This window comes from Bradyrhizobium sp. CAR08 (assembly GCF_052871955.1).
Genome location: NZ_JBIXJX010000033.1, coordinates 1 through 43,702, shown reverse-complemented (window position 1 = coordinate 43,702; position 43,702 = coordinate 1). Strand labels below are relative to the sequence as shown.

Below are 43,702 nucleotides of genomic sequence, written 5' to 3'. Positions count from 1 at the left end.
CAAGCTGCCGTAGCCGCTTGGCATCCGAGACGTCCATACCGCCGAATTTGGACTTCCAGTTGTAAAGCGTCGCTTCCGAGACGCCGTGCTTGCGTGCCAAATCGGCCGTCTTCGCACCGGCCTCATGCTCGCGCAGCACGCCTATAATCTGCTCTTCCGTAAACCTGGCTCGCTTCATTTGTCCGTCCTTCAGAAGGCCGGACTCTAACTTCAACTGGAGGAAATCGGCAGGGGCAGGTCAGCTTCTGCAGCTTTGGATGCCAAGCAGTCGTTCAACTGACGACCATGTAGCGCGAGCTCAAACCACAGGGAACTCTCTATTTATGCTCTGCCAGAAATGTCACAGAGATAACTGGTGCGAGATCGCAATGCACGATCCCTGGACCGGCCGACCAGTGATCACCTGCAACACTTGCGGCGAGTATGCCGAGTACAACAGCCTCCAGCGCAAAACGGCTCACGCGATCATGGCAGCTACCTTGGCCTGTAGCGTGAGCATAGAGGACCGGCGCGATCCCCGGGTGGTTGCTGATAGGATCTTGGATGCACTGGAGAATGCCGGCCTAACAGTCGCTCGCGCCTCAAGATGAATGGGGAGGAGCGCCGATCGGCGCCGTCTTCCAACGCATGACGACCCCCACATAGATCGAAGCCGCAATGATCGTTGACCTGACGCGGCCTGCACCTGACGGCGCCTTTCGAGGTCCATCGTCCAAAGTTTGTCTGGAACGGCAAAGTCACTGCTTAGTGCCTTGACGGAAATTGCACTCATTGACCAGAATAACCGCTGCCAATGGATCTCGTTTCCCATTCTGCCCAGCGGCGCCAGCCCCGAGAAATCCCGGGAAACAGCCCCGCCCAGACAGTGTAGCGGGAGAGCTCGGCCGGATAGACGAGGCGCCAATTTGCACAGATCCCACAGCGCATCCTCGCCATGGACGCTTGATTCGGCCGGCGAGCGCACTCCTATTCCATGCACCTTACAAGAATTTCATTGACACGCGTGGTCGCTCGTTGCCACGAGCAGCAGCCTCACCGCCGCGGCGTAGCTATGCCGGCACACTTGGGCTGACCCTGGCTGCGCAATTCCGCGGAGGACGAATAGCGAAAGCCAGCCGCTTTGGCGCAGCGCCTCCCGCCCTCCTCCCGTCGAGGCTGGCTCCTGGCGTGAGATATTCCCGCAATAACCCCCGCAGGGGATTGAATCGTACGTAGCGTCGGATTGTAGAGTGCCCCTGCTAGGTGGCTCCAATCTTCAGTCGCCCTAGAATTCCTGTGGACAAAAGCGGAGCAAGCCGATCGCGTGTGATGAGGGGTGTTCTGCCAAAGCGGCTGAGGAATCGCGCTGAGTACGAAGGGACGCTGGTCCTGTTCTGTCTACGCAAATCGCCAAGTCGCATGAGGTCACGATTGCACAGATGTAAGAAGGACCAATCCAGCATTGGAGACTTCGAAATACGATTGCGAGCGCCAAGTGCCAACGAGCCGCTGCGAGATTGATGCGCTATCCTGGAGCGGTGATGTGAGAAGACCCGATGGATCCAACACGGTGTTGCTCGTCGACCATTGTGAGGCCAATGTCGGGCAATTGTTGGCTTCAAGAATGGCGATCCTGGAAGAGCGTATATGTGCGGGGAGCCAATTGTGACGGGACTGCGCCAAAAGCCGTCATCATGGTGCGCTTATCACCATGTCCGAATGCACGTCATGCCATGGTCGGACGGACGCGCCCGTCCTTGAACGAAAGCAGACTAGAAGACAACGAGTAGTCCGGGACGAGGGCGCGGCATGGATAGCGGCTGATTGCGGCAGCAAGAGAGCTGCCGCTAGCTCCGCGAGCTGGGCATGCTCGAGATGCAGGCCTGACGATTGCCCCAGGGCCGACGCCGATGCAGGCAACAAGCCCTTTAACACACGACGAACGAGCATTGGAAACCTCATGTGATCGCCTTGGAACGGAAATGATGTGGAAGTTTAGACACGCGGCGATCGAAGATTGATCTCGGCACCTTGATTGAGCGCTACGCGGCGTTCAAACCCGATAAGCCAGCGATCCATTTCGATGGCGCGCCTCTAAGCTCACGCCCCCTTTTGGCGCATTCGAGCAGGCGGCGCGTGCTTGAACAGCCCGAGTCGGCTCGCTCCACGATCAGCTCATCCCGCGTGTTTCTGCCGTGGGGCTGCAATATGCGCGCCTTCGGACTGCGCGACAGAGAACACCTTTCACCCGGCTTGCTCGCAGTCGCACTGGATGAACAGCAAGACTAGAAAACTTCTAGGCAAGGACAAGGAATGAGGGACACTCCCTGGCTCGACGCCCAAGCTGAGCACGGAGAGACCGTAGAACGCTTCTCGGCCAAATGGTCTGCTACCTCTTAGCTGCCCCGCAATTCATTGGGCGCACCCAAGCAATAGAGAAGCGCCTGACGAAGGCCGAACAAACTCTGCCGGACTACAAACTTTCGTATAGTCCTCCAAAACCTTTTCGACGCGGAGGGTTTACCTCCATACAGTTGAGCAATCGACGCAATGCCTGTAGAGGGTCCACACTTCGGCAGTTCGAGAGCGTGACGCTCCCACATCTGAAGAGCCAGACGCGATCGACCTCGTCGATTGGAGAATGACATTAGCCTGCGCAGAGGAATCATTTGTTAAACCAAGAGAGCAAACGGCGGGTCGCTCTAATCACCGGCGTGACCGGCCAGGACGGCGCCTATCTTGCTGAATACCTGTTGTCGCTCGGCTACATCGTGCACGGCGTAAAACGGCGCTCGTCCTCGTTCAACACCGCACGGATCGATCATCTCTACCAGGACCCGCATCTCGGCAATGTGCCGTTCCTGATGCATTACGGCGACATGACGGATTCGACCAACCTGATCCGTCTCGTGCAGCAGATCCGGCCGACCGAGATCTACAATCTCGCCGCCCAGAGCCACGTCGCCGTCAGCTTCGAGAGCCCGGAATACACCGCCAATGCCGACGCGATCGGCGTGTTGCGCCTGTTGGAAGCGATCCGCATCCTCGGGATGGAGAACGAGACGCGGTTCTACCAGGCCTCGACGTCGGAGCTCTATGGCCTCGTGCAGGAGGTCCCACAGAAGGAGACCACGCCGTTCTATCCGCGCTCGCCTTACGGCGTGGCCAAGCTCTACGGCTACTGGATCACGGTGAACTACCGCGAAGCCTACGGCATGTTCGCCAGCAACGGCATCCTGTTTAATCATGAGAGCCCAATCCGCGGCGAGACTTTCGTCACCCGCAAGATCACCCGCGGCGTCGCCCGCATCGAGCTCGGGCTGGAGCAGACGCTCTATCTTGGTAACCTCGAGGCCAAGCGGGACTGGGGTCATGCCAAGGATTATGTCGAAGGCATGCACAAGATCCTCCATGCCGACAAGCCGGACGATTTCGTGCTCGCCACCGGCGAGATGCGCTCGGTGCGACAGATGGTCGAGCTTGCCTTTGCCGAAGTCGGCCGCCGTATCGAATGGCGCGGCAAAGGCATCGACGAGACCGGCGTCGATACCAAGAGCGGCAACACCGTACTCCGGATCGATCGCACCTATTTCCGCCCCACCGAGGTCGATCTCCTGGTCGGCGATGCCAGCAAGGCGCGCAAGGTACTCGGCTGGACGCCCAAGCGGACGTTTGCCCAACTCGTCGCGGAAATGATGGCGAGCGACCTGGCGGATGCCAAACGGGATGTGGCCAGTGGCAAACGCACCATTTGAGCTGAAGGGCAGAAGCGTCTACGTCGCCGGCCACCGCGGCATGGTTGGCAGTGCGCTGGTGCGCCGGCTGGGGCGGGAGGACGTGAATCTCGTCACGGTGGATCGGCGCGACGTCGATCTCTGCAACCAGGCCGCCGTGTTCGACTGGTTCGCCAAGACGCGGCCAGAGGTGATCTTCGTTGCTGCCGCCAAGGTCGGCGGCATTGTCGCCAACGACACGCTGCGTGCCGAATTCATCTATGACAACATCGCGATCGCGGCGAACGTGATCCATGCCGCGTATCTCAATGGCGCCGAGAAGCTGATGTTTTTGGGCTCGTCCTGCATCTATCCGAAGCTGGCGCCGCAGGCCTTGCGCGAGGACACGGTGCTATCAGGTCCGCTGGAGCCGACCAACGAGCCCTATGCGATCGCCAAGATCGCCGGCATCAAGATGGTGGAGGCCTATCGCCGCCAGTTCGGCAGCGACTTCATCAGCGTGATGCCGACCAATCTCTACGGCCCCGGCGACAATTATCATCCCGAACAGAGCCATGTCGTCGCGGCGCTGATCCGGCGCTTTCACGAGGCGAAGGTCGCGGGTGCCAAGAGTGTTGCCGTGTGGGGCACCGGCACGCCACGGCGCGAATTCCTCTATGTCGACGACATGGCAGACGCCTGCGTGTGCCTGATGAAGACCTATTCGAGCGCAGAGCTGATCAACATCGGCACCGGCGAGGACATCACCATCGCCGAGTTCGCGCGCGTCGTCGCAGAGATCGTCGGCTACAGCGGCGAGATCGCCTTCGACAGCTCGCGTCCCGACGGCACGCCGCGCAAGCTGCTCGACGTCAGCCGCCTCGCAAAGCTCGGCTGGCGCGCGAGGACACGGCTTACAGATGGAATGCGGCAGACCTACCAGGACTTCTTAGCGGTATCGGCCAAATCGGACAAAAGGAGAGAATCATGCAGCTGTTAATTGCTGACGGCGCTCATTGTCCGATTGCCAGAAAGTTGCTTCAGATCGCCTGGCGACTTCGATTGGGCTTCCGGTGTTGCTTTGAGTTCGCGCACGCCGAGTGACGCGTGCGCGATGGTAGGCCGGCACGACTACACCGGTCGATAAATAGCGAGCGAATTGGTCAGGCGCGTCTTGCGAGACGGTCTGTTTTGAAGTTGAGGTAAACTGGTTACCATGTGCGGAATTGTAGGCATCTTGGGGCGCGGTCCGGTCGCGGATCGCCTCATCGATTCACTTAAACGACTGGAATATCGCGGCTACGACTCAGCTGGCATCGGAACGCTCAAAGGAAATCATATCGAGCTTCGACGCGCCGAGGGAAAGCTGAAAAACCTTGAAACACGTGTTCGCTGCCATCCGCTTTCAGGCCATGTCGGGATTGGGCACACGCGCTGGGCTACTCATGGCAAGCCAACCGAACACAACGCTCATCCGCATGCAACGGACAATGTTGCAGTCGTCCATAACGGCATAATCGAGAACTTCCGGGAGCTGCGCACGGAGCTGAAACAGCATGGCGCCTGTTTCGCCTCTGAAACAGACACGGAGGTGGTGGCGCATCTCATCGACTCTTATCTGAAGAATGGCAGCTCGCCGCAGGAGGCAGTAAAAGCGTCGCTGCCGCGGCTAGTGGGCGCGTTTGCGCTTGCAATTCTGTTCAAGGGCCGACACGACCTCATGATCGGTGCGCGCAAGGGCTCACCACTCGCGATCGGGCATGGCGAAGGCGAAATGTATCTCGGATCGGATGCTATCGCGCTCGCGCCCCTTACCGACTTGATCACCTACCTTGAGGATGGCGATTGGGCTGTGCTCAACCGCAACTTCAGCGTGGTCTACGACGCACAAGGCACAGTCGTCCGCCGGGATGTGGTGAACTCTGGCGCGTCGTCGGCACTCGTCGACAAAGCGAACTACCGCCACTTCATGGCGAAGGAAATCCACGAACAGCCAGAGGTGATCGGGCAGACGCTGGCGCATTACGTCGATATTGCCCGCGAGAGCGTGGCAGTGCCGCAGGAGCTTCCGTTCGACTTCAATGACATCGGACATATCTCGGTCACGGCTTGCGGTACGGCAGGCTACGCCGGCCACATCGCCAAATACTGGTTCGAGCGGCTGGCTCGTATTCCGGTCGAGCTCGATGTCGCCTCCGAATTTCGGTATCGTGAGGCACCGATGCGCCAAGGAGATCTTGCTATCTTCATCTCGCAGTCCGGCGAGACCGCCGATACGCTGGCCGCGCTCCGCTACGCCAAATCGCAAGGTCTGCATACCCTCTCGATCGTGAACGTACTGAGTTCGACCATTGCGCGCGAAAGCGGGACAGTGTTGCCGACATTCGCGGGGCCCGAAATCGGTGTTGCCTCGACCAAGGCGTTCACATGCCAGCTGGTCGTCCTGGCGGCGCTGGCGGTCGCTGCCGGCAAGGCCCGCGGTGAATTGTCGGAGGGCGACAGCACCGATCTGGTACGCGAGCTGATCGAAGTTCCTCGGCTCGTTTCAGCGGCGCTGGCCAACGAGCCGCAGATCGAGAAGCTCGCACGCGACATCACCAAATCGCGTGACGTGCTATATCTTGGTCGCGGCACGTCGTTTCCACTGGCCATGGAAGGGGCACTGAAGCTGAAGGAGATATCCTATATTCACGCCGAGGGCTATGCGGCCGGAGAGCTCAAGCACGGCCCGATCGCCTTGGTCGACGAGAGTGTTCCCGTAATCGTCATCGCTCCTTCCGACCGGGTGTTCGAAAAGACGCTCTCGAACATGCAGGAGGTCGCTGCACGCGGTGGCAAGATTATCTTGATAACCGACGCTAGGGGAGCCGCAGACGTGTCCATGGATTCACTCGCGACCATTGTGCTGCCGGAGATGGGTGCGACATTCACTTCGATTGTCTATGCGATTCCGGTGCAGCTCCTGGCCTACCACACGGCCATCCTCATAGGCACGGACGTCGACCAACCCCGAAATCTCGCGAAATCGGTAACCGTCGAATAAGGCAAAGCGATGCGACCTCGGTTGTCGTGGTCAGATTCCGAATGCGCGAGCCGCGGTCAGATCGTATCACGATGTGCCGCCCAGCTCCAGGCCCCGATGCCACCGCGAGGCTTGTGCCTGTTCTTGGCCCTGTTTACGGAGACGCCGGGTTTGGACCACATACGAACCGGAGCGCCCCTCGAAGTACGAGGCGCGCCTCGCTCGAAGGACAACGTGGCTGTTTCCAAGCACGGCCATCGGCGCCGCGCTTGATCGCCAGCGCGCTCACAAAATCCTATCCGGCGAACCTCCAGTTAGCTTTGAGCATATCGACATCGCTGGAGATCGGGCGAGATAATAGCGCAGTTTCGGCCCCAATCGCAGGCTCGCGAGCTGTTCTAGCACGACATCTCACGGAGCTCCTCGCTGCGGCTCCTATGCCAGCGATCTCGTCCTTCCCCTTTCACTGCATATCGGTACGTTTGATGAGAACTTCGGCCACGCCACAGACAACAACCTTGTCGACGACCTTGACGCCGAGAATTGCCCGAGGGTTCAGTAGCTTGAGAGCCACTCCTGCTGCACGAGCGGCATAACGAGCGAAAATTGTGAGGGTTTGCGGCAATTGCCGAAAATATGCCGGAAACGTCAGGCGCTTACGGGTTGTCGATAGTGCCCTGATGGCCGATTCGCGGCCATGAAACTGCACGCGGCTGCGGTGAGATTTTCTCGGAAGCGGCCATTTCAAAATCGAGAGGAAACTCGCCATGTCACCAGCGCCCATTGCGCACGCCTCAAATGCCAAATCGCGCATTGGCGCCATCTTACGTGCCACGAGCGGCAACTTCCTCGAGCAGTTCGACTTCTTCTTGTTCGGGTTCTACGCCAGTGCGATCGGAAACGCGTTCTTTCCATCAGGAAGCGAAACCGCTTCACTGCTTAACACCTTCGGTGTGTTCTGGCTGGGTGCCTTGATGCGACCTGTTGGTGCGATCGTGCTTGGAGCCTATATTGACCAGATTGGCCGTCGGCAAGGCCTGATCATCACGCTTTCGATCATGGCCATTGGCACGATCATCATCGCCTTTTGTCCGGGCTATGCGACGATCGGCATTGCCGCACCTGCGATCGTGCTGTTCGGACGGCTGTTGCAGGGCTTTTCTGCCGGCGTTGAGGTTGGTGGTGTTTCCGTTTACCTCTCCGAGATTGCCACTCCGGGCAACCGCGGCTTTTACACATCTTTCCAGTCCTCGAGCCAGCAGGTTGCGATCTTTGTCGCGGCTCTTATCGGATATTTTTTGAGCGAAGCACTTCCGGCCGAAATGGTTGCCGCTTGGGGCTGGCGGATCCCGTTCTTCCTTGGCTGCTTGATCGTGCCGCTTATCTTCTTCCTGCGCCGGACGCTGGAGGAAACTCCGGAGTTTCTGGTCATGAAGAACCACCCAACGGCCCGCGAGGTCTTTGCCTCCACACTTGCGAACTGGCGCATCGTCATTCTCGGCATGATGATCGCGATGCTGACGACCACGACATTCTATTTCGTGACGGTGTACACGCCTACGTTCGGCAGGCACGTATTGCAGTTGTCCACGCAGAACACGCTCTTAGTGACGCTTTTGGTCGCGGTGACGAACTTCATGTGGAACCCAATTGGCGGCGCGATTTCCGACAGAATCGGCCGGAAACCGGTCCTGCTGACCATTGCCGGCCTTGCCTTGGTGACTGCATATCCAGCGTTGTCTTGGCTTGTAACGGACCCAAGCTTTGGCAAGATGCTGATCGTGGAGATGATGTTCTCGTTTTACTTTGGCACCTATAGCGGCGCCATGTTGGGCGCTCTGGTCGAAATCGTGCCGAAGCACATTCGCACAACTTGCTTTTCTTTGGCGTTCGCACTCGCCGCGGCTCTGTTTGGCACGTTTACGCCGCTTGCATCGACTTGGCTGATCGACCGGACAGATGACAAGGCGTCGCCCGGTTTCTGGTTGATGTTTGCGGCTTTGCTCGGCATTATCGCCGCGCTCACGATTTATCCAGGAAACACCAAGAGAGTTGCGAAAGCCGTTGCGACCCGAGCGGCCTAACCCGGCGCTAAGCGCGCAATTTACCACGCGTTAGCACGCGCGCCCGCGGGACGTTGGGGGCCCAGGGCTGAACTGAAGTTGGTGCGCGACTATCCCTGCGGTGATTTTCACGATGGTGCGCGGCCGTTCTGCCGATCACGGTTCTTCCTATGTGATCTGGGGCAGTATAGGGACGAGCTGGCGGTGATGTTGACCGGGAAAGGCTGAGCTCATCAGCCAACCTCGATTCCGTCCGGTGGTCGGACGGTGCGCTGCCCGCACTTGCAGTCGCGTGAAACACGGCGGATTTCGCGCGAGGACTGGGATCCCTCGCGCGAGCTCCACGCTCTGATATTCTGTGCGGCCGCCACAAAACTCGAACGCGCACATCGTCGGGCTGCGTGAATTCCCCAGCGGACTGGTCGTCTCGAAGGTAGCGACAAGCGTTAGCGTAGCGGGCCGTCTTGTATCCTGGTCCGATACCGAGCTCTCGGCGCTCGGATACGCAGGTTGAAGGCTCACCTTCTTGGCGCATCTGCCGGGGAGTGGTCGAGAAGTTTGGTCGCGCCTGTACAACGAGCGACGGGCCAATGCGTAACCAGACCCAGGCTGTTGCTCGCTGCGCTCGATCAGCTGTGACTTCACGCACCGCGAGCTTGCGCAGATGAGGCGAGCTGTGCGAGCTCCGTTTCGAGCATAGGGTTGCGCTTGAACATAGCGTCGATCAATGCTTGGGCCGGCTGCTCGGCCGCCTCAACCCACGTCGCCTTCTCCGCTCGCGCGGAGGGCGCGAACACACGCTTGACCACGGTCGGCGATCCCCTCAGACCGCAATTGGCCATGTCATCCACGCCAGCACTTTGGGCGCTCCATTTTACGATTGTGGTGCGGGCGGCACGCAACGCATCTATCATTGCGCCGCGGCGAATTTGATTTGTTGCCTCTAACATGCTGACGAGACACGGCAGCTTGGAACCCAACACCTGGACGCCCCCTTCGCAGCGCCGTTCGGCCTCGATGGTCCGTAGCTTGAGGTCCAACGCTTTGATCGTGGAAACATAAGTGAGCTGCTGGACCCCGAGCCGCCTTGCAATGCCAGGTCCCACCTGCGCCGTATCGCCGTCGATCGTCTGCTTGCCGGTGAATATGACGTCCGGTGGGCCATATTCCTTGCCGATGTTGCGAATCGCGCTCGCCAACGCGTAACTCGTCGCCAGCGTATCGGAGCCCGCGAAGCTACGGTCGGTGAGCAGGACAGCGCGATCGGCACCAAATGTCAGTGCCTTTCGGAGAGATTCTTCGGCCGACGGCGGTCCCATTGTCAGGACGGTGACTTCGCCGCCGAATTGATCTCTTAGCTCGAGCGCAGCTTCCAATGCGAAGAGATCATAGGGGTTGATGATTGTCGGCACGCCCTGACGCATGATCGTATTCGTAACAGGGTGCACGCGGATTTGCGCGGAGTCGGGGACTTGTTTGATGCAGACGATGCTGTGCATGTACTTCTCCTAAGATGCCGAGCCGATTCCCGACGCAGCAAATGTCATACCACCCAAGGCATTTCGCCAACGAGGAATGAATGCAGGCTGACGACGAGCCGGTTGTCGCAACTGCGATGGTTTACGCACCGGCGTGATCTCAAGCTGATGGAGTCAGGGGCGGCAACGGAGCCGCAGCGATCACGCGCCGCTTCGACCCAAAGCCATTTTCAGGGCGAGTACGTTGCAAACAGACGATGACAAGACCGGCCGAAGCGAAGACGCCCTACGCGTCGCCGGCGAGTAAATCCCAACCCAAGGCACAACGCTAGCATCCCCATCATGCATCCGAGCTGGCGACCGCCTCTTTTCCACGCTCTCCTATGCCAGTCGGCCGAGCGCGCGCGCGCGAGAGAGAGAGAGAGAGAGAGAGAGAGAGAGAGAGAGAGAGAGAGAGAGAGAGAGAGAGAGAGAGAGAGAGAGAGAGAGGAGCGAGCTCGGCGCTTGGCTCAGAAGCGTTTGATCTCGATGCCGTGTCTTCGCAAGGCGTAGCCAATCTGGCGCGGGGTCAGTCCAAGCAGGCGCGCCGCCTTCGCCTGTACCCACCCGGATCTTTCCATGGCTGCGATGACGCGCTCGCGATCGGTGACTTTCGCGGCACCCACCACGGGGCGCCCGGGCGGCCCCAGCGGTGTCAGCTCGCTGCTCACCGGCTGAACGGGTGTGACGGCCTGTGTTGGCGGCATGCCCAGCCTCGCGGGCAGTGAGATTGTCGGGCTCGGCTGTCGGGCCATTTCCGCCGGTCCACACTTCCATAGCAAAGCCGACAGGCATTGCCCGTGGCAGCACGCAAAATCATCTCTTACGATCGACGATCCTCGCGCTAGCGTCGCGGTCCGCTGCACGCAGTTTTCGAGCTCACGGACGTTGCCGGGAAATCCGCAATTCATGAGGACCTCAATCGCACTTGAATCGAATACCAGAGTACGGCCGTTCTCATTGTTAAAGTTCTTCAAAAAACGAGCGGCGAGAAGCGGAATATCAGTGCGTCTTTCCCGCAGCGGCGGCAATAGCAGAGGAACAACGCTGATGCGGTAATAGAGATCGGCACGGAACTCGTTCCTTGCCACCGCCTCTTCAAGATTTTTGTTCGTGGCCGCAATCACGCGGACGTCGACTTTGATCGTCTGATTGCCGCCGACCCGCTCGAATTCCTGCTCCTGAAGCACGCGCAGAAGCTTCGCCTGGAACGAGCCCGAGATCTCTCCAATCTCATCCAGAAACAGCGTTCCCTTGTCGGCGATCTCGAAGCGCCCCTTGCGCGCGTTGAATGCGCCCGTAAACGCCCCCTTCTCGTGTCCGAACAATTCGGATTCCAGCACGGTCTCGGTGAGGGCTGCGCAATTCAGCTTGATAAAGGGGCGTTTGGCGCGCGCTGAGCGCTCGTGAATAGCCTTCGCGACCAGCTCTTTGCCGGTACCCGATTCGCCACGCAACAAAACCGTGCTATTTGATTTTGAGATCACCTCGATCTTGTCAAGTAGCGCGCGCAGCGCCGGGCTGTCGCCGATCATTCCCTCGACTTGGACCTTCTTACGGTCCCGCCCATGAGGCTTGAGCTCGGAGAGTTGCTTCTGCAGCCGGAACTCCTCGTCCATAAGGCGCCCGCGATCGCGCACAAACGAGCAATGCAGCTTCGTCGTCTGGCCCAGCAGGCTGGCGACCATCGTCAGAAGGCGGCGTTCGTCCTCGAGCTGCGCACGCGTCCCGTTGTCCGCGATGCGGTCGATGCTCAGCGTACCCACAACTTTGCCGTCAACGTCTATAGGAACGCCGATGAACGCAACACGCGTATGACCGCCGGCATCTAGCATATCGACCTCCGAAGAACTGAAGGCCGAATGCAGCGCTACATTCTCCACAATGAGCGGCTGCCCCGACGCGACGATTTGATCGATTGCTCCTTGCGGCAAGCGCACCCGGCAGCGCGCATCGCGGTCTTCGCTCCTGCCGTCCTCCACGATGATCTCCGGCCCGCCGTCATGCTCGAACAGACATACGATGCCGCGCCGCATCTGCACGAGCGATCCCAGGCGCTCGATGACGCTCGCCAGCTTAGCCTCGAGCCGACATAGGCCAGTGAGCGTGTGCGCTATTTCAACAATCGTGCTTAGCGATTTCTCTTGGGACCGCACAATACAAGCGGAAGCGTCCGCGTCGGAGGTTGAGTTTGGCTTTTCGCGCAGGGAAATGCTGTCTAGCATGACGACTTCTCCGTTCCTTTCTCGATCCTCCCCATCGGACTTGTTGGATTCGTGTTGCATGCCCGATCTGACATCCAGTTCTCAGGGCGGGACGAGAGATTACCCCTCTTCATGGCACGTCGGCAGCACTTAGAGTAACTAGCTTTGCCGCTTTGTTTTCCAACTCGCTGCGCGGATTCACCCCGGCCAACATGACTTCCATCGATGAAGCTCAGAACAGCCGGGGCTCTTTAGGGGCTGATTGAATTATAAGTGTTGCCCGCCATTGATCGGCACTTCGGCGCCGGTGACATAACTTGCCGCATCTGAACATAGGAAGAAAATGACCTTGGCGACCTCTTCGGGTGTACCCGCTCGGCGGAGTGGGATCTTTGGCACAAGATGCGCTTCCGTGTCAGGCGACAAAATGTCCGTCTTGATTTCGCCGGGCGCGATCGCATTGACGCGAATGCCATGCGCGGCGTAATCGTGCGCCATTTCGCGCGTGAGACAAGCGAGCGCAGCTTTCGAAGTCGCATATGCCGAGCCCGCAAATGGATGCACCCGCGAGCCGGCGATCGAGGTCACGTTGACGATCGAGCCTGACGCCCTTTTTAATTCGTCGAACAGGCCTTGAGAGAGAAGGATCGGTGCCACCAGATTGAGGTGGAACACGCTCATCCAGGTCTCGACTGAGGTCGCCAGCGATGTCAGCCTGGTACCGTTTGCCGTTTTTGGTGAGTTTCCGGCATTGTTTACCAGTCCGTGCAACGGTGCGCCAGCAAGGCGCTCCTTGATCTCGGCAATCACGCGCGGCAGCATCCGATGATCGCCCAGGTCGACTTCGATATAGCTATCGCCCTCTGAGTCTGATGGGCGACGCGCCGCGTCCAATGGTTGGCGCGCGCAAGAAATGATGCGCCAACCGGCTTTCGAAAACAATTTTCCGGTGGCGCGACCGATACCGCGCGATGCCCCGGTCAATACGAGCGTCTTTCGCTCTCGTAGCGGACGGCCCGCTCGATCGGCGTGAATTGGACCGCTAGGGTCCGTTTCCGACGATTGAGGTACGACCGCTTTGTCATCTGGTAGATCTAGCTTCACACGCGGCTCCCTTCCGCTCCCATCGGCTGTGCAACTGGTGCAGGATCCGGGCCAAAGCGACGCAGGGCATAAGGGGCGCACTTTTGCGACAAATGGCAGGTTCTGAACATCTGGCCTGTTTGCTTTTCGACAACAGCAACGCCGCGTCAAGCCCCCGGGCGCGTTGACCGCGTCGCACTCCAGGGGTGGTCTGTGGCTCATTCGAATTGGCGGAGGTAGTTTAGCTGCCTTTTGCGGAGATCAGGATCGATGGCCAGTTCGTTCAATTTCCTCGGTTGGACGCGCCGCCGCAGATGCGGCTCTGGTTCGACATCGGTGGGCTGGGGCTCGTGCCGTTGATCAGATGCGGTCGAAAGAATTTCGCAACCAGCGCATGAACAAGGCCGTCGTCCAGAAGACGAGCTGACCGCGAAGGGATTAACGCAGAAACGGCGATACGTCTACCTGACGCGCGTCCTTGCTGCTGGGACATTCTGACGTGACCGTCTGCTACGTCAGATTCCTCGGCGGCCCGGGCCACCACTGCCGTGCTCTTCACCGCGTGGCCACCGATGGCGGTTTCGGCCCGGCGATGCCGGGACCCTAACCTTTTCTCCGGCCCGTCGACCTACACGTCGCGGTCCGACGTATCCCGGGACAAGGCCGCCGACGCTCGCCGGCATTGGCCTACGCTTCGGTGAGCATTCGCTGTACCACTGCATCCCGGCAGTGCGTCGGTCAGCCCTCAGCTGCGGACGTTGCGAAACCCGATGCTGTGGAAGCCAGCAGTATCAGGCCGACGATCTAGGCGACGATTGCTCAGGTTCAGATTCGCGCCACCTCATGAAGCCGCGAAATGCTCGTATGGATTATCGACCAGGGTCAACTGCTCCGGATTGCTCAGATCGAATTCAATAATGCGTGGCACGAGCAGACGGGCATAGCGCGTAAAGGCGCTGGTGGGGGGAAAGCGGATCACGGTGGCGCATCGCGCAAGAAGATACATGTCGATGAGCGCGGAAGCTCCACCTTCAATTCCCATTTCCGCACTATGCAACGGCCCTGCCAGATCGGCCTGGAACCGTTTTGGTACGGCGAAGATATCGGGAAACAGACCCGATATGTGATCGAGCACCTGTGCGCTATCCGTGCACAGGAAGATCTTAACAGGCTTTGGATAGGGCAATGCCATGGCTTTACGGATTGCCATGCAGACCTGACGAAGAGCGAGCTCCGAATCGGCCCAGTACGGAGCATGCCCCATGATATCTTCGCCATTGCCGTGCCGAACATGAACGCCGATGATACTATGGCCGCTAAAGTGTTGCTCATACAAGTCCTCGATCCGCGCTCGAATCTCAGACCTGAGTTTGATGTTTCGGAAGATCAGTCGTTCGGCTTCCTCACCACAACGCCACATCAGGCAAGCGTCACAGACAATGGTGTTGGCCTCGTTATCGTCTCCTGCTTGGAACAGCTCAGTCAGTTCGTCACGTTCTCGGAAGATCTGCTCGTCCGGACGATTGATACAGTCGATCGATGGCCTATTCCACCACGGCGGGAAGAACGGACCGGGAAACGAGAGCTGGTTGACCCTGTCATCGCAAATCACCGGCACGCCAGCGATCTCCTCAACCGGCTCGAAGAACACCGGAAAGGCATTGCTGAACGGTTGGTCGACATAACAGGAACCGCGCCAGTCAATAACGAGCGTTCGCCCGGTCCGCTGCGCGTACGACCAGGCTGATGCCAACGACCAGAGGCAATCACCAAAGCCGGTGCGCCTCCGCGAAACAACAAAGCGTTCCTTCGTCACGTTATCAAACCCTTCTCGTTGCGCGAGTGTGGCGCACCAACTCATCTGCGATGCCGATCCACGCCGGGCGCTGGTCACCTGGACGCAAGTCACCCAACCCGCAAACTCATCCTGCACGGCACTGCGATTGGCAGGTCATGCTAGAGGTGTCACATTACGCACCTTTTACGACGGCCCAGTCTGTGACGGATGCAGCCGAATACGACGCTGATCCCACAGCCCGCGCAGTTCGTTCAGGAGAGCTTCGCGCCTGGTCCTGTCAGAGGTGACCCTGGCGAGAAGATCGGCCAGAACAGCTTCCTTCTCGATTTGCATCAGCATGTCGAATAGGTCATGCGAGACGCGTACGCTGTCATGGCTGGAGTGACCCATGCGGATCTCGCAGATTGTCTCCTGGCGGTCTCGGCCCGCATGAGCGCGAACCCGGTAAAGAGATACATGGGGCGGCAGTGATACAGCGAGCGCGGTCCAATTTTCGAGCGTTGTTGCCCGCTTTTTGATGAGGAATGACCCGACCACAAGGCCATCCAGCTCGGTCGACAAGAACGCCGTAATCGCATCGGCGACGGAATCTACGATCGGTTCGGAATTGTTGTTGAACGACGTATTAAGCAGAATCGGTACGCCCGTCCGAGCCTTGAACGCATTGATAAGTTCCCAATAGGCGGCATTGCTCGTGCGGGACACCGTTTGCAGCCGAGCCGTACCATCGATATGCGTGATCGCGCCCAGCAATGCACGCATGGATTCGCGCACGCGCACGACGAAGTTCATGAAGGGATATTCTGCCCGACCATCCGGCAACTCAAAGAACGCGCCCGCATCCTCCTCGAGAACCGATGGTGCGAACGGTCGATAACTCTCGCGCTTCTTGACCATCGCATTGATCCGGTCCTTGTTTGCCGCGGGCCTCGGGTCCGCAAGAATGCTGCGGTTGCCGAGCGCACGAGGGCCGAACTCGGACCGGCCCTGTACCCACCCGATCACAGCGCCATCAGCGATCCACTCGGCTGCTCTGGCTGCGACGTCAGCGGTCCGTTCAATCTCGAGGTGTCCGGCCCATCCCTTCAGTTCCTGTTCAATGCTGTCGTCGCTGCCGACATCGGGCCCCCAATAAACCGCCTGTAGTCGCTCGCGGGGCGGAGCCTGCCCGGCCTCGTTCGACACCATCAGCGCCGCACCCAATGCGCATCCGGCATCATGCGAGGCCGGCTGCACAAAAATCTCTTCGAACAGGCCTGAGTACAGCAGTTTTCCGTTTAGCGTGCAGTTGTGGGCCACCCCGCCAGCCAGGCACAACCGTTTCATTCCGGTCTGCTCACGATAATGCCGAAGAATGTGAAAGACGATCCGCTCCAGCGCCTCCTGCAATGAAGCGCTCACATCTCGGTGCTGTTGCGTGAACGGCATTCCCTTTCGCCGGACCTCGATATTGCGCAGCAATGCCGGGCCGATACGGTCGAGGTGAACCCGGTAGGCACCGTTGGGGGAGAGCTCATAAAATTGGGAGAAAAGCTCGCGATAGCGAGCGGGATCTCCATAAGGAGCCAATCCCATGACCTTATATTCGTCGAACAGGCCGTAGCCGAGGTATCGGATCGTTTCGAGATAGAACAGTCCGAGAGAGTTGGTCTCTGGAAACGTCATGAGCTCGGTCATTTCGGTGCCCGACCCCACCGCCAACAGACCCGAGAGGAAGTCGCCACAGCCGTCGATCGCGAGAACCAGGCTTTCTTCAAAACCGGACATTGCCAAAGCGCTTACGGCATGGGCCTGATGATGGCCTACGAATGACACCCGCGAAGGGTCAACTTGGCCACCGAACTCTGCCGCGAGAAGGTGCCGCAACAGGAGATTCGCATCTAGCGGAATTGAGATCTCAGGTTGTGAGATGAACAACCGTTCGAGCATCGAATTGCAGTAGGCTTCAGTCGCGTAGAACGCAATACGATCGACGTCGCGAAGCTCCACGCCCGCGGCTGCTAGACAGTATCCGATCGCACTACTCGGAAGCTTGTTTGAATGTTTGATGCGGTTGAGACGCTCCTCTTCGACGGCAGCGATCACGCGACCGTCCTTGACGAGCACCGCGGCGCCGTCGTGCAGAAACGTGTTCGGTAGTTGCAGCGGGTTTTCATAGACCCTGTCAAGCCCGCCACTCAATCCTAGACACAGCATCTTGTTCTCCGTTCATCTGAGAGGTCTGTTGACCTATTTCGTATCGCTCGCTTGGCGAGTCGGCCGCACGTCGCCGCGGGGCCGCAGGCATCGCCAACGAAACGAGGCTCATATAAGCGTCGGCCGCGAATCGAACGTTCGTTACGTCCGGTGTCTGATCTCGCACGCGCGACGCTTCGCTTTAGGTTTTATTCCTCTCACCGCATCAAGCGTTGCCGAAGCAGCGCGGCCGAGACGAAGAAGGGCAACGCTGCGCAGATGCAAAGTGCGCCCACATGCAAACCGACGCTGTCGACCGGCCGACCGAGCATTACTGGACGAATGAGATCGACCGAATGTGTCAGGGGCAACAAGGCCGCTATGCGTTGAAATGAACCCGGTAACTGGCTGATTGGGAAGATCGCGCCACTCAGATACATCATGGGGGTGAGGATAAGTGATTGGTAGAAGATGAAATAGTCGTGGCTCGGTGCAAGAGCTGAAACGACCATTGCGAGGCTCGCGAAAGCAATGCCAGTGAGGGCGATGGCTGGTAACGCATAGGGAATGGACGACCACTCTGCATACCCCAGCGCGACGGCAACAATCGTGATCGCCGTCCCGGCGAGCAAGGCCTTGCTCGCTGCCCATGCCATTTCACCGAGAACAATGTCGCCGAGCGTCAGGGGCGTACAGAGCACAGCCTCCCACGTGCAACCTGTCTGCATGCGAGCGTAAGCCCCATAGATCGTTTCGAAGGTTGAGGAGACCATTGCGCTTGTGGCGACCATGCCAGCCGCCAGAAACGCAATGTATGAAGTTCCCTCAACGCCACCTACGATCATTCCGAGGCCAAAGCCAAGACCGAACAGAGAGCTAATCGGCTCGGCCAGATTCCCAAGAATCGACGCCAGAGCGACTTTCCGCCAGACCAGAAAGTTGCGGCGCCATACCGCGATCCAATTCCATGGATTAGCAGGGAGCGCGGACGCAAAACGTTGCCACATCGTTCAGTCCTTCATCTCTCGCCCGGTTAGCCGTAAGAAGACATCCTCCAGATTTGGCGGACGCTGCAGAAGGCGGAGATCCGGACGGTTGCCAAGCCGGCGACGCACCTGCTCGGGATCCTTGACATAGCAGAACAGTGTCTCCCCGCTCACCTCGGCGTGCTGCACTGTGGTTCTAACCAGCGGCAGCAGGTCATGGGCATTACCACCGTAGATCTCGATCACCTGGCAGCCGATCTGCTGCTCGATCAGAACATGAGGCTGCCCTTCCGCGATTTTGCGGCCGTGCTCAAGCACGCACAGGCGATCGCACAATCGCTCCGCCTCTTCCATGAAATGGGTGGTGAGAAGAATCGTTTTGCCGCGCGCTAATAGCCAGCGCAAGCGTTCCCAGATGAGATGACGGCCGTGCGGATCGAGGCCAGTCGTCGGCTCGTCAAGTACCAATACCTGCGGGTCGTTAATGAGGGCACGTGCCAGCGTCAGCCGCCGCTTCATGCCGCCGGACAGTTCGGCGACGCGGGCGTCCGCCTTGTTCTCCAAGCGGGCGAATTCGAGCAGTGACGGCGTCACCGCGTTGACCTCGGTCGCGCTCATGCCGAAGTAGCGACCGAAAACGAGCAAGTTTTCGCGCACGGTGAGCTGAAGATCGAGGTTATCGAACTGTGGGACAACCCCGATGCCCCGACGCGCCAACGGCGCATGTGCCGGCACCGGCTCGCCAAGCACGTGGATCTTACCTGCGTCGGGCGATGCAACACCCAGGATCAATCGCGCAAGCGTACTTTTACCCGCTCCGTTTGGTCCCAGCAGACCGAAGCACTCTCCGGGCGAGACCGTAAACGAAAGAGCGTCCACGACGGTCCGGTCCTTGTAGGATTTACTCACCTCGAAAAGGTCGATTGCCGGGGTTGACATTTGCTTACGCGATCGCGACGGACGTTGTCCGCACCGCGTCCTTTGTCGCGTGCTTTTTCGTCCAAAGCAGGCCGTCACACCACACGTGATCGACGCGTCCCCACTGGCACGCGGCGGCAGCATCCGGGAAAAAGCCGCGTCCATGCAGGTTGGCGCTGGTATTGCAAAGCAGCGGAATGGCTGTGAGCTTCTCGTACGCGATGAGAAGCTCGACCACTTTATGCTGAGATGTTCTGGAAACCGTCTGTAGGCGAGCAGATCCATCGAGATGCACGACGGCGGGAATTTTGTCCCGCCATTCCGGTCGCGTCTGGTGATCGAACAGCATGTACGGATCGGGTACTCCAGGGCTAAAAATCTCCGCAGCACGATCCTCCAGGCATATCGGCGCTACCGGCCTGAAATGCTCTCGAAGCTTGACGTCGTTGAGATGGTCTTTCATTCCCTCCCAGCTCGCAGCCGCGAGAATGCTTCTGCCACCCAACGCACGTGGTCCGAGCTCGGCACGCCCGGCAAGGAAGATGACGGGCTTGTCACTCGCGAGGATTGCTGCAAGTTCGCCCATAGTGCAGGGCGCGCCGTCCCATCCGGACGGGACTTCGCTGGGACGAACGGCCGGTCCACTGTAGACCGTCCATTCCAGAGCTCTAAAGCCTTGCTGTGCCGCCAGTGCAGAGCAAGCAGCACCGATCGCTGAGCCGCTGTCGTTCGGAAAGGGCGGCACCCACACGTCGTCGAACAGGCCGGTCGCACGAAATGCACTATTCCACTTGATATTCAGGCCACAGCCGCCGGCTATGCAGAGGTTACGCCCCCCCGCAAGATCCGAATGTCGCTGCACAACATCAGCAATTGTGCGAACCAGCAGGCGCTCTAGAAAGACGTGAAATGACGCAAGGATGTCTTCGGCCTGCTTGGCCTTCAATCGCAGTGCGCACGCATCGAAGAAGTCGTGCAGAGCTTCAAGTGGTGATAGTGAGCTGTTGATCTGTGCAAGCTTATGACAAGCGCCCTCAGCATCCGTGGCAAAGTGCGCCTGATAAAGCTCCTGAAACGTCGCAATAATCTCCTCGTCGGGAGCTCCGAGAGCGATATAGGCCATCAGCTTGCCGGCTATGCCGAGATCCCAGCTGGTCCGGTCCGCCCGCCTGTAAGGTCCAAAGTGATGTCCTGCCGTCGCATAGGCGTGGCCTATCATCGGAAACAGGCACTCGATGAACCGAATCCCGTGCGGCTCGACATAGTAGAGGCGCGGAAACATGCAGCCGTCCCACACCAAGCAGAAAGCAGATTGTGCGGATTTGGCAAACGAGCTGGTGCAGTATGCGGATGCTACGTGCCCGGTGACATGGGGATAGCTTTGATAGGGATATAGTTTCCCATCAAGCATAAGGCCGATGCGATCGCGGGACGCGAGGGGGCTATCGCCTTGGCGTTCGACATACGGCGCGCCCTTGAGCTTGACGGTCGTCGTCCCACTAAGGACTTCAAACTGGGATTCGAACTCTCCATCCCAGCCATCAATGACGAACTGATCGACATCGCTCGGATCGAGCCCGTGCTCCGCCAAGGCGCTAACAACGGAATCCAGGTTGTCGATGGTTTGATAACGCGGATTATTGTTCAGCTTCTCCTGCTCGACGCAGAACACCACTCGCCCGTCCTCAATCAGAGCGACTGCCCCGTCATGCGTCAACTTGATACCGCAGATACGCATAGTGGCTCCTCTCAGCCTCGGCCGTTGGGTGGGATCGAAGATGGCTCCGGATTCCGAAAGCGGACCAAAAGGCAGTCTTCGTCAGCCGACTGCCCCTGGCACTGCACGCGTTCGACCTCAATGAGCGCTTCAGTCAGAATCGTGATGACCGTCTCGGCGCCAGCGACATGCCCCCATCGCTTGCAGGTCGCATCACGTGCAGATCCGAAGACCAGATGCCCACCCGGAGCAAGCATCTTGACCATGTTGTCGACTGCAATACGCATTTGTGTCATGTCTTCGAGATAATAGAGAACTTCGGCGACCACGATCAGATCGAACAGCTCTGCGGCCGAGAACTGCAGAATGTCAGTCGCCGCCCAGCTGATATGCGACCACCTCTTGGTCCGCTGGACCGCTCGACCGATCGCTCGCGGCATAACATCGATGACCGTGAGTCGTTTGCAGTGAGGAGCAAGCTTCTCTGTAAACGCACCGGCCGCGCACCCGATTTCGAGGCCATGTGAGACGGCGCTGTTCGACAGCGACAGCCGCAGCAATTGGGTGTGACGCTCACGTTCGAACGGATTGTCGTCGAGCCGCCACGGATCCTCATTAGACAGCTCCCGTTCCAACGATTGATATGTCTGGTGCACGTTCACGACCTAATCTCCTACAAAGCTGCTTACTCAGTCTCGGCCGCAATGCCATCCGGCGCGATCAGCTGCGATGGAGCGCGCGAAAGACCTGCCCTGCGAATTTCGCCAGGCATTTCCGATCCGGGGTTAAGGCTTGGTCCAGTTGTCGCGTCTTCGGTCGAGCCCTTCGATTCATCAACGTCTGGTGATTTCGCTATTTTGCGCGAGAGCCAATCGCTGTTGCTCAAGGTACAGAGCGCATAGGCTTTCATCGGGAGCAGGAGGAAGATGTTGATCGGGGTGTGCAGCGAGAAGCCGATAAATCGAAGCTCGCCGGCGCGCAGGGCGGCCACGCTGCATCGAATCAGGGTCATCGCGACGATGGTCAGACCGGTCCACCAGGGCACGGTGCCCGTGAGCGCGAGCTGAGCGAGCGCGGCAATCGATGAGATGGCGAGCAGCAGCGGGCCGAGGTTCTGTCCAATCACGTCCAGCGTGAGGTACCGGTCGAGGCCGGGCAGCAGGTGCAAACCGAGCAGGGTGTCGCGGTAGGTGCTGCGCGCCCAGCGGAGCTGTTGGCGCAGATACGGCAAGAGCGTGTCCGGTACCACCGTGGCGGCGATGGCGTCCGGAACGTACTCCGTTCGGAACCCTGCCTTGAGCATGAGGATGGTCAGATGACGGTCCTCACCGAAGTCGCTGGGTTTTCCCCGGAAGAACTGCGTCTCGTATTGCTCGAGCAGCAACAGCAGCGCGGAGCGCCGGTACATGGCGCACGGCCCACAGCAGCACATGACGGCACCAAATCGCGTCTGCGCCGCGCGCTCCTCGTTGCAAGCCAACCAGTACTCCATGTCGATCAATCGGGTCAGCCAGCTGTCGTTTCGGTTGCTGGCCGTCAATTGGCCCATGGCCGCGCCGACGGCTGGATCCTGCATCTTGCGCACGAGCTTGCTGACCACGTCGCTGTCGATTTCCGTGTCGGAGTCGACGTTGAGCACGAGATCGCCGAATGAGCGGCGAATCGCTGCGATCTGCGCCTTGCGTTTTCCAACATTGCTTGGCAGCAGAATGATGGTGAATCTCGGGTCATACGCGTAGCTCGCGTGGACCGCGGCCACTGCGCCGACATTTGCCGAGCCGTCGTCGACCACGTAGACCTGCAATCGCCCTGGGTAATCCTGACTTGCGATAGACTTCAGGCAGGCCGCCAGCGTGCGCGGGTCCTCGTTGAAGCAGGGCACGATGACATCGACGCTGGGCAGAGCATCGGCGTCGACCCCGTCGTACGGCGGCAGTGGAGCGTCGCTTCGCAGCGCATAAAGCGCCTGCGCGCTCTTGTGGACGCTGGAGAGCAACGCGTAGAAGGCAACAGCAGCGGTGCTGATGGTGGCAAGCAGGCTCATGGGAATCGATCTATTCAGTGAGGTTGAGGAAGCGACCGGATTGCAAATCCACGGTCATGCAGTGCTGGAATTAGTTGCGCGAGCGCCGTCACGGTCTGGTCGCGCCGTCCAGCATGAGGGCAGCGTCCCAACTCGTCGGGAGGGCATCCGTCGTGCAGGAGCACGATTGCGCCCGGCTGGACCGAGGCCAGCACCGCGGCAACAATCGCCTCGACGCCGGGACGCGACCAGTCTTGCGGGTCGACTGACCAGTGCAGGGCTGCCAGTTCGGCCTTCGCCGACACGGCGAAGGCCTCCTTGCTCCAGATCCCGTACGGCGCACGCATGTGCCGCACAGAGGCCCCGGGGCAGGCCATTCCAATGACCTTATTCGTCGTGAGGATCTCGTATTCCACCTCATCCGCTATGCATTTGGCCAAGTCCGGGTGCGTCATTGTGTGGTTTGCGACCTCGTGCCCTTCTGCAATGATGCGCTGGATCAGCTGTGGCTGGGCCGCCGCGTATGCACCGATCACGCAGAAGGTGGCGGGCGTCCGATGCTGCGCCAGAACATCCAGGATAGCCGGCGTGCAAAGCGGGTTGGGACCATCATCAAAGCTCAGATAGACGCAAGGCTCTCCGCCGGCATCGGCGTAGTCGCTCCGCGCTTCAGTCGCGTCGTTCGTGGACCTCACAGTTCTGGCCCGTTCCGTTCGATCGTGTCACCCGCCGGCCAATCGCTCATGGGTCTCGCAATCGGCAGAACGAGGCCGACCACGTCCTCCACACGCGTCGGAGGCACAGTGAGGTAGATGTCCGGACGAGCGGACCGGACGCGGAGCCCTGGCAGAATAGTCGCCAATCCCTGTCGCCCGAGCAGCCTGGTAATATGTTTCTGCAGGGCAGCTCGGACCGTGCCAAAGCCGAACGGCACGCCAAGATCTCGCAATACGGGATACATCACTCGGATCGAGTGGGTTATTCCAAGCCCCTCCAGATCCGGGCGAACCCCGTACAATCCGAGTTCAGCCACGAGCAGATCGGTCTGACCAATTTTTATGAAGCGGCGTAGTGCCGCGATGTGAATCGCAACGCCATGATCATCGTAGCCGATTGCCCGAATTTCAGGCCTTGCGCCGGCCCAGCTTCGATGACCTTCAAAGGGCTTTGCATTGAATTCCCCGGTCGGACCATAGGTCTTCCGGAAGAAGTCGGATAATTCAATGTGGTCAGCAAGTTCAAGGTCATTCTCCCAGCACAACCTCCAACGGACTGGAGGGCGCGCCGAAACACCTCGTGTGGATTCGGGCACGATCATGTTCATAGGGCGTCATTCCTGTTCGCTATCTGGCTCCTGACGCAGGCCAGCAGCTCGCTACCTTCGAAAGGCTTGCTCATGAACTGGAGTCCAGGGCCTCGCCTCACATCGTGTTCGGAATGGCCTGTGAGCAGAACGGTGGGAATCGCGCATCCGGATGCAACCAGATGATCGAAGAGCTCGAGGCCACTCATCGCGCTCGAGTGCATGTCCGCGATCAAGCACGACGTGATCGAACGGCGGTCTGATTTCGAGACCCCCTCTGCGCTCTCGAATGGTTCAGGCACGTAACCTGCGGAAAACACCATATCCGTCAGATCTTCACGCACTGACTGATCTGCATTCACAATCGCGACCACATCGCGCGTGTGCGCAACTTTCATCAGATTCGCCAAGGACGCCTTCGCTTGCATGTTCCGCACGATGTCACCGTCGCAAGGACGCAATCCAATCGGATGCGACCAAGGCACATTTGGCACCCGCAACCGGAGGGGTGCGACCGGACGGCAATCTACGGCCTGGTTGAGGGTTCGCTCAATTCTACGGCGGTACACGGTGGATATAGAATGGGTTGGCGAAGCCATACGATGGTTTGCTCGTCGTATACGCCCACGCAATTTTGCGGATTCCGATCGTTCTAGCTCACGGCGATATGGCTTGCGCAACAGGCGCGAAACTGCGACCGCTCGATCGAGACGTCTTGATTGATACCTAGCGCTGGGCTGAGACGCGCAACGGTTTGTAACCATTCTGATGGATCTGACATCTCGCTAAACTATCGTTTGCTATCCTCATTCGGTACAAATGGTAAAATCGATTATATCGATAGAACACATTCACAGCGTGGATCGCTCCGGATTATGCGTTTCAAGGGCCTTGATCTGAATCTCCTCGTCGCGTTCGACGCCCTGGTGACGCAAGGCAATCTCACTACGGCGGCAAGAAGCATCAACCTCAGTCAACCTGCCATGAGTGCTGCCGTCGCGCGGCTTCGCACTTACTTTCGCGATGAGCTATTCACCATGAAAGGACGGAAGCTTGTCCCAACGCCGCGGGCTGAAGCGCTCGCAGCCCCGATTCGCGAGGCTCTCGCTCACATTCAGCACTCCATTATTTCTCCAGACGGCTTCGATCCGTCTCAATCGAATCGGCGATTTAGGATCATCCTGTCCGACTTCATGACTGTCGTGTTTCTTCGAGGGGTCGTGGACCGCGTCGCGCGGGAAGCACCAACAATCAGCTTCGAGTTGCTGCCGCCCGCAGAGGAACCTGATGAGCTTCTCCGGCGCGGTGAAGTCGATTTTCTCATGTATCCGCAGATGTTCATGTCGAGCGCGCATCCAAAGGCGGCTCTGTTCGATGACACTTTCGTCTGCGTGGGCTGCCCCATGAACAAGCAGCTCGCTTCGCGTCTCACGTTCGAGAAATACATCTCGATCGGGCACGTGGAAGCCCAGTTCGGGCGCTCCCTGAGGCCCTCCTTCCACGAATGGCTCTTGCTCGAGCATGGTTTCAAGATACGCACCGAGGTCGCGGTGCAGGGGTTTGGCATGATTCCGCCTATGTTATTGGGCACCAACCGTATAGCGAGCATGCCCTCAAGATTGGTCAGCCATTTCGCACAGACGATGCCGCTGCGGGTTGTCGAACCTCCCCTGCGACTTCTCACATTCACAGAGGCCGTCCAATGGCCCGCCATTCATAATACTGATCCTGCAAGCATGTGGTTGCGCAACATATTCTTGCAGCAGGCATCCACGATGGTCTCTCCGTCCGAGATCAGCCAATGTCACGGCCCGTCCTAGGACTGTTCGGGCCGGTTGCGGCCTGCTCCCGCTAACCGGACTTACGCCAGGCCCGAAGCCCCCGGTCCTCTGATTGACGTTTGGCACAGTGAAAAAAAGCGCGCTTAAGCGTAGTTTGGTCGGGTCGCAGCCGATTGACTCGCGGTGCCGTGACGATCCTGCGCATCACACAGCTTGCTTGGCGGCTAAGGACTTTCCGCTGATTCGGACGGGACCGCATCACAGGTGCATGCGCCAGCTTCAGAGTACGCAAAAATTATGTGGCCTGTCCGGCGAACAATGTTCGGCCTCAGCACCAAACTCGCTTGAATCGCACGCCGCGTCAGGTTCAAGGCCAGCACCTGCGATCGAAGTTGCAGGCTTCACCTGGTAGCGAACCCGCATCGCTGTTTGCCTGAACTGGTGGATCTCATTGCCTTCAACAGCGATGGAGTTAGTCCCGAAGCGCGCCACTAGATAGAAATGGCTGATGACCAGCAGAGGCGCTTCCTGCTCGTTCAGGTCGAATCAACATGAAAGCTGAACGCAAACGCCGCCCACGATCGCGCACCCCAAAGCCAACCGCCAGCTCGCGCAAACCCGGATGGGCGGGGAAGACTGCGTGTCTTTGCACAATGTCACAATGGAAATTCGGAACACTTCCTCTCTCGATGGCGCTTATCTTCCTCTCGATGCGCGCGATGCCGCGTGATCGAGTGCAACTGCAAGCTTGCAGACCGCAGGATCAACCCGGATCAAGCGACATCAGCTGGCGGCACTTTTCCGGCTGCGCGCGTGTTGCGGTGAGGAGTGTTCATGATGAGAGGACCGCAACTGTGCCAAGGTGCGCCCGCGTAAGCGCTCGCCGCTCCCATTCGCCAAGCCTGCTCCTCCTCCAGCTTTCGATCATTTCGGCCGACATGTTCACCCGAGCCAAATCGGTTCATCGGCGCGGGGTCCTTCTTTCCGATGTCGCAACAATCGTGTTTTTCGAAAGATCGCGGCGTGACTCACATCGCGCCACCGCCGTCCATCTCGAGCTGCTGCCTCGCACCGCTAACCCCGAAGGGCTCCTTTGCTGCGGCAAGATGATTTGCCTATCTTACCCGAAGCATCTATGTCCAGCGCGCTTGCCAAAGCGATACTGTTAGAGGCTGGAATTGAGTGAGTGAGCGGCCGGACGAGCAAGCCAATACCGCGACAGCTCGCCGTCGAGCCTTATGTTCGATGGGATCCTTACGGCGAATCCGCCAGACACTGCCCCCCGATCTGGGAAGTCGCTTTGACTTGAGCACGGTCTTAAGACGCGCATTAAACTCCTCCACCAAGCTACAGCATCTCTGCTTTGCTATTGCGGACCCGTATAGCGAGGCTACCAAAGGCTTGCCAAGTGATTCTGCAAAGGCAGTGTCGCTAGGAATCCTTGCACTTCGGGTGGATTACATCTGCCGAGGGCCGTCCGATGTACTGCGCTCCGCGACACCGAGCCGGCGCAAGCCTAAACACGCAAGTTATTGCTGTATTAGTTATGCCAAGGCTTTCCCCGGGCGTGAGCGCGCGGCACCTGGGGCGGCCGTAGACGCGTTTTGAGTGCCGCCACATGCGACGGATATGGCACGATTGTTCGAGACCCGGTCCTTAAATTGGGAGCAACGTTTTGCCAGGCGCTTCAGATGCGCCTGCGTTGAGATAATGTCTTCAGGACTGGTCTTGAGCTCCGTCTCCCCTCATTCTCCCGACGTTTACGGCGGCGGACCTGCGTCGTTGAAGAGCAGCCATCATCTTCCGGCACTCAAAACCTGGGAGCAATCGCGCGCGCGACGCCTTCGAGCCCACATTGCCAACACAAGAGGGCTAGCCGACGGTCGAAAAAGCTGTTAGGCGCCGAGCCGGCCGCCGCGCCGCGCACGTGATCGCGCGACTGACCGACGATAATCAACCCAATCAACCGCACCGCGCGCGTAGGTAATAGACGTCACAGCAAGGATTGCGACTGAAAAAGAGCCATCTGGTCAGATCAGTGCTGTGTCTGGGCTTCCCGTTTCGGGAGGCCGTGTCTCAGCGGGTTGCCACGCACATGCTTTCGCTTCTCCTGATGATCAGGCCGCAAATAGCCACCGCTGCTGCAGGATCGAGGAGACATTGTACAGTTTCGGTTAATGCGCTCTTGGCAAAAGGGAAGCAAACGCCGTGTTGCACAACGGCACCACGTGGACGCACCCGTCACAATCTTTCGCACACGTCGCCGCTCCGTCTCCTTTTTGCCCCACCACAGCCAAACGGCTTCGTCACGTGCGGCGCGAGTGCAATCATCAAGGGAGCTTTCTGTTGGATAAGCCGAGCGGAGTCTACGATCCGGATGATCTCGCGAGCTTGGGAAGGCTGTTCGATCAAGCGATCGCGTCTTTACCGTCATGCATGCGAACCAGCGAGAATCGCGTGGCGATCGCCAGACTGGTCATGCAACGCGCAGCGAGGGACGAATTGGCGTCGCTAGCGTACTTGATGCTTGCACTTGTCTCGGCCGCTTGAGCACCGGCATGCACTCTAACCTCCTGGGGCCTGCAGCAAGAGACGCATCATCTAGATCATTGAAATAACTTGATTCTCACGTGACGTCAGGTTGTAGGCTTGCAAATTGAGGATCATGACAAACGCGATACCACGACGGCGCCGATGGCGCATTGGAGAACTTGCAGAGGCGACCGGTGTAACCGTACGCACTCTGCATCATTACGAACATACCGGGTTATTGACGGTGTCGGAACGTACGTGTGGCGGTCACCGCATGTACGATCGGGAAAGCCTACAACGCGTCTCCCAGATTCGCGCTCTACGTGAGCTCGGCTTCTCGCTTCCTGAGATCCGCAAGGCGATCGAGGGGCGGACATCTCTCACGGACCTGTTGCGAAACCATCTGGAGCGGATTGAGCTTCAAGTCGCGCGCGCGACATTATTACGGGATCGATTGCGCACTATGACGACGCAAGGTGAGACAGAAGTCAGTGTCGACGAGCTGCCGGCGACGCTAGATGCCATGTCGCGGATTGAGGAGCGTACCCGCTCTGCCATCTGCACGTGCGCCTCTAACGCTAGCCGCGAAGATCGGTGGCGAAAGATTCGGGACGAGCTGCGAAGCTGCATGGACCAGGGTGAGCCTCCGTGCTGCAAGCGGGCAAATGCAATCGCGCGTCAGGCCCGTTCGCTGCTGACTGAGATCGCAGGAGTTGATTCGACTGTCTCGATGATACTTAAGGTGCTGACGCGATTGACCGAACCACACAATCTCGCCGGCTGGGATGCGAGCCTCATGCGATACCTCGATCTCGCCCTCGCCGCGCTGGAGGACCAGCTGGGAAAGAATTGAGCGCACCCGTTGCGACGCCCTCCCACTGGAATGTCGCCAAACCCAATGAGCTCATGGTGATCCTTGTCTGAGCCAGGGTCGTTTGGTCCCTAGCAGTTCGCCTCCAAAGCTGCGTTGTCCCACTATTTGGAGTTTCGCTCTGCGGATCTTTGGCAATCAACCTCGACGAGCACGCTTCAAAGTACTTGATTCGTACGTAGCGTCACATTGTACCTTCTAAAAGCATCGACGCAGCAGCGGGGCGACGGACAGAGCGTCGGCTAAATTAAGGGAGACTCCGATGACCGGCACCACTTACGGACGTTCTCGGTGAGAGTTCTCCACGAGAACCCGTCGCTCGATGATCGTCCCGCGCCGTCCAAGCGTCTCCTCGGCACACGTCTGTCGAGCACGGAAGATTGGCGCGAGTACCGGGTATCGGCGGGATGTTCGATATTGGTGCTGTCAGCCTTAGACCGCTTCTCCTGACTAGTTTCGGAACGTCCATTCGTCCGTGTCCGCCCGATGCTTATGCCCAACCTGGCAACAACCTGAGCCCATCCGTACCCAACCTGAGTTCGACTGAAACATCATTGCGCCGGATTGTTGGTCGCCGTCATACCAGGATGGCGAGCAGACCAAGTCGTAGCGCGAGACATCGGGAGCCCTACATGTCGGTCCTTCGCGTTCACAGGCTTGCAGCTGCTGCGCTCCTTTCTTTGGCCCTGAGCTCGAGCGGCAAAGCAGAAGATGTTTACATTGCCATAGCCGGTCCAATGACGGGAAGCACTGCGGCGCTCGGCGCGCAGATACGCGATGGAGCGGCCGCAGCTGTAGATTCGATAAATGCTTCGGGTCTGCTGCCTAACACAAGGCTCATATTGAAGATCGCGGACGATGCATGCGATCCCAAGCAGGCCGTCGCTGTTGCCAATCGCCTGACAAGTGACGGGATCAAGCTCGTCGTTGGTCACTTCTGTTCATCTTCGTCGATTCCGGCTTCAGACATATACGCCGAAGCCGAGGTAATTCAGATTTCACCCGGCTCGACGAATCCGCGTCTGACAGAGCGCGGCCTAGCCACGCTGTTTCGGATTTGCGGCCGCGATGACCAACAAGGCAGGGTTGCGGCCGATTACATCGTCCGGCACCACCAAGGCGCAAAGCTCGCAGTCCTCGACGACAAGAGCACAGCAGGCAGGGGTATCGCCGATATCGTTGAATCGCGCCTTCGTGCAGCCGGCGAGCATCCCGTTCGACAAAGCTATGTTGCAGGCGAGAAGGATTACACCGCTCTCGTTTCGCGACTGAAGAGAGAGGGAATCCAGCTCGTCTATATCGGCGGCTATTACAACGAGATCGGCCTGATCGTGCGTCAAGCCGCGGAGGCGGGCGCACGTCTGACCGTGATCGCCAACGATCCTCTGACGACAACCGACTTTTTGGCCATTGCCGGCGAGGCTGCGAACGGCACGCTCTTTACCTTTATGCCGGATCCGACGAAGAATGCTGCAGGCGCAGCTGCTCTCGCCAAGCTCAAGGGTTCGAGCCTAACCGCCGCAGGTTACACGCTCTACGCTTATGCCGCGGTTCAAGCATGGGCCGACTCCGTCAAACGGGCCGGCACCTTAGATGCCACGCGGGTCGCTGCGGCCCTCCGCTCCGAGTCAATCGACACGGCTATCGGCGCTGTTGCATTCGACTCCAACGGAGACAATGCCGCTCCTGGCTTCATCGTGTACCGCTGGCGCGACAATACCGTCGAAGCGGTCGAGCAGAACTGACCGCCCGTGCCAACACCGTACGGAGCGTTCGAATGATGAACCATCCTCGATATATCGATTACGCGCTGCTCACGTGCCTCGCAATCGCCGCAGTCTCAGCATTTCTCACCCTCGCAGCAATGCTATCACAGCTATCGTGCGCGCTCGCAGGGCCGCCCGAAGAGTACGTTCCCATTCGTCTGGTGCCACTGCAGTGAGCATCACATCCACATTCGTAAGGCCGACGAAGACCGGTGTCTTCTTCCGGCCAGTGAAATTGATGCCCGCCTCGCTCTCGGGAGTGAGCTGTCAGGACCTCTTTAGAACGAACGTACGTCGTGAAACGATGTCAGTCACGCGCAGTCCGTCTGCCGATTGCGCGGGTTCGAGCCAATCGTTAGCTGCGGTGTTCCGTCGAGGGACGTGGCCTTCCATCTCTTTCCTGGAAACAGGTGTTGGTTCGGAAAACGCCGTGCGACGCCTGATCCGTACTGATCGCTATCCGGCCTTGAGACGGAGTCTGATCCGGTACGGCCCTTAGAGCCAGGTCTGCCTCCCAACACTCACATTCATGCAGGCCTCGCCCTTCTTGGGTCCGAACAAAGCGCACGCAGCCACGTAGGCTCGCCGAACGCCCTCAAATACTCTCGTCGACAAAAAGGGAGAATACCACTTTGGATGCAAAGTTGCAGACTATGCTCTCCGCGCTCTCGCCGGTGGCTCGCGAACTGGATGCTCTACCGTCGGGGCGTCCCACCACCGACAACAATTGCGTGAAACTAAACACGAATGAGAACCCCTTTCCGTTGCCAGGCGTCGTGATGCGAAGCGCAATTGCAGCTCTCGAGCTGCAATACCGCTATCCAGAAGACGACAATGTCAGCTTGAGGCAAGCGGCCGCAGCTGCCTATGGCATTGCAACTGATCGCGTGATGGCTGGCAATGGATCGTCTGAACTGCTCAGCCTCATTTACAGAGCCTTTCTTGCCCCGGGCGACGACGTTGCGATGATGTCGCCGGGTTTTTCCTTCAATCGCAAGCTTGCCATGTTGCAAGGGGCCCGTTTCATTGAAATTCCCTGGTCTGAACCGGACTGCTTGCCGATGGACGAGCTGCTTTTCGGTTCGGCTAAACATGCCAAGTTCATTCTGCTGGCCAATCCGAACAATCCGACCGGATCGTTTGTTCCGCTCGCTGAGATCGAACGCCTCGTTTCACGATCTGACCGGTTGATCGTACTGGACGAAGCTTACGTCGATTTCGCACCTGAGCACGGCCTACGCCTCGTTCAGCAACATTCGAATCTTGTGGTCCTGCGCACATTCTCCAAGAGTTATTCCGCCGCTGGCATCCGCGTCGGATTCGGCTTCGGCCATCCCGAGCTGATCGGGAGACTTCGCAACATCCAGAATGTCTTCAATATGAATGTGGTCGCTCACGCCGTGGGCATGAGCGTCCTTGCGCATCGCGACGCTTATGAGGAGAACCATCGCCACGTCAGGCTTGAGCGCCAGCGCGTAACGGCCGCCCTCTCTGAATTTGGATTCTGCGTAACGCCTTCCCACGCGAACTTCCTCCTCGCCCGTGTGCCGGTAGGCCAGGGTGGCAGATGGTGGCAGGCGGCGTTGCAAGACCAGAGAGTCCTTGTTGCCTTCTTTCCGGATGCCGGCCTGGAAGAGTGCATTCGGGTTAGCATCGGTACAAAGCGCCAGATGGATGCGTTTCTTGCCGCCGTCGGCAGCATTCTTAGGAAAGTGGGATGTCGTGGGTAATGGTCCCTTTCACTCTTGTCACAGATGTCTGTCGTAATCGATCCGGACCCACACATGATGCAGCTTCGCGACGCAGCAGGACTCAGTCCTTGTCCAATTGCCGGAATACGAGCTGTAGAGAACCGCTTCACAGCACATGCATCGCGTTCCCAGGGAGCGCCTCTTGCCCCCAAAACCCGGCGGACTCCGGTCCTCTCTATATAGGAGATGAGTGAGTGAGAAACGTGGTTCCCTCAAATCTGACCTGCGGCATCTTTGATCATCTTGACGAGGACGGCCGGGATATCGCACGGCAATACGCGGACCGCCTTACCCTGGCGGAGGCCTACGACCGGCTCGGTTTCTATGCCTATCATCTAGCGGAGCATCATTGCACTCCGCACGGACTGGGTCCGTCGCCGAACTTGTTTCTGTCAAGCGTCATACAACGCACACGGCGACTTCGCGTCGGTCCTTTGGTCATGCTGCTCAACCTCTATCACCCGCTGCGTGCATTCGAGGAGATCTGCATGTTGGATCACCTGAGCGGCGGCAGGCTTGAGGTCGGCCTTGGTCGCGGCTCTCTGCCGATCGAATTGAGCTATTTTGGCGTTGGAGCCGATGTGGCCTCTAGCCGTTACGAGGAAGCTTCCCAAATCTTCGTCGGCGCGATGAATGGGGGCCCGCTCTCATACGAAGGGCAGCATTTTGCGCTACGCGACGTCCCTTTGACGCTTTCGCCTTACCAGCGTCCTTGTCCCCCGACATGGATTGCGACAAATCGGCCAGACTCCGCCCGCTGGGCGGCGGCAAATAGCGCCAATCTCGCGTGCATGGGCCCTTCTTCTGCCGTTCGCAAGATAACCGATGTCTATCGCGTTCATCAAAACGCCGAGGGTGACGCCAACAGTTCAGCACCATTTCTTGCATTGCTCCGCATGGTTGTGATTGCCAGCACTGAAGCAGGGGCCCATTCCCTCGCCGCGCCAGCCTACGAAGCATGGCTTAGAAGCTTTAAGTTCCTGTACGAACTCAATGACATCCCGCCTCCATCTAACCTGCCCCTGTCCTTGGATGCCGCAATTGAGAGTGAACTGTGCGTTGTCGGAACGAGCGCTTCGGTGCGCCAAACTCTTCTGGATCACGTCGAAGAGGCAGGCGTCAACTATCTCCTTTGCCAGCTCGCCTTCGGATCTCTACCACTGGAGGCCTGCCTCAACACCGCCACTGCGATTCACTCCGAGCTCATAGCGGCAGAGCGCGGGCTATGACCCACAGCGGTTCCGATAAGTTCGCGGTTGACCTGATAATAGAAGGCAATAGCGACGCCGATGAGCACCGCTGCCGAATGGCTCGATCAGCCGCTGCTATCGTTCAAATGGCTTTTACACCCAAGCGAGCCTTTCGGCTGCATCAGCAAACAGAAGGCTTAACGGCAATAAATCGCCTATCTCTCATTTTGCACGCGTTGAGAATGCCCGAGCATTGGTTTGCCTGGACACGTGAGTTGGTTCAGGCTGATCCCGCTTTGGCGCGCCGGCTCGTCGATCGCATTCCAGACGAATCCAAGGTGTGGGTTATCGCCAGAGCGGGCCTGTCGTGACACGGTCCCGGCAGCGCTCCGACCGTACGGAGGAGATCGCGCGCAAGCTCGAGATCGTGCTGGCGGAGTTGGCTGCACTGCGCATTCTGCTGGCTGCGCACGGCATTAGCACCCCTCCACCTGTCCATGAGGACTACCTCACAGTTCAGCGGTTCGCAGCGACGAAACACATAAGCCCGGAAGCCGTGCTCTCTCGGATCCGCCGCGGCAAGCTGCGTGCGGAGAAACGCGGGGGCCGCTGGTGGGTGAAATGCACGGTTTGCACAGCATAGCCGTGCAGTGAGCAGGACAGTAAGACAGTCGAAGTGAGTCAATCCGAGATACGGACTCCGGCAGATGAAAATGATCTGCGCATATAACCTACTATCACGGCTGGGCTCGACCGGGCGGTCGATGGAGAACCAATAGATTGATCGAGGTCAACGTGGCGCACGACCAACACACGCGATCGCCAACTCGGGAGGGTCGATCTCGACGCACCCACGCAATCAAGGAACGCGTCCGCGGTCCGAGCAACGGGATATCGGATGACCAGCTTTGCGTGAGCGGGATCACTCAGCCGATTCGGCGTCGTCGACAGAGCGATCGCAGCGCACACGCGGAAGAGCACGGATGCTTTGGCAGTAGATGTCCACCTCCAATACCCATTGCAGCGTATGGCAAAACGAAGACGGCGCACGTCCTCCATGTCGGCTTTTGACGCCGTCTCACGCACACTATGTTACGGCCTCGGAGCACAGCGAATGAGTGCCCTTTGAAGGTCCGTCTCACGCCGCCCGGGGGCATAGCAGCGGAAACGTAATTCCGGTCATTCGCCTGTTCAGGATCACCTCGCACGCCGGTGTCAATCGGGGAGGCGTCGGATTTGGCGGATGGCCACCAGAGTCTGGCTGGAGAAGGAGATCGCCTATGATGTCACCAAGACTGATGTCAGTTCTGGGGTCGATGGTAGCAGTCGAGCGTATGTTTTGGAAACTTCGAGAATTGATCGATAGCGATAGCTCACTCTTACCTGACGTTCGAGAGACGCTCCATGTGATTTTAGACGCGAAGCTTCTTTCCGCCAAAGATAAGATTATGAGCGACGCGCGCGCTGCGATCGACGCAACTCCTGATTTGCCGCAGGCAGTCCGCGAGCGAGCATACAGCTCGCTCGATTCTGCAATGAAAATGTTCATGGCCAGCGAACCCCAACGCACCCAGGATCTCCTTAGCGAGATCGGCATGTTGAGCGCTCATCGCAAGATGCATTGATGCATGCCCCGCTCCGTCGATCCCTTGCCGCGACGTTTGGCTGTGCACGGTTGATGTTAGGCGAGGCGATTCGATTTACTTGCTGAGCAGCCATCAGCCCGGTGGCATGCAACGACAGCACCACGCTAGTTAATCAATCTAGTGCCTCCCTGGCGGCCGGCAGGGCTTGGGTGGAGACCTGCCGAAATGCTGCAGGCTCGGATTAATCTCGTGCATCACGAACGACGCTTCTCTGGCCAGCCTCAACCGCCCGCTGCATCGAACAGTGCGAGGCCCCTTCAGCTCTGCAACTTAATCACCGAAAGGGCGGTCGCATGCTGAGCCACTCTATCGCGTTAGCCTGATCAAGTCGATCAAGAGCATCGGCTTGCCCGCCGAACGTTGATCCCTCTTGGTCCATCCGCAGCATGGAAACCTCACGTCAAAACAATAGATTTTTCACCGCTTGCGCCCAGATCGAGGCCTCTCCTGGTCCGGCTATCCTGACTGGGGCGCAGCGTGACGTAGGCGCGCGGGAGCTGCTTGGGTGCATCAATCTGGATCGAACATCGATAATGAAGCAGTATGGGCCGCTTGCGCTCAGAGCTCTGGCCAAGCAAGAGCAGCGCGCAATCGCCAGTAACGAGAAGGGCGATATGCGCCGTTGGGTGCAGCTCTCTGTCAGCTGGGATTCCGGATGGCTGCGCTTGATTCGCATCGGTCAGGCTTCGCGCCGCTCGACGGCGCTTGGCGAGAACAGGGAACTGATTTAGGCGCTGGGTTTCAAAGGATGAGTGCGGTCGCCCTTGCATTTCATTGTGGCCGGCCGACCGCTTGCCGACGCGCGAACACAAGAGTCGCGCCGATTGCGCACCCAGATGGCTTGTCTCCTCCACGTTTCAGATGCCACCTGAAACGTTTTGTCCGTTGCCCACCAGCAGGGAAGATGGGCAATGCCGTCGGACTAAGCGCACCAGTCTGACCAACCACATCGATTGGCATAACGCATTTAGCTTCCTGCAACGATCGCGGCGTGGACTGCTCTGGGACGCATCCGCAAAGCTGTGCCACGCTACGCACACGCTGCTGTCGGCCACATCGAGCTGGAATGCATTTCGGCCGGGAGTCGCCGGAGGGACTCGGCTCATACGTAGCGTCTCGCCCTCGGAATCACGCATCTGCCGAATCGCGCCGACCAATTGTCGACCAGCGATGCAGAAGGGTGACGTAGCACATCAAGGCACTCCTCGGGATTAGACGTTGAGGATGACGACAGCACTTCTTTTCTTACGATGTTCTTCGCCGGCTTTGGCCACGACGAGCCGAGCTGGCGTAGCCGGAAAGGACGTGAGCGCGCCCGGCTCTCTGCTGCTCTCTTTCCTTCCGATGCCTCCGCTACGCTCCCGCCCCAAGTTCCCGCAGGCCCGGTTTCTAACGTTGCATTCGGCCTCGCTCGAGCAAGGAAATTGCCGATCCGTCACGCGAGGGCGAACACCTCCCGCCGCCACTTCGACGAGCACAGATGCGCAACCCAGATTGGCGGCCACGCGCGTGGGCGCGTAGAGTCAAGCCCGCGCAGCATCTATATGGTCTTAGCATGTGCGGAAGCTATTGCCGGGCGGAACTTCCACCAGAGATCGTAGACAATTCGCGGGCGAGCTAGCGCTTGAACTGAATTGGACGCGAGCGCGATTGCTGCAGGGTCGGCGATGACCATTTTCAATTTCCTACGGCATCTAGGCGCTTGGATGCCCCTCGCGATCTGCACTGCGTGAAAAGAGAGATGCAGGGCGCTCGGACGCCTCGGATCTGATCTCGCGTTAGGATCACGCTCGCGTTGGCCGTGATCAATGGTTCCTGGCCGAGCTAGATTCCCTGAAGCAGCCTACCCAAACTGGCAGTTTCGAAGGTGGGGCTTCCTTTCTAGAATTCGATCTGCGACGGGCAGTACAGCGGATGCATCATGAAGCCTGACGAGCGCCTCGCCGAAGTCGTTGAGAATAGCTCATGTTTTGATGATGAGGCACGGGAGGTGTGGGCACAGTGCCTCTCACCCACTGACCGGCTTGCGTATATTCGCAAGCATCGTTCTCACTTCCGGTTTTCAGATTACGATGACGTGATAGCTGTTGTACGCGGTCGGCGCTTCACCGGTTGCTCATCGCAGCTCCTCCGGTGGCGTCACAGGATACGAGCGAGGACGTTGCAAAGCGCCTTGCTCTTCTCCGTCGCGGTGTGGCTGATCATCATTTGGCTTGCGGTGTGGTTTATCCGCTGAGATCGGCAGCCAACTTTCGTCCATACGTAGGGATAGCTGTGCCCGCATGCATCCGAGCATTGGGGCGCAGTTGGAGATAATCTGAAAAGCCGCAACCTGACGCAGCGTTCGGTCCGGACATTGTTTTAGGCGCAATGTTGCGAAGCAGTTACCGCAAAATCGCGCGAATGTTGTTAAGAAGCGCGTGGCTGGGGGCGCCCAGGGGATGAGAGTAGAAATGAAGAACTTATTGGCTGAGACTGTAAGCATTATGGCGACGGCGCGGTGACGTCCGCATTCGGCGCGGATCTGCCTGCGTAGGCCGTCCAATCTCTCTACACCAAAGCTCTGCAGCCCTGCCGCGGCTGCGATCTACGACTGGAGCAGCTACTATATCCGCATGGACGGTGGCTTCGGCTCAAACTCGAATTGCTGGGATTTCAATGGCGGCACGCCCGAGGGCTGTCATGATGGCACCGGCGTAACTGTGGGTCGCCAGATCGGCTATCGATGGCAGAAGGCCAGTCGAGCAAGGGCTGGGCGAGATGCGGAGGTTGCGCGCTTCAGGCGGATTACCCTGCACGGCCCGATTGCTTGGGCACGATTGAACTTCTTGTCCGACAACAGATGCGCCATGTGCGCAATTCGCCACGCCGACAAATTCGGAACCATACTCATCCGTATCGACAAGCGCCTTTCTTAGGAAGATGGGGCGTGGCTTTGCCGTTGCATTACCGCTCTCAGTCGCGTGCACTCACATGGTGTTCAGATCGAAAGCTGGCGTGGATTTGCGCATATAAGGGGGAGAACCGCGGCGGCGACGACGTCAGCCTCTCTGGCGTAAGGGACATATGCTAGGGTACTACGCCGAGAGCGCACAACTTACAACAGCCGAACACCTGGGCGAATCGCGAATTCTCTTACACAATGTCCTGAGTGATCCAGCAACCATGCCACCCAAGACCTCTTAAAGACTTGAATCGGACCCAGCGTCAAGTTGTACCAACTAGCGGTTCGATTCGCTCAACTGAGACATAACCCGCCTCATGACGACGGCACAGCACATTTACGATCTGCGAGGCGGTGCTGGAAATGGATATATCTTGACGATGGCATTTGTTCTTCTCGCTCTGATCTTTATCGCAGGCTCTGGCGCCGGCTATGCCGTCCGCAGCTGGCATGCTCGCAGGCGGCGAGAGCGCGCGCGGCTGTATATGGCTTGTACCCACTCCGCTGCTCCTGCGAAACCATCACTCAGATGTCCGGGACGCGCGAGCAATGATGTACCAAAGTGACAGCTTCAGTTGTGATGCCGACTAGCGAAGCTCCCGCAAACGACTCGCTTGCGAGCAACCAGCATCGGGGTGCTGCAGACTAGATACCATCGAGAATACAGCGTGACGGCTGAACGACCCACGACCCGCGAGACCCTCATAACTGCAGGCGTAGTGGCCCCATGCCCTCAGAGCTGACGCCCGATTTGTAAGCTTGCATGTGTCGTTCTAGCCGCAGCGTGTCGCATCTCCCGACTTGTCTGATTGCCCCACACAAGCTTTTCTTCGGCGATTTCAATGAAAAACATGGAAACAAGAAGGCCGAGCGGCATGCCGACAGCGGCACGCGTTTCGCCGCGCGAACTCCAGATAATTGAAAGAAGCAAGTGAATCAGATGAGGCCGCGAAGCCGGACCGCCGCGATCCAAGAGCGTATAATGGGATCAGCTAGGCGTCTCTGTTCAATCACCCCTATGGTTACGGAGCTGATGGGGGGTGCGCTGCGTGTTGGCCGACCGCTACGCTGGGTGATTGTCGACCCGCTTTCGGAGGCTTTAACATTCGGGATCATCAGCCTGATACTGTCATTGATCGTGACAATCCCAGTTTTTTCATGAGACCGCAGGTCAGAATTGGGGCGAGCACTCTGACCCTACAGTGTGTCTGCCGGATTGCCGCGCGGGTCAGACCAGCGGTTGCGCTACGTATATCTCGATTGGCTGAAAGAGCTTCCGGACGCCTTAATCAAGGCGAGGCTTTGACCGAGGATCACCGCTTCTACAGCCGTTTCGGCATTGACCTTGCTGCTATCGCCCGCTCGTTCCATGCTAATTGGAACCTAGACGGCACACATTCGACCGTTAGCCAGCAGGTTGCAAGGATTCTATTCCCGTCAAATGGAGCCGCTGTCGAGGACAGAATTCACGAGGCACTTGTCGCGATTTGGCTCGAGCGGCGGCTCACCAAGGATGAACTCCTAACGATCTATTTGAACCGGGTGCAGATCGGAGCCACTATCTTCGGCGTGAGTGATGCGGCACGGCTCTATCTCAACAAACGCGTTCAGGACATGACCTGAGCGAAGCGGCCACCCTTGCCGGCTTGCTAAATGAACCGCTCGATGTAGCTTCGCACATTGGTCTTCGGAATGTGCATCAGCGTGCAAGCCTGGTTCTCGATAAGCTTGTCCAGACCGGATTCATGACTGATGACCAGGTGTTTGGTGCAAGGCACTCTCCGGCACAGCTAATGTTCAGGCCCGACGAGGGGTCGTTAAACTAGGGCAATCGACAACGAGGTTCTCACAGACAGTAACTACGCGAAATTCGAGGGCAAACTTGCTGGATCAAAGCCGACGTCCGTCATTGTAGCTTTAAGAAACGCCTCTATAACTATCCGCTGCATCACTGGTCGTGTGAGGGTGTGAGGGCAGGGATCGCGTTTAAGCTGCCAAAGAACCCGAGCTCCGGCATAACTGTTGCGCTCTGTGTCAGATTTGTCTGCGGCCTCTTTTCATCATGCATCGGATTCAGCCCGAGCGTATCCCGCCTCATGAGGCTCTTGTGAGCGCCGCATTTATAAAGGCTTAGCGCCTTTTGGAGACAGATCCGATCCTGGCACATAGCCCTCCGACCCTGCGCTATGATCGGTTACGAACTCGTTCGGAGTGCTCGGTCGAAACCGGCGAGCGGGATGTGCTGCGTCTTGCAAACGGCGCGATAAGAACTTTACGGCTTAAATTGGCAAAGTGCCACACTTCATAAACTTGCTTCGTGGCGACAACATAGTAGAGGACCGGAGACCCTGGTTAACTGTGCCCCCTCGCTGTGAATAGAATGACATTCCGATTCTGTCCGATCTCGATGACCGTTCACCCATTCCTGACGAGCTCGATAACTGCGGCGTCGGTCTGCTTGCGCTCGAGATACCGATCTTGATGCGCGTTTTTCGCGCCACCTGGTAGCTTTGAATCGGCGGCGCACCCAACACAATTCGAACCGGCCGCAAGAAAGGACGCGTGCCATGAGCGAAAGCTGAGCGCGGGTTGCTCCATCGAGCACGAACGCTCAGCTGCGTGGACGATAGGGGCGGCGCCCCAGTCGGTAGTCGCCATCATGACGGCGGCACCGTCGGATGCTCCAGAAAGTCAATCCCGCAGCATCACAGTGCGGCGATTCGCAAGCACGGCATACCGCGGCTCTCCAGGCCGTACACGATGGTCCCCTGGCGCTGCTTCTTGCCGAAGCTCCAGTCGACGATTCCGGTGAATCATGGCTCCGTTCGCGGGCGGCTTCCTCGGCCGCGGCTGGGCCTAGTTGCGGGGATCCAACGCCAGAAGACCGGCGATGACTTGGAGCAATCCCGCCCCGGAACGGCCAGATCATGGGTCGCGCAACCCGCTGCTCTCGGGAGACGAGATCGGATTGTAACGGATTGATTCCGGTACGTGACGATAGGGGTCGCCGCGCACGCGCTGAATGGCAGCAGGCGCTGTAACTCAGATAAGCCTGAGGCGGCGCGCCTTCACAACGCACTGGGTGCGGCTGGTTGTTTCCAGCTTTCGCATCGCGTTCTTAAGGTGAAAGTTGACAGTATTCTCGCTAACCTCGAGTATGACTCCGATTGCCCAGGATGATTTGCCCTCCTCTACCCACCGCAAGCACTGTTTTTCCCGTGCGGACAGCACAACGTCTTGCACATCGACCATGTTTTTCTCCCGGAGCCGAGACGATCTAGGGACGAGAACAGCAAATCCCGTACCACGCGATGCCGATCCCAAAATCTCGCACCGCAAAACTCCGAGAAACATCGATACAAGCGTGGAAGATCGCGGCTCAAAGGGCTGCATCAAGGATTACCGAGCGCATCGTGACATGCGTCGTCAATGCGACAGAACACTTGCAACAATCGCGACACCTGACGTTTACGTCCGCGCTTCCGGTGCCTGCGGGCCCGCTCCTCAAGAGCGGTTCCTAAGCCCGATAGGATCGCTCGGGTGGGGCCGACGCTTCCGTCCCGCGAACAAAACTCGTTCGGTTTGCGTCAGCGCCTTTCGCAGGTCGGCTTGCCCCTCTTTCGCACTTCCCGTGCCTTCTGGAGGAAACAATACCTGAATTCAACTCACCATCGTTCCGTGTGCGCTCTCATTTATTTCGTTGCCGCCACTGTTATCTTGTAGTTTGCTTCTCGGAGCTCCTTCGAATCATTTGATTGCGAGGGCTCCACGATAACGGAGGTTGTCTGCCACGAGTGCCGACCGCAACTACGTCATCGTTTGCAAATTGACGCTGATCGGCGTCCAATTTTGGGGCTGACTCATTTCCGATGAAGTTTGCCGGGCGACTGTGGTTCTCAAACGGAGAATCAGCGCCATGCGGACGGGCTTTCAAATCTCATCGCTAGTACCGAGTGGTTTGGTGTTTGATGGTGTAAGTGACTCAATGGATTCGCTTGTTCTGTCTGTTAGGTCGGAAGCTGCGGAGGCTCGGTGCCCTTTGTGCGCGACAGCGTCGAGCCGCATCCATAGCCGTTACATCCGGCACGTGGCCGATTTGCCATCAGCGGGGAGAAAGGTGCGCCTCCGATTGCTCACGCGGCGCTTCACATGTGAGGTGCCGCATTGCCGCCGGCGGATCTTCGCAGAGCGGTTCGGAGAAGACATCGTCCCGCTTCGACGGCGCCGGACGGCACGGCTGGAATACATCGTCCATCACTTGGGGTTGGCGCTCGGCGGCCGGCCGGCGGCAAGCTTCGCCAAGCGGCTCATGTTGCCCGTCAGCAACGATACCTTGCTACGGGTGGTCCGCCGGCGAACGGCGATGCCGACAGATCCATTGTTTGTTGTGGGCATCGATGACTGGGCGTTCCGGAGAAACCATCGATACGGGACGATCGTGTGCGATTTGGAGCGTCGGCGGATCGTTACCCTGCTGCCCGACAGGGAAACTGCGGCCGTTCGGGCGTGGCTATCGAAGCACCCAGCGATCAACATTGTGTCGCGAGATCGCGGTGGTGGATACGGCGAGGCAGCAGCCAAGGCGCTGCCGAACGCCATCCAAGTCGCCGACCGCTGGCATCTGATGGAAAATGCGAGCGCGGCCTTCCTTGATGCGGTGCGCCGCTCCATGAACAGAATCCGAACCGCAATTGGAGCGACGACGATCAACCCGGAATTG

General features: G+C 58.6%; 29 protein-coding genes and 1 pseudogene. 14 read left to right on the top strand and 16 right to left on the bottom strand.

All coding sequences use genetic code 11. The annotated features are described in order from the left end of the window. Positions 1-178 (bottom strand): transposase (locus ACIPUD_RS37835; RefSeq protein WP_446482749.1); only part of this gene is annotated, 178 nt, incomplete at its 3' end. A 2,470-nt stretch (positions 179-2,648) separates the two neighbouring features. Between ACIPUD_RS37835 and gmd the strand changes: the two genes are divergently transcribed. The 3 genes from gmd to glmS all read left to right on the top strand — a co-directional run bounded on the left by gmd (position 2,649) and on the right by glmS (position 6,735). After that, complete coding sequence (gene gmd / locus ACIPUD_RS37830; RefSeq protein WP_007600132.1) at positions 2,649-3,734, top strand: GDP-mannose 4,6-dehydratase; 1,086 nt, start codon at positions 2,649-2,651, stop codon at positions 3,732-3,734. Further along, complete coding sequence (fcl, locus tag ACIPUD_RS37825) at positions 3,715-4,692, top strand: GDP-L-fucose synthase (protein WP_446482746.1); 978 nt, start codon at positions 3,715-3,717, stop codon at positions 4,690-4,692. Before gmd ends, fcl begins: the two co-directional genes overlap by 20 nt. A 216-nt stretch (positions 4,693-4,908) precedes the next feature. After that, a complete protein-coding gene (gene glmS / locus ACIPUD_RS37820) occupies positions 4,909-6,735 on the top strand; it encodes a glutamine--fructose-6-phosphate transaminase (isomerizing) (RefSeq protein WP_446482745.1) in 1,827 nt (608 codons plus the stop codon). 442 nt (positions 6,736-7,177) lie between these two features. Here the strand turns inward: glmS and ACIPUD_RS37815 are convergent, their stop codons facing one another. Further along, entirely contained in the window at positions 7,178-7,483 is a 306-nt protein-coding gene (locus tag ACIPUD_RS37815) for a hypothetical protein (protein WP_446482744.1), read from the bottom strand. Between ACIPUD_RS37815 and tcuC the strand changes: the two genes are divergently transcribed. Continuing rightward, a complete protein-coding gene (tcuC, locus tag ACIPUD_RS37810) occupies positions 7,482-8,798 on the top strand; it encodes an MFS transporter (protein ID WP_085348758.1) in 1,317 nt (438 codons plus the stop codon). The genes ACIPUD_RS37815 and tcuC overlap by 2 nt on opposite strands. 620 nt (positions 8,799-9,418) lie before the next feature. Here tcuC and ACIPUD_RS37805 read toward each other — a convergent pair. From ACIPUD_RS37805 to ACIPUD_RS37745, 13 genes are all read right to left on the bottom strand, one after another. After that, entirely contained in the window at positions 9,419-10,276 is an 858-nt protein-coding gene (locus ACIPUD_RS37805; RefSeq protein ID WP_007605808.1) for an electron transfer flavoprotein subunit beta/FixA family protein, read from the bottom strand. A gap of 488 nt (positions 10,277-10,764) precedes the next feature. Beyond that, on the bottom strand, positions 10,765-12,519 hold the full coding sequence (nifA, locus tag ACIPUD_RS37800; RefSeq protein WP_446482743.1) for a nif-specific transcriptional activator NifA: 1,755 nt from the start codon (positions 12,517-12,519) through the stop codon (positions 10,765-10,767). Between the two features lie 246 nt (positions 12,520-12,765). Further along, positions 12,766-13,602, bottom strand: coding sequence for an SDR family NAD(P)-dependent oxidoreductase (locus ACIPUD_RS37795; RefSeq protein WP_085383602.1), 837 nt, complete (start codon positions 13,600-13,602; stop codon positions 12,766-12,768). Between the two features lie 820 nt (positions 13,603-14,422). After that, complete coding sequence (locus ACIPUD_RS37790; RefSeq protein ID WP_446482748.1) at positions 14,423-15,442, bottom strand: nodulation protein NodZ; 1,020 nt, start codon at positions 15,440-15,442, stop codon at positions 14,423-14,425. Positions 15,443-15,562: 120 nt separating this feature from the next. Beyond that, on the bottom strand, positions 15,563-17,575 hold the full coding sequence (locus ACIPUD_RS37785; protein WP_446482742.1) for a carbamoyltransferase family protein: 2,013 nt from the start codon (positions 17,573-17,575) through the stop codon (positions 15,563-15,565). A gap of 197 nt (positions 17,576-17,772) precedes the next feature. Further along, on the bottom strand, positions 17,773-18,561 hold the full coding sequence (locus ACIPUD_RS37780) for an ABC transporter permease (RefSeq protein ID WP_446482741.1): 789 nt from the start codon (positions 18,559-18,561) through the stop codon (positions 17,773-17,775). 3 nt (positions 18,562-18,564) lie between these two features. Beyond that, a complete protein-coding gene (nodI, locus tag ACIPUD_RS37775; protein ID WP_007600116.1) occupies positions 18,565-19,479 on the bottom strand; it encodes a nodulation factor ABC transporter ATP-binding protein NodI in 915 nt (304 codons plus the stop codon). Between the two features lie 4 nt (positions 19,480-19,483). Further along, a complete protein-coding gene (nodU, locus tag ACIPUD_RS37770) occupies positions 19,484-21,196 on the bottom strand; it encodes a nodulation protein NodU (RefSeq protein WP_446482740.1) in 1,713 nt (570 codons plus the stop codon). An 11-nt stretch (positions 21,197-21,207) separates the two neighbouring features. Then, the gene (gene nodS / locus ACIPUD_RS37765) at positions 21,208-21,837 is read right to left on the bottom strand and encodes a nodulation methyltransferase NodS (RefSeq protein ID WP_446482739.1); all 630 of its coding nucleotides are present in this window, start codon (positions 21,835-21,837) and stop codon (positions 21,208-21,210) included. Positions 21,838-21,860: 23 nt separating this feature from the next. After that, positions 21,861-23,219 (bottom strand): chitooligosaccharide synthase NodC, encoded by a 1,359-nt coding sequence (nodC, locus tag ACIPUD_RS37760; protein WP_446482738.1) that lies wholly within the window; start codon positions 23,217-23,219, stop codon positions 21,861-21,863. Positions 23,220-23,233: 14 nt separating this feature from the next. Beyond that, entirely contained in the window at positions 23,234-23,893 is a 660-nt protein-coding gene (gene nodB, locus ACIPUD_RS37755; protein WP_446482737.1) for a chitooligosaccharide deacetylase NodB, read from the bottom strand. Then, positions 23,890-24,522, bottom strand: a complete 633-nt coding sequence (locus tag ACIPUD_RS37750) for a NodA family N-acyltransferase (protein WP_446482736.1) — start codon at positions 24,520-24,522, stop codon at positions 23,890-23,892. Before ACIPUD_RS37750 ends, nodB begins: the two co-directional genes overlap by 4 nt. Then, positions 24,519-24,911 carry a response regulator transcription factor gene (locus ACIPUD_RS37745; RefSeq protein ID WP_446482735.1) on the bottom strand — a complete coding sequence of 131 codons (393 nt, stop codon included), beginning with the start codon at positions 24,909-24,911 and terminating at the stop codon, positions 24,519-24,521. Before ACIPUD_RS37745 ends, ACIPUD_RS37750 begins: the two co-directional genes overlap by 4 nt. 465 nt (positions 24,912-25,376) lie before the next feature. Here ACIPUD_RS37745 and ACIPUD_RS37740 point away from each other — a divergent pair, with 465 nt between their 5' ends. The 9 genes from ACIPUD_RS37740 to ACIPUD_RS37700 all read left to right on the top strand — a co-directional run bounded on the left by ACIPUD_RS37740 (position 25,377) and on the right by ACIPUD_RS37700 (position 40,605). Further along, the gene (locus ACIPUD_RS37740) at positions 25,377-26,321 is read left to right on the top strand and encodes a LysR family transcriptional regulator (protein WP_446482734.1); all 945 of its coding nucleotides are present in this window, start codon (positions 25,377-25,379) and stop codon (positions 26,319-26,321) included. 2,626 nt (positions 26,322-28,947) lie between these two features. Beyond that, on the top strand, positions 28,948-29,667 hold the full coding sequence (locus ACIPUD_RS37735) for a MerR family transcriptional regulator (RefSeq protein ID WP_446482733.1): 720 nt from the start codon (positions 28,948-28,950) through the stop codon (positions 29,665-29,667). Between the two features lie 650 nt (positions 29,668-30,317). Then, positions 30,318-31,430, top strand: a complete 1,113-nt coding sequence (locus ACIPUD_RS37730; protein ID WP_446482732.1) for a branched-chain amino acid ABC transporter substrate-binding protein — start codon at positions 30,318-30,320, stop codon at positions 31,428-31,430. Between the two features lie 674 nt (positions 31,431-32,104). After that, positions 32,105-33,181 carry a histidinol-phosphate transaminase gene (hisC, locus tag ACIPUD_RS37725; RefSeq protein ID WP_446482747.1) on the top strand — a complete coding sequence of 359 codons (1,077 nt, stop codon included), beginning with the start codon at positions 32,105-32,107 and terminating at the stop codon, positions 33,179-33,181. 215 nt (positions 33,182-33,396) lie between these two features. Continuing rightward, complete coding sequence (locus ACIPUD_RS37720; RefSeq protein ID WP_446482731.1) at positions 33,397-34,431, top strand: LLM class flavin-dependent oxidoreductase; 1,035 nt, start codon at positions 33,397-33,399, stop codon at positions 34,429-34,431. Continuing rightward, positions 34,428-34,763 carry a hypothetical protein gene (locus ACIPUD_RS37715; protein ID WP_446482730.1) on the top strand — a complete coding sequence of 112 codons (336 nt, stop codon included), beginning with the start codon at positions 34,428-34,430 and terminating at the stop codon, positions 34,761-34,763. The genes ACIPUD_RS37720 and ACIPUD_RS37715 overlap by 4 nt, the downstream gene beginning before the upstream one ends. A 909-nt stretch (positions 34,764-35,672) precedes the next feature. Next, positions 35,673-36,017: a hypothetical protein gene (locus tag ACIPUD_RS37710; protein ID WP_446482729.1), complete on the top strand. Its 345-nt coding sequence runs from the start codon at positions 35,673-35,675 to the stop codon at positions 36,015-36,017. 554 nt (positions 36,018-36,571) lie between these two features. Continuing rightward, positions 36,572-36,769, top strand: a complete 198-nt coding sequence (locus tag ACIPUD_RS37705; protein ID WP_446482728.1) for a hypothetical protein — start codon at positions 36,572-36,574, stop codon at positions 36,767-36,769. Positions 36,770-40,140: 3,371 nt separating this feature from the next. After that, positions 40,141-40,605 carry a transglycosylase domain-containing protein gene (locus ACIPUD_RS37700; protein WP_446482727.1) on the top strand — a complete coding sequence of 155 codons (465 nt, stop codon included), beginning with the start codon at positions 40,141-40,143 and terminating at the stop codon, positions 40,603-40,605. 1,419 nt (positions 40,606-42,024) lie between these two features. Here ACIPUD_RS37700 and ACIPUD_RS37695 read toward each other — a convergent pair. Further along, positions 42,025-42,216: pseudogene (locus tag ACIPUD_RS37695) on the bottom strand (response regulator transcription factor); the annotation flags it as partial. Positions 42,217-42,898: 682 nt separating this feature from the next. Between ACIPUD_RS37695 and ACIPUD_RS37690 the strand changes: the two are divergent. Next, positions 42,899-43,702 (top strand): ISL3 family transposase (locus tag ACIPUD_RS37690; protein WP_446482726.1); only part of this gene is annotated, 804 nt, incomplete at its 3' end.

Bases quoted from the DNA above. Each gene is read 5' to 3' on its own strand.
- ACIPUD_RS37705 (WP_446482728.1), top strand. From the start codon at position 36,572: ATGAAGCAGTATGGGCCGCTTGCGCTCAGAGCTCTGGCCAAGCAAGAG.
- nodC (WP_446482738.1), bottom strand. From the start codon at position 23,219: ATGAGCCTGCTTGCCACCATCAGCACCGCTGCTGTTGCCTTCTACGCG.
- ACIPUD_RS37780 (WP_446482741.1), bottom strand. From the start codon at position 18,561: ATGTGGCAACGTTTTGCGTCCGCGCTCCCTGCTAATCCATGGAATTGG.
- glmS (WP_446482745.1), top strand. From the start codon at position 4,909: ATGTGCGGAATTGTAGGCATCTTGGGGCGCGGTCCGGTCGCGGATCGC.
- ACIPUD_RS37740 (WP_446482734.1), top strand. From the start codon at position 25,377: ATGCGTTTCAAGGGCCTTGATCTGAATCTCCTCGTCGCGTTCGACGCC.
- nodU (WP_446482740.1), bottom strand. From the start codon at position 21,196: ATGCGTATCTGCGGTATCAAGTTGACGCATGACGGGGCAGTCGCTCTG.
- ACIPUD_RS37815 (WP_446482744.1), bottom strand. From the start codon at position 7,483: ATGGCGAGTTTCCTCTCGATTTTGAAATGGCCGCTTCCGAGAAAATCT.
- ACIPUD_RS37750 (WP_446482736.1), bottom strand. From the start codon at position 24,522: ATGAACATGATCGTGCCCGAATCCACACGAGGTGTTTCGGCGCGCCCT.
- nifA (WP_446482743.1), bottom strand. From the start codon at position 12,519: ATGCTAGACAGCATTTCCCTGCGCGAAAAGCCAAACTCAACCTCCGAC.
- tcuC (WP_085348758.1), top strand. From the start codon at position 7,482: ATGTCACCAGCGCCCATTGCGCACGCCTCAAATGCCAAATCGCGCATT.
- ACIPUD_RS37805 (WP_007605808.1), bottom strand. From the start codon at position 10,276: ATGCACAGCATCGTCTGCATCAAACAAGTCCCCGACTCCGCGCAAATC.
- ACIPUD_RS37715 (WP_446482730.1), top strand. From the start codon at position 34,428: ATGACCCACAGCGGTTCCGATAAGTTCGCGGTTGACCTGATAATAGAA.
- hisC (WP_446482747.1), top strand. From the start codon at position 32,105: ATGCTCTCCGCGCTCTCGCCGGTGGCTCGCGAACTGGATGCTCTACCG.
- ACIPUD_RS37735 (WP_446482733.1), top strand. From the start codon at position 28,948: ATGACAAACGCGATACCACGACGGCGCCGATGGCGCATTGGAGAACTT.
- ACIPUD_RS37790 (WP_446482748.1), bottom strand. From the start codon at position 15,442: ATGAGTTGGTGCGCCACACTCGCGCAACGAGAAGGGTTTGATAACGTG.
- ACIPUD_RS37700 (WP_446482727.1), top strand. From the start codon at position 40,141: ATGAGACCGCAGGTCAGAATTGGGGCGAGCACTCTGACCCTACAGTGT.
- nodI (WP_007600116.1), bottom strand. From the start codon at position 19,479: ATGTCAACCCCGGCAATCGACCTTTTCGAGGTGAGTAAATCCTACAAG.
- ACIPUD_RS37710 (WP_446482729.1), top strand. From the start codon at position 35,673: ATGATGTCACCAAGACTGATGTCAGTTCTGGGGTCGATGGTAGCAGTC.
- ACIPUD_RS37730 (WP_446482732.1), top strand. From the start codon at position 30,318: ATGTCGGTCCTTCGCGTTCACAGGCTTGCAGCTGCTGCGCTCCTTTCT.
- ACIPUD_RS37785 (WP_446482742.1), bottom strand. From the start codon at position 17,575: ATGCTGTGTCTAGGATTGAGTGGCGGGCTTGACAGGGTCTATGAAAAC.